Raw genomic sequence first — 54525 nt, forward strand, 5'->3', positions numbered from 1 at the left:
TCGAGTAATTTTTACCTTCAATCAATGAAATATTTTCGATCGATCAATCAGTAAAAATCCACACAAGTTGTTCTTCATAATCTCTTAATGATCTTTCTAACACCTCGTCAGTGCTAGAAGCTGGACTCAATATACTTAACAACTCAGCACTTCGTGCTTCGTTCGTTTCCGTCTATCTCGTCGGTATGGGGTGCATTCTAGAGGATTTCTAAAGCTTTGCAAGTGCTTTTAACTGGTTGTTTTATCGGGTGTTGTATTTTTATGCACTAAAAAGGTTCAAAAACACACAACCACACACCTAACCCAATAATTTTAAAGCAGAAATATAGATTTAATATTTCTGCTCTCTTTTTTCATTACTTTTGCACTGCTGCTGCTTTAATATTCACACTGAGAATTTTAACGGGTTGTTTCGGTACATCTTGATGTGGTCCTGCGCGTCCTGTCGGTACTTTAGTAATCTTATCCACCACATCCATACCTTTAGTGACCTGACCAAAAACCGCATAACCTGCGTTATTGGTACTTCTATCTAAAAAGTTATTATCCACCACATTAATAAAGAACTGACTGGTTGCAGAATGCGGTAGGTTGGTTCGTGCCATCGCCAAAGTGCCACGTTTATTCGATAAACCATTGCTTGATTCATTTTGAATGGCTGGTCGGGTTGGCTTTTCTACAAGGTCAGCAGTCACACCCCCTCCTTGCACCATGAAACCCGGAATGACACGATGAAAGATCGTGCCGTTATAAAACTTAGCTTTCGTATAGTCTTCAAAGTTTTTTGCTGAGATGGGTGCTTTATCATTAAACAGTTCAATTTCGATGTTACCCATTGATGTTTTCATTTCAACAATCGTGTTATTTGCCATGACCGCCATACTCATACATGTAGCCGCCACTGCAACTAAACTCTTCTTTAACATTTCGTTACTCACAGCATTCAGATGTTATTAGATTTCGGTATATTAATCGTTCAGTATAAATAAAACACTACTTCTTCTAAGAAAACGAGAATAACGATGAATGAAGCTTTAGCCCTGTCTCAATTGAGTCAATTTCCACCTTGGCATTTACAAGGTGAAGCCTTTATTTTGAATTATTGGATCAGTCCGCAATTTATCCGACAACATAAAGCATTTCGTATCGCTCCTTCCCCGATTGGTCGTGTGGTTCAAGTCATGTTGGTGCGTTATCATCAATCCCCTGTTGGACCTTATGATGAACTGCTTTTACTCGACCACCCTTTACTGAGCAAACGGCGGTTAAGCTCGATTCCTAAAATTTATGTATCTACACAGATTTCAGTTGAACATGGTCAACAACTTTGGGGCATTCCGAAAGAGTTCGCTCAGTTTGACTGGCATACGCAGCACGAAACAACACAATGTCAACTCAGCACTCAAGACCAAACCTTGTGTTTAACACTCACCCAATGTAAAAAAGCAAGTCCGTTTTATATTAATAGTCATCACATTCCACGTTCCATGCTCAAAATACAGCAAGCGTGGCAAGGTCAACGTTATGAGTTTTCTCCACAGTTTCGCGCAAAGCTAATGAAACTGAAAAAATTTGAATGGCAAAACCATACCACCCTCTTTCCAGACTTTAGCCAAGCCAAAGCTCTACAAAGTTTTTATGTCCCGAGCTTTCAGCTCGTTTTTCCAGAAGCCAATATCCGCTCTAAATAAAAAAGGAATGTTCCACGTGAAACATTCTTTTGAAAATTCATGCTTTGTTATTTGGCATTCTTATCCCAAAATTTTCTAAAGTTCTTTGCCATTTCTATGGTGATTTTTTTTGCTCGACGAGAAATGATGGTGAAGTTCACAAACCCATGAGGTTGATCTAGATAATTCTGATAATAAACCTTATTGCCCTGCTGCTTTAATTTAATGGCATAAATTTCACCTTCATCATGCAATAAATCATGACCTGCGGTGATGACAAAAGCGGGTGCGACACTTTTTAATACGCCATAAGTTGGCGAAACAATAGGATCATCCAGAGCTACCTGATGTTGTTCAGCATACAACGATGTCACCCTATCAACATCTTGCCCAGTTAAGGTCAGTCCATCTTTATAAGCAAAGAACGATGGATGGCGACTTTTGAAATCGACTACAGGATAAATTAACAGTTGTGCACTTGGCGCATAAGCTTTTGCAGCAGTTCGCTGCGCCACTACGGCACTGATATTGCCACCTGCACTATCGCCTGCCACCGCAATTCGGTTTTTCAAAATTTTGAACTGACGACGGTTTTGATAGACCCAAGCCAAAGCATCTTCACAAGATTGAATCAAGACATTCGGGCCAACTTCTGGCGCCAAAGGATAATCAATACTGAGCACCTGCACTTTGGCATGGATCGCAAGTAAGCGACAGACTTCATCATGACTGTCGAGACTGCCGACCACAAAGCCGCCGCCATGATAAAACACCAGCATCGGAAGTTTCTTACTCGGTGCAGGATGATAATGCCGCGCAAATACAGTTCCACTTTGTAGAGGTAGACGTAAATCTTCCACTTGTTTTACCGTGCTGGGTTTGGCGGTCAACATTTGAATTTGATGATCAAACAATTTACGCGAACGGTGGTAGTCTTCAAAAATAAAGCCCGATTTTCCTTGCTTATATTGAGCTGCCATTAAGCATTTGATAAAGGGGTCCAGTTGTTCAAACTGGTGAGGATAACCCAGCGCTTTAACCAAGCCTTCTTGTGCTACTGTCGGTAAGCGATCAATTACTCGTGCCGCACTGCCTTGGCCTTGTTCCACCCATTGTTGTAAAGTTTGATTCAACACGCCCATGTCAATAATATCCTTTTATCGTTCTTCATATTCTCTACATGATCAGCACTTACGTGACCATTCTCTTATATAAGTCTTCACATCAAGATACATAGCAATACGCCCTATACGCTAATCTTCTTTTAAGAGCTTGTCATTGACAATTTTTATGCCGATTTAGGAGTGTTTTGCTACTCCGTTTTATGAAGGAGACCTGCCATGACTAAAAAAATAATATTCCTCTCGCTCATCAGCACCTTGTTTGTTGGTTGTGTGGCTTTTCCTGAGGATGGCTACTATGACGGACGCTACGACCACCGCTATGATTATGATGATCGACGCTACGACCAGCATGATCGCTATGAACGTGAACGAGACCGCCAACGTTGGGAATACCAACAACGACAAAACCGCATTGAACGCGAACGTCGCGAAACAGACCGAAACCGCCAAAGACATGCTGAATGGGAACGCCAAAACCGCGAACAAGAACGGCAACGTATTGAAGCTGAGCGCAAACGGATCGCTAATCAACGTCATCAAGACTGGCAACAGAAAAAGCGTGATCAAGAGCGATTAAATCAAGAACGTAAACGTTATGATGCTGAGCGTCAACGTACTGAAGATCGACGCAAACAATCCAATAACGATCGTAAGCAACGTACTGATGATCAACGCCGCGATCAAAACAAAGGTTGGGATAACTCACGTCAAGAACGATAAAATCGTCATCGCACATCAGACTGACGAAATAACACGGCTGAGTAGCCTTAATAATTTACCCTCTAAAAAAAGACCTTCACGGCATCCTGTGAAGGTCTTTAACAAAGCGAGTTTAAGAGAAGTTCTCTTTTAAGCTTTATTGTTGTGTTGTCGCAGGTGTAGATTGGATGGGTTCAATCTGAGCAGCAGGATCCGCTTGAACCTCTACTCCAGCACTTCCCTCAACGGTTGCTGTTGCATCTGGTGCAGTGGTCACTTGAGCGGACTCAGGTGCAGTACTGGTTTCATTTGAGCTACAGCCCACAATCGCAAATGCTGAACCTAAGAGCGCTAGAGACAATAATGCAGTTTTCTTATTTAACATTCTTTCATTTCCTTTTACGTCATACAAAATAGCAAAGCCAAACTTTGCCTTGCCTATCTTTGTCAAATCCGAAAACTTTTACACACGTGCTGAGTTGTAGTTTTTACAGTTTCGAGTACAACTTGTGCAATTTTTTATTAATTGGGCACAAATGCCGCCTTAGCACTACATCTCCACAACAGCTCAAGTTAATGTGCTGATTCTTCATTGTTTCTCTCTTCGGTGAGCAGCATAAATAGGAACTCTATGCTTAGCCCATCAACTCTTCAGCATTGCAGAACTCTTATATGCTGATACACGATTAAATAATGTTATTTTTAAATTTTAAGCAAAAAAAAAGCTTAACCCAAGGCGGATTAAGCTCGAAAAAGCATACAAAAATAAAGAAACCACAGCCTTAAAAATCGAATTTTGAGCGCAAAGCTCGAATCATCCTGACAGCATTATACCTTTGCACTGAATAAAGTACTTTTGGGAGACGTACTATTCAAAAACCTAAATCTCTAAATTAGGAGGGTTTCCCCAAGCTATCCAAATAGGTCGCAGTCACCATACTTTGCTCTCTCCACAAAGTATGATCACCGCTGATAAATTCATTATGTAGACAATCGAAAAATTAGTAAAACAGATAAATTTGATTAAAATAATTCAATGTAACGATTAGACTTTTTCAACATAAAAAAACTCTAGCAGGATTGGAAATGGACCTTCGGACAGAATAAGCGCCAAGAAAGCCTGATTTCAGCAATTTTTTACCAAAAATACATGAATTAATCACTGAAGCCGCTTGAATTTTTGGCTGTTGCCCCGACCTTTTGTAGTAATCCTGAATTCAATAACGCATGGCAGTTCAGATTAACCCAGTTAACACTGATGCCTGAAGGACTGTACATGTTTAAGAACCCATTTAAACGGAGTAAATCAATGGCGACTGAGCACAATCAAGAAGCTCAAGATCTAGGGCAAGAGCAAGCGGATTCACAAACAGCGCAAACTCAAGCTGAAACGGAGCAAGCTGAAGTTTCAGTTGAGGATTTACAAGCTCAAATTACCAATCTTGAAGAAAGCTTAAAACTTGAAAAAGCACGCACTGCAAATGCTGTATACGAAGCACAAAAAAGTGTAGAGCGTATTCAACGTGAATCCGATAAGCATAAAGACACCGTTCTCGAAAAATTCGCAAAAGAGTTACTTGACTCAGTGGATAATTTAGAACGTGCCCTTAGCGCATCGGGTGAAGAAAAAACACCAATGTTTGAAGGTGTGGAACTGACGTTGAAATCGTTACTGACTGCACTGGAAAAATTTGGTGTGGTCGCAGTTGATACAGCAAGTGGTTTCAATGCGGACTTGCATCAAGCAGTCGGGATTGATCCAAATGCAAAAGCCAACGAGATCGGAACGGTATTGCAAAAAGGTTATACCTTAAATGGTCGTTTGCTTCGTCCAGCAATGGTCATGGTTGGCGCATAAGCCCTATAAATTCGAGAGTTTGTAAAATTTTTTCTTGATTATCACTTGAAAAAAATTGAACGGCTCTCATATCGAATAACAAGCAAAAACATTGCAAAAATTTTTGAGGAATCATCCAAATGGCTAAAATCATTGGTATTGACTTAGGTACAACAAACTCTTGCGTCGCTGTACTTGAAGGCGACAAAGTTAAAGTGATCGATAACGCTGAAGGTGCACGTACAACACCATCGATTATTGCGTATAAAGATGGCGAAATCTTGGTGGGTCAGTCTGCAAAACGGCAAGCAGTGACTAACCCTAAAAACACATTATTTGCGATCAAACGTTTGATCGGTCGTAAGTATCAAGACCAAGCGGTTCAAAAGGACATCGGTCTTGTCCCTTACAAAATCATCAAAGCAGACAATGGCGATGCTTGGGTTGATGTAAACGACAAGAAACTTGCACCACAACAAATCTCTGCTGAAATCTTGAAAAAGATGAAGAAAACTGCAGAAGATTACTTAGGTGAAACAGTAACTGAAGCCGTGATTACGGTTCCTGCTTACTTTAACGATGCACAGCGTCAAGCAACTAAAGATGCGGGTAAAATCGCAGGTTTAGAAGTTAAACGTATCATCAACGAACCAACGGCTGCTGCACTTGCGTTCGGTATGGACAAAAAAGAAGGCGACCGTAAAATTGCAGTTTACGACTTAGGTGGTGGTACTTTTGACGTATCTATCATTGAAATCGCAGACCTTGATGGCGACCAACAAATTGAAGTATTGTCGACTAACGGTGATACCTTCCTTGGTGGTGAAGACTTCGATAATGCTTTAATCGAGTTCTTGGTTGAAGAGTTCAAGAAAGAACAAAACTTCAACTTGAAACAAGATCCACTTGCATTACAACGTTTGAAAGAAGCAGCTGAAAAAGCAAAAATTGAGCTTTCTTCATCAAATGCAACTGAAATTAACCTACCGTACATCACGGCGGACGCAACTGGTCCTAAACACTTAGTGATCAACGTAACACGTGCAAAACTTGAAGGTTTAGTGGCTGATTTAGTTGAACGTACAATCGAACCTTGCCGTATTGCACTTAAAGATGCAGGTCTTTCAACGTCTGAGATTTCTGATGTGATCTTGGTGGGTGGTCAGTCTCGTATGCCACTTGTACAACAAAAAGTACAAGAATTCTTCGGTCGTGAACCACGTAAAGACGTGAACCCTGACGAAGCGGTAGCAATGGGTGCTGCAATTCAAGGTGCGGTATTGTCTGGTGACAAAACTGACGTACTTCTTCTTGACGTTACTCCGTTGACACTTGGTATCGAAACCATGGGTGGCGTGTTAACAGCAATTATTGAGAAAAACACCACGATTCCTGCGAAGAAATCTCAAGTGTTCTCAACTGCTGCGGACAACCAACCTGCTGTAGACATTTCTGTGTTCCAAGGTGAACGTAAAATGGCACAGCAAAACAAATTGTTAGGTAACTTCCAATTGGGCGACATTCCACCTGCTCCACGTGGTGTGCCACAAATTGAAGTATCGTTCGACATTAACGCTGACGGTATCTTAAAAGTATCGGCTAAAGATAAGAGCACTGGTAAAGAGCAATCCATCCAGATTAAAGCAAACTCAGGTTTGTCTGATGCTGAAATCGAAGCAATGATCAAAGATGCTGAAGCAAATGCTGAAGAAGACCGTAAGTTCGAAGAACTTGCTAAAGCACGTAACGAAGCGGATGCTTTAGTATCTTCTGCTCAAAAAGCAGTGAAAGATCTAGGCGAGCAAGTAACAAGCGATGAAAAAACTGCTGTTGAAACTGCAGTCGCTGAGCTTGAAACCTCGACCAAAGAAAATGATGTAGAAGACATCAAAGCGAAAACTGAAGCACTTCAAAACATCATCATGCCAATCACACAACGTGCGTATGAAGCTGCGCAAGGTCAAGGCGGTGCTGAAGGTTTCGACCCGAATGCATTCGGCGGTGACGCTGGTCAACAACAGAAAACGGACGATGGCGTTGTAGATGCTGAGTTCACTGAAGTAAAAGATGACAAAAAATAATTTGTCTCTTTAATAAAAAACCGCGCGAAAGCGCGGTTTTTTATTACCTAAATATTGTTGTTTCACATTCCACTTTTACCTTAGGCTGATAAAAAATTTAGATCTTAGCTACCCATGAAAACTTTACAGTTGGGCCTCATCGTCCTCATTACTACCTTCGGTTCTGCATGTACCATAATAAGAAGCCCCTCCATAGAAACAGCTAAAAACCATGAGCAACAAAGTGCGCAGCAGCAGATCCAACAGGCCTTCGATCAACTCCAAACCACGGGGGTGATTGTCATAAAGGATAAGCATGGCTTACACAGCTACGGCAATGACTTGAGCCGTGCTCAGACACCCTATGTACCCGCCTCTACCTTTAAAATGCTGAATGCCTTAATCGGACTAGAACATGGTAAAGCAACCAGCACCGAGGTGTTTAAATGGGATGGTCAAAAGAACAGCTTCCCTGCTTGGGAAAAAGACATGACTTTAGGGCAAGCCATGCAAGCATCTGCCGTTCCTGTTTATCAGGAGCTAGCACGGCGCATTGGCCTAGATCTAATGCAAAAAGAAGTACAGCGCATTGGATATGGCAATCAACAGATTGGCACCGTTGTCGATAATTTTTGGTTAGTCGGTCCACTGCAAATTACGCCTGTTCAAGAAGTCCTTTTTGTAGAGAAGCTGGCCAATACGCAACTCGCTTTTAAGCCAGATGTGCAACATACCGTACAAGACATGCTGCTGATTGAACAAAAACCGAATTATAAACTCTACGCCAAATCTGGTTGGGGCATGGACCTAGAACCGCAAGTGGGCTGGTGGACAGGCTGGGTCGAAACAGCAACAGGTGAAAAAGTGTATTTTGCTTTGAATATGCATATGAAAACAGGAATTTCAGCCAGCGTGCGTGAGCAACTGGTCAAACAAAGTCTGACAGCACTGGGAATAATTTAAGCCCATAGAGAAGACGTATTTTTTATGTTGCAAAGGTATTTTTTACGCTAAAGTAGCTAAAAATAAAGATATATGAATGAAATATGCGTCAAAGTCTCTTGTTTGCTTTGCTGGGCTTTTTAGGTTTGATTCTGTATCAAAATATGCAACAGCCTCAGCTGCGCCTCAATCCCCTGCTGGATCGACTCACCCATCCTTTCGATCAACGTATTCGCTATCGTATTGCGGAAGTCGATCCACGTTTTGCTCTTAGTGAACATGAGTTAAAGCAGATTAGCCAGCAAGCCACGGACATTTGGAAACAGGGTTTGGGCCAAGACTACTTTGTCTATGACCCCAATGCTCGGCTCAGTATTCGACTCATTTATGACCAACGTCAAGATGAGTCGGTACAACGCCGCGATCAACTGTCTAAACTGACACAAAATGAACAAGGACTGAGTCAAAAAAATACTGAACTCAAAGCCATGCAACAAAATCTGACACGTCACTCAGGGGCTTTAGATGTGCAAAAACAGAGTCTACAAGACCTTAGCCAAAACTATAATGCCATGATCCGTCAGTATAACCAGCACGGCGGAGTCCCTGCTTCGCAGCAAGCGGCCGTACAACAGAGTTTGGTGCAGCTGCGTCAACAGCAACACGTTTTAGACCAACAAATTGCCAGCTTTAACCTGCAAGTGAATGCCTACAATCAAAAGGTAGATGAACTGAACCGTTTGGATCAAGGCCATAATCTGGCCATCGACCAGTTCAACCAGCGCTTTCAACCCCGTCTATTTGATAAAGGACTGTTCAATGGGCGTGAAATTCATATTTATGAGTTTGAGTCCAAAGAAGACTTACGTCTGACTTTAGCGCATGAATTTGGCCATGCCCTCGGAATGAAACATCATAATGATCCGAAAGCCCTGATGTACCCAATGCTAGAAGAGCAAAATATGCAGAATTTTCGTTTACAAAGTGCTGATATTGCGTTATTTAATGCCCGTTGAAGTGATGGATTACTAAAAATAATCCCCTAATTTTAATGGGTGTATGAAATACAATCACAGCACATCTTGACTCGGGTTCGTGTTATTGTAAATAATTGAATATCCACTAGAAGCTTTGGAGACGAATGTGAGTTACTACCATATCTTAATCGAAGTAAATGACCACATCAGTACGATTGAAGAAACTCGTGATATCGAAATCTTTGATATTGTTGAGATTCAACCTTATCTCCATTCTATTCTATTGCCCTATTTCAACGAGCAACTGTTAGAACTTGAAGATGAAAATTTAGAGTTTAAGGATGTTTTACATCTGGAAGTGAAACAGACGCTTTTACCGATCAATGATTTGATTGAAGAAGAACAGAAACTGTTACCGAGTGACACCGATGTCACCATTACCGCCTATGAAGTTTTTAATAACCGTGACTTAAGCCAAGATGTCACCACGATTATTTTTGACCTACTCGATGCGATTAAACTCGATTGAAAACGAATGATTGCACATAAAAAAGCCCTCATCATGAGGGCTTTTTTAATCAGATCAGGTTTAGATCGAGAAAGATGAACCACAACCACAGGTCGTTGTTGCATTTGGGTTTTGCACGATGAAACGTGAACCTTCTAAACCTTCAATATAATCCACCACTGAACCGACCAAATATTGATAACTCAATGAGTCAACCAACATTTTCACATCACCATTGATAAATTCTGCGTCGTCTTCATTTTGGTTTTCAGCAAAGTTAAAACCATAAGAAAAACCTGAACAACCACCGCCCGTAACATACACACGAAGCATTAAATCTTGATTCCCTTCACTGTCACGTAATTGACGTACTTTATTTGCGGCATTGTCGCTTAGTTCAAGTGCTTGGGCATTCATCTTAGATTCCTCAGTTCGGTTCAGCTGTCTTTCAAATCAAAAAGACCATATTTCGAGTATAGCATACTCAATATATGGTCCCTATTTGAATATTTAAAGTCAAATCAGACTAATTTTCTCAAGATTGTTTGTAATTTTCATCCTGTAGTCCACATTCAAAGTTTTTCGCCGCTTGCTTACAACGGAATTGCCATAACAGTTTCATCATTCGCTTATCGTAAATACCGCGGTTGGTAAGATCAATTCGTGCTTCCCGCATCATCTTTTGATAACCCGGTTGATCTGCAGCGGGCACCTGCATCCAATATTTTTGCGGAATTTCAGCTTTCATTTTACCCAAAATACCAAATGCACGCGGCAGCTGGCCTTTGACCCATTCCCGTGATTTTTGTCCATAGCCCGCAGGGAATTTATCCGGACGAATGATGATATTGCCTGTGACCTGTAAAATCGGATAATTTACAATCGCCCCTTTCGTCCCCAAGCCTTTATGTAACTCTAAGGGTTTAAAAACCGCAGCAGGCGCACCAATAATATCGACTTGACCGTTATTAAACTTTGCACCAAAGTTCGTGACATCGGCACTCACAGCTTGCGCACCAATTTGTTGAACCATGACTTTTTGCGCTTGGTCATAGTCTAAAACCGCAATTTTCTTGCCTGCGGCTTTCGCTACGGTATTGATGCTACGGTCATTCACCAATAAAAAGGCATCCCCCACAGGAATCACACCTGCCACTTCATACTTGCCATTGACCATATGTTTAGCAAAAGTTGGGCTGGCCAAGCCTTGCATCACTTTAACCGCTAAATTGAGATCGGGAATCGCACCAATTGCGTCGAGTGAGCCTGTAAACGAATTAAATTGACGCCCGCGCATGCCTGTAACACTAATGGCATCGCATTTTCCTGCTTTAAAATCTTCAGCAATCACGGCTTCGTTTTGTCCGACCCGCAGTTCAATATCCGCGCCCCAGTTTTTAGCCGCCAACTGATAATCTTTCATCAGGCTATACACATCACCATTTTTACCGACCAAGTCGAATACACAAACCACTTGTTTGGCCTGTACCATCGCTGTTGCAGAAATGACTAATGTCCCGACACTGAGGCTTTTCATCCACTGTTTCATACATCTTCCTTTAGACTTATTGTTGTTTGTTGTGATGAGCCATTCACTTGTACTCTTTGTTATTTTTAATGCCCCGACTGACACTTCAATTGGTTCAAAACCACTCATTTCTTACGCGCTATACAAATTAGCTGCGTCAAATCCATTTAAATCGGTCGGTTAAAAGCAAAAAAGAAAGCTCAATTTAAACTGAGCTTTCTTTGATTACACTCGGCAAATTACTCACCGCCCAGTGAGCATTCAAAGTTGGCTTTATCCACCGAGCAACGGGCTTTTTTCAAGACCGACATCATTGCTGGATCATAAATACCTCGTTTGGTCATATCCATCCGGCCATCGCGCAGCATTTTTTGATATTTGGTTTTATCTTCTGCACTGAGATTCATTTTGTATTTTGCAGGAATGCCTGCTTCTAAACGACCAATCATCGCGATGCTTTTCGGTAGGTTTTTCACAAACCAATCTCGCGATTTTTGTCCAAAGCCTGCGGGAAATTGATCTGGGCGAATCACAAAGTCAGCTGTCACTTGTAGTACAGGGAAGTTAAACATTGCGCCGTTCGTGCCTAAACCTTTATAAATTTCTAAAGGTTTATAAGCATAAGCCGGTGCCCCGACCATATCAACTTGACCATTATTAAACTTCGCCACAAAGTTAGACACATCGGAAATCACTGCTTGCGCACCGACGCGTTGTACCATGATTTTTTGGGCATCGTCATAGCCCAAGACTGCAAACTTTTTACCTGCCGCTTTTTCAATGGAATTAATACTTTTATCGCGCACAAAAATAAAAGCTGAACCTAAAGGTGCAATCCCTGCCACTTCATATTTTTTCCCCCCAAGATTGCTCACCATTTTGGTCGCATTACGCTGATCCAATGCAAAAGTAATCGCACGTTGTGCAATAGCATTGCTTGGAGCGCCGCCCAATGCATCAATAGAACCGACAAATTTATTGTACTGGCGTGCACGCATAGCGGTCATAAACACGCCATCACACTTACCTGCTTTAAAGTCATTGTCAGCAACGGCTTCATCTTGACGAGGGATCAAATTAATTTCAGCTCCCCAGCTTTTTGCTGCCAAAGCCCATTCTTGCGCCATTTGATACGACTCACCAGATTTGCCAAGCAAGTCAAATACACAGATGTCCACTTTGGCCGCTTGTGCTGTTGACGCCACACCAAAAGCAGAAAAAGCAGCGAGTGCGAGGGTTAATTTTTTCATTCTTGTGTCCTTGTTCGTTTTGTTGTTTGACAGGTGTCCATACACATGCAAAATATTAAGCAAGTTAAAATTAAAAAAATAGAGCATTTACTCAAAAATCACTGTCAATTGGGCAAATTTTTTTCTTTTCTCTCATTTTTATTTTCACAAGATTAGTAAAAGCATTTTAAATTCATCATATTAAAATAAAAAATCTGCATCATCTGTTTTACATGAATGATGCTTAATATTACAAAGAAATACAGATTTTCGCCTTATTCACCGCCCAATGAACATTCAAAATTGGTGCGTTCAACCGTACAGCGGGCTTTTTTCAGCACGCGCATCATGCCTGGGTCATAGATCCCTTGTTTGGTTAAATCAATGCGCCCTTCCCGTAGCAAGCGCTGATATTTTTCTTTGTCTTCTTTGCTGAGCTGCATTTTGATTTTACTGGGAATGGCAGCTTCAAGTCGCTGCACCATAGCAAAGGATTGCGGAATTTTTTGCAAAAACCATTGCCGTGATTGCGCGCCAAATTGAGCAGGAAAACGCTCGGGTCTGACAATTAAATCTGCAGTGACATTAACCACGGGAAAGTTAAGCATAGCCCCTTTAGAGCCTAGACCTTTTTCAATTTCTAAGGGTTTATAGGCATATGCAGGTGCAGCAACTACATCGACTTCGCCTGTATTAAACTTTTTTATAAAGTTGGAAATATCCGACATCACAGGTACAGCGCCCACTCGCTCTACCATCACCCGTTGGGCCCGGTCATAATGCAGGATGGCAAATTTTTTACCTTGTGCTTTTTCGATGGTATTTAGACTTCGGTCTTTTACAAAAATATAGGCTGAACCAATCAAGCCGATACCTGCCACTTCATAGTTTTCACCTTGTAATGTGGTGGTCATACGCTTGGTATTTCTAGGATCCAACACATATTCCACCGCCTTTTGTGCAATTTTATTGCTTGGCACTCCGCCTAAGGCATCAATCGAACCTGCAAACTTGTTATAGGTACGCGCGCGCATTGAGGTCATATACACCGCATCGCATTTATCATTTTGAAAAGCTTTATCGGCTAAGTCTTCGTCCTGAAACGAAATCAACTGTACCTGTGCACCCCATTTTTTACTGACCAAAGCCCATTCTTCTAAGAATTTATAAGATTCCCCTGCTTTACCCAATAGGTCGAAGACACACACCTGCTGCTTCGCCTGCACCATACTTGAGAAGCCGCACAGTGCTAGCGTCGATAAAATAAAAAATCCTTTTCTTTTCATTATTATCCCTTCATATTTTTTGTTTTACTGGGGAAATATATCTGTGTGCTATTCCTCAATATAGGTCAAAAAAGGTCAACTTTTAGCTTTCCGACCAAAGGTCAAATGGTTTCATCCTTCCCTTATAAAGAAACGCTGAGAGATTTCAGTTCAGATAAATTTTGAATGTTTAGTCTTTTGCTGACGCATCCATTAGAATAGGCGCACCTTTTTCTGATATTTGATAGTTCCATGATTCAGCTTGATCAAGTTTCATTGCGCCGTGGTGGACGAGTGTTATTTCAAAAAGCCTCCATGCAAATCCATCCGGGTTGGAAAGTTGGTCTCACCGGTGTCAACGGTGCTGGAAAATCAACCCTGTTTGCTGCGCTTTTAGGCTCGATAGGTCCTGATGATGGCACCCTGAGCCGCCCTGCCGTATGGACAGTGGCACACATGGCACAGGAAGTGAAAGCCTTAGATATGGCTGCAATTGATTTCGTCCTGACCGGTGATGAAGAATATTGGAACATTCAACAACAGCTCAACCATCCTGAACAGTTAACTGACACTGAACTGGCTGATTTACATGGCCGATTCGACGAAATTAACGGTTATTCCGCGCCCGCTAAAGCCGCTCAGCTTATGGCGGGTCTGGGTTTTATGGAACATCAAAACCAACTCTTGGTTTCGAGTTTCTCTGGTGGATGGCGAATGCGTTTAAACTTAGCGCGTACTTTGATGAGCCGTTCGGATCTATTATTACTGGATGAACCGACCAACCACTTAGATCTCGATGCTATTTTATGGTTAGAAGATTGGTTAAATGCCTATACGGGCACCCTGATTTTAATTTCGCATGACCGCGACTTCTTAGATGCCATTACCAACCGTATTTTGCATATCGAAAATCAAGAACTCACCCTCTATAGCGGCAACTATTCCACCTTTGAAACCACTCGTGCAGAACGCTTAGCACAACAACAACAAGCCTATGAAAAGCAGCTCGAAACACGGGCACATATTCAAAAATATATTGACCGTTTTAAAGCCCAAGCCACTAAAGCACGTCAGGCACAAAGCCGAATTAAACAATTGGAACGGATGCAGCTGCTTGCCCCCGCGCATGTCGATACCCCATTTACCTTTAGCTTCCGTGAACCCACCAAAATGAGTTCACCATTGCTGACTTTAGAACAGGCTGATATTGGTTATGGCGACAAACTGATTGCCACCAATATCAACATACAAATCACCCCGACGAGCCGAATTGGCTTATTGGGGATGAATGGTGCAGGTAAATCGACTTTAATCAAATCTTTGGTTGGTGATTTACCTTTATTGGCAGGACAACGCAAAGCCTCAGAACTGCTGAATATTGGCTATTTTGCACAGCATCAAATGGATTCACTGGATGAGTCGGCCAGCCCAATGCTGCAATTGGCAAGGATTGCAGATAAAAAAATCAGTGAAGCGACCTTACGTGCCTTTTTAGGCAGTTTTGGCTTTAGTGGCGAACGGATGGATACCCCTTGCGAGAGCTTCTCAGGTGGTGAACGTGCACGTTTGGCATTGGCTTTAATCGTATGGTTACGTCCCAATGTCTTAATTCTAGATGAACCGACCAACCATTTAGACTTAGATATGCGCCATGCGCTGACCATGGCTTTACAAGACTATGAAGGTGCTGTGGTCTTGGTTTCACACGAACGCCAACTGATTGCCAGCGTGTGTGATGACCTCATTTTAGTCCATGCTGGAAAATCCACCGAATTTGAAGGCGATCTTCACGATTATGCCAACTGGTTACGCCAAGCGCGCCTAGAAATGATTAAACAAGGCGGAATCGTAGCGCCGATCGTGTCTAAAGTCAGTACTCAAAAAACTATGGTTTCAAAGGTTGATAAAGAAGCGCAGCGTAAATTAGCCGCACAACGCCGTGAACAAACGCGCCCGATTCGTAAAAACATCGAAAAATGTGAAAGCCTGCTGGCAAAACACCAGCCACGTTTACTCGACATCGAAAGTTTACTCGGTGATGCTGGCCTATATGACGCTGCACGCAAAGATGAGCTCATGAAACTGATGAATGAGCAAACCGAACTTAAAAACCAAGTCAGTGAAGCAGAAGAACAAATGCTAGAGCTGATGATGGAACTTGAAGAACTCGAAAGCTCATTCGAAAACGAATAATCTTTCCTCATATACCCTGCCCGCTCTGTTTATGCATGGCGGGCATTTTTATGTCTTAACCATTTTGATTGATTTACTTTGCTGCAACACCAATCGATCTCCCAAAACCTGCCTTTTCGGTCTATGCATGTAATTCAATAGGAAATGCACCCAAATAGTCTGAGCATTTTAAGAAATAATAAGTGATTGAAATTAAAATTATTGCTTAATAAATAAAGCGATAAATTGATTGATTTTTATTGTTTAGATATTCTTAAAAAGCAAAAAATAAGATTGTTTAATTTAGCTTAATTAATTGAATATTCAACTATATACAGCCCTATTTCCGTGAATTTCACAACTTAAAGCCAAATATAGCCTTCACAACAGACAGTGAATCTCCATCATGTGCAGACATGCACCTTTCAAGACAACAAGTTTTGAATTTAAAAAGAGGGAATAAATTTAAAAGATCCGATTTAAATTTAAAAATAAGGCATGGTTTTAAATTTAAAGACCGCACTTAAAATAACTGTGGATAAAATTATACGTATTTTAGCAACTGATATAAAGTGCTATTTTTATTTATCCACAGGCTAATGTTGTTTATTTATTCAGTTGTTTTAGGCAAATCCATCCTCTTTTTTGCGCTCTTTTTCCTTAATTTAATACGGCTCTTTGCGCCTTTAAAAAACGTAATTCTTGTATTTTCCATCCCTGATCGAAGACCCATGTTTCTTGGATTTGTTGGCGATTTTCAACCAAACCGATCAAGACCTGACAGCGTGTTTGGTCACGATCAAACTCAAATTCTTCAAATTCGACGTCGGGTTTTTGAGGTTTCCAAACGCCATTTTTCACAGCATGCGCGATCTTTTCATAGCGGGTATAGTTACTCTCTACACGATCAGCTTGTTCATAGACCACCTTAAAATGCTCATCTTCATATTGAGCTAAAACTTCATAATTGCCCGTAAAAAATGCATTCACCCAAATGTCGCGTACTTGTTCTAGTTGATTATCCATCATAATGACCTCACATTTTGCACTGTGCAAAAGACTTAATACTCACATCATGACATCGCTATAAGTCAGTTTAATAACAGTGTACATTGCTTATATTTTATTCAAAAGCATAAAAAATGCTGTAAAAAAAAGCACCCCGCAGGGTGCTTTTATGGCTTATTTTGTAAAGCGCTTAGGCATCAATATCCGCATTCAATGCATTTTCTTCAATGAATGCACGACGTGGTTCCACATCGTCACCCATCAAACAAGAGAACATACGATCGGCTTCAATCGCATCCTGAATGGTAACTTGCAACATGTTGCGGTTTTCAGGATCCATAGTGGTTTCCCAAAGCTGGTCCGCATTCATCTCACCCAAGCCTTTATAGCGCTGAATCATCATGCCACGACGTGAATCAGACAAAATATGCTGCCATACCTGATGGAAGTTAGTGACTGCAATCTTGCGATCACCTTTTTGCAGGTAAGCACCGTCTTCCAACAACGTGAACCAACTCTTTGAGTTCTTCAACAAACGTGCATATTCACCAGAACCCAATAAGCCTGCATCTAATAAATAGCTGTGCGGCAGATTGTGTACATAGATGGTGATACGAGGCAAGTAAGTCTCGATCTTTTGACCATCCGCCAGTTCTTTTTCAAACGTTTCTAAGCTTAACTCAGGACGCAAGCTCGGTTGAATCTCTGCCACAGCACTGCACACTTGTTCAGCCCACTGCTCAACATAAGCTCGGTCATGGTTTTGATCAAGCTTAAAGCCTTCAACCGAAATCAACGCATCTAAGACACTGGCAGGATAACGTACAGTTAAACGCTGTAAGCTCTTCTGAGACGTTTGATAGTCTGCAATCACATTCGCTAAAGCTTCACCACGGATTGCAGGCGCTGCATCGCTGATGTGCAATTCAAGCTCATCAATCGCATTTGAAATTAAATAGGTTTCAAGCGCATCATTATCTTTCAGATACTGCTCTTGCTTGCCTTTTTTCAGCTTATACAGCGGTGGCTGAGCAATATAGATATAACCACGCTCCACCAGTTCAGGCATTTGACGGAAGAAGAAGGTCAACAATAGGGTACGAATGTGCGAACCATCTACGTCAGCATCGGTCATGATGATGATTTTGTGATAACGCAACTTGTCCGGATTGTACTCTTCACGACCAATACCACAACCCAATGCCGTGATTAGCGTGCCGACTTCTTGAGATGAAATCATCTTGTCAAAACGTGCACGTTCCACGTTTAGGATTTTACCTTTCAACGGTAAAATCGCTTGCATCTTACGGTTACGACCTTGTTTAGCTGAACCACCCGCAGAGTCACCCTCGACCAGATACAATTCAGATAATGCTGGATCTTTTTCTTGGCAATCGGCCAACTTACCTGGTAAGCCTGCGATATCTAACGCACTTTTGCGACGCGTCATTTCACGTGCTTTACGTGCCGCATCACGGGCACGAGCCGCATCAATGATTTTTCCTGCAATCGATTTTGCAGCTTGCGGGTTTTCAAGCAAATATTCAGAGAATGATTTATTCATTGCCTGCTCAACCGCAGGTTTCACTTCACTTGAAACCAACTTTTCTTTGGTCTGAGAAGAGAATTTTGGATCAGGCACTTTCACTGAAACAATCGCAGTTAAACCTTCACGTGCATCATCACCAGAAACCGCTACTTTCTCTTTTTTGAGTAAGTTTTCATTTTCCATGTAGCTGTTTAGACCACGCGTTAATGCCGCACGGAAACCCGCTAAATGCGTTCCACCATCTTTTTGTGGGATGTTATTGGTAAAGCAACGTACGTTTTCTTGATAGGTATCATTCCACTGCAACGCCACTTCAACACCAATGCCATTTTCAGCCTGTACGGTGAAATGGAAAATGTCGTTCAGATGGGTTTTGCCTTGGTTAATATATTTCACAAACTCAGACAGACCGCCTTCGTAGTCAAACACATGTTCTGCATGAATACGCTCGTCACGCAAAACAATGCGCACGCCCGCGTTTAAGAACGACAATTCACGTAAACGACGTGCCAAAATATCAACATTGAAAATGGTTTGGCTAAAAGTTTCAGCACTTGGCCAAAAACGGACAGTTGTTCCTGTCGTATCCGTATCCCCCACAACAGTCAGTGGGTAAACTGGATCACCATGTTTATATTCTTGTTGATGAATATGACCTGCACGATGAATCGTCAGTTCCAGCTTACGCGACAAGGCATTTACAACCGATACACCTACACCATGTAGACCACCTGAAACCTTGTAGCTATTGTCATCAAACTTACCACCTGCGTGCAGAATGGTTAAAATCACTTCTGCGGCAGAAACCCCTTCTTCAGGGTGAATATCGGTCGGAATACCGCGCCCATTGTCCGATACACTTACAGATTCATCTTCGTGAATCGTCACCAAAATTTCATCACAGTGACCTGCAAGCGCCTCATCGATCGCATTATCCACCACCTCAAACACCATATGGTGTAAGCCTGAACCATCATCCGTATCACCAATATACATACCCGGACGTTTACGTACTGCGTCCAATCCACGTAATACTTTGATACTAGAGGAATCATAAGCTTTTTCTGTGGTTTGTTCCGTTTGAGAAGCAGCTTGTTGATCTTCTGAACTCATGGTTTCTCCCTAGCGAAAAATAGGTCTATCCCGTGATGGGTAAAATCTAAAATCATTGTGCGACAACTTGAACTTGACCGTTTTCAACACAGAATAATTGATAAGAAATAGATAAATCATGTAAGTGATTTTTGACTGATTCATACTCTAAAGTGGTAATAAAAACTTGACTACCCAGTTGGCTCAATCGCTCAATTAAACGTTGTTGTGCTGTTAAATCTAATTCTGCTGTCAGATCATCTAATAATACCACAGTTTCCTTATTACAAGCATGTAGCATTGCAATCTGTGACAGTTTTAAGGCTATGATTAACTGCTTTTTTTGTCCACGTGACAGTACGACATCGGCATCGCCAAGGCTTGTTTTTAAACGCAAATCTGCCTTGTGTGGACCATACTCGGTATAGCGCCGTTCAAGGTCTTTTTGATGATGACTTTGCAGGTCATTCAGTAACCCTAACTCGGTATGAAAGCCAGGGCTATATTCTAACTGAACCTCGATATCAGGCAGCAAGTGTTTTAAATCTTGCTCAAAAAAGCCCTTCCACTGCTCCATAATGCTGACGCGCTGCGAATGCAGCATTTCCCCATAATCACCAAGCATTTTGTTCCACGGCTCCAAATCTGCCAGACTTAGATTCCGTCGTGTTTTCAGTAAACTATTACGCTGTTTTAATGCCCGTGAATAATATTGCCATGCATGATAAAAATCAGGTTCCACGTGGAACATCAGCCAATCTAATAGTTGCCGTCTAGGCTTGGCACCATGATCAATAATATCGGTACTTTGCGGATCAATCAGTTGCAAAGGAAGGATTTTAGCCAACTGACCTTGAGTGGCAATGTTGTCGCCATTGACCTTGATGAGCTGTTCACCAGACAACAGCTTTTGCATCCCAATTTTTTCAGAACTGGATTGGGCAAAAACAATCGCATCTTGGGTGTCGGTTTGAATGTAGTTTTTCGGAATATGGGTACGAAAGGAACGCCCTGTCGCCAACAGGTGAATGGCTTCTAAAATTGAGGTTTTACCTGAACCATTTTGTCCATAAAAAACATTAAACGGTTGCAATCCATGGAGAGCAACCGTTCTAAGATTTCGAACACGTTCGATGTTTAAACGCGTGATTTGCATGCCTGAACCTAGGGCTTAAACACGCATTGGCATGACCACATAGGTCTGATCTTGGTGGGCTGGATCTTGCACTAGAACCGATTGATTTGCTTCGGTCATCGTCATTGACACATCATCGCCATCCAATGCACCTAAGACTTCCAATATGTATTGGGCATTAAAAGACATTTCCATTGGCGCATTATTATATTGAATTGCCAAATCTTCTACAGCTTCATCTTGCTCTGGGTTATTGGCACGTAGCTGCAAAGTGTCTGCGGCAAAGTTTAAGAACACACCACGTAGTTTTTCATTACTTAAAATCGAAACACGTTGTAAAGATTGCTTAAAAACATCATGTGCAATTAACACATTTTTATCACCCCCACGTGGAATCACACGGCGATAATCAGGGAACTTACCGTCAATCAGTTTCGTGGTGAAACGAACAGTGGTATCCCCTTGTTCTTTGTCACGGCTGGCAATAGAAATTGTCACATTCAATAGTTCACGACCAATCAACAACGCCAATTGTTCATCTTCAATGCTCAATAAACGTTGTAGTTCACCCACTGCTTTACGTGGAACAATCGCTTGAATCAGTTGAGTAGCATTTGAGCTAGCAACAGTTTCACACAGAGCTAAACGGTGGCCATCTGTGGTCACTGCACGCAGTTGATTATTATCAATTTCAAGTAAGGTTCCCGTGAGATAAAAACGTACATCCTGCACCGCCATAGCAAATGCAGTTTTTTCAAATAGACGCTTTAATTCACGCTGTGTCACCGCAACTTGCGTGCCTTGCGTGTTCTCTGTGGTCAATAACGGGTAATCTTCAGCCGGTAAAGTCCCCAACACAAAACGGCTATTACCAGACTTTAAAATACAACGTTGATCTTCAGTAATTTGTAAGTCTATCAGTGCAGCAGTCGGTAAAGATTTGCAAATATCCATCAGCTTACGTGCAGGAACAGTAGTTTCACCCGCTTGTAAACACGCCCCTTCCGCAAGTGTGGTACTTGCAACCAATTCAACTTCTAAGTCTGAACCTGTAATCGTCAACGACGCTTGGCTCACTTGCACTTTAACATTTGAGAGAATATTTAAAGTATGGCGACGTTCAACCGCTCCTACGACATGTGATAGAACATTAAGTAAGCTTTCTTTCGCGATTTTTAAACGCACGATACATTCCTCGAAAAACTGAAGATAAAATAATAAATAAATGTGTTTTTAGCAGTGTACTATGCGGCAGAACATGCCGCATTGCAAGAATAGAATTTGAGCAATTTCGCTTAACTTTGCAGTAAGCGTTGCAAGTTTTTATAGTCCTCATTGAAGATCGGATCTTCATCGCGCAGACTTAAAACTTTTTCACAAGCATGCATGACGGTACTGTGATCACGACCGCCAAAGGCCATACCAATTTCAGGGAAACTGTCGCCGGTTAACTCACGTGCCAAGCCCATTGCCAATTGGCGCGGACGAGCATAAATACGGGTACGTTTAGGCCCAACCAACTCTTTGAGAGGGATTCTAAAGTACTCACTCACCACACGTTGAATATTTTCAGTACTGATGGTTCGTGCTCGAATGGCTAAGACGTCTTTTAAAGACTCACGTACAACATCCAAATCAATGGCTGTGCCCTTAAAGCGTGAAATAGCCACCACTTTATTCAGCGCCCCTTCCAATTCACGTACATTTGCAACCACTTGTTGTGCAATAAATAACGCACAGTTTCGCGGTAATTCCACATCATTGCTTTCTGCTTTTTTCAGCAAAATTTCAATACGGGTTTCAATATCTGGTGGCTCAACCCCAACCGACAAGCCCCAAGAAAACCGTGAAACCAAACGTGGGTCCAATTCTGTTAATTCTTTTGGATAACGATCAGAGGTCAGAATAATTTGCTTAGATTCATCTAAAAGTGCGTTAAAAGTATAGAAAAACTCAACTAAACTTGCCTCTTTACCCGCCAGTAAATGAATATCATCGACCAACAATAAATCTAAAGATCGGCAATTTTTCTTAAATTCTTCCACTTTGCCTTGTTGTAAAGAACTAACGAAGTCTTGAACAAAGCTTTCTGCCGTCATATACATGACACGTGCATTCGGTTTGGCTTGTAACAAGGCATTACCCACCGCTTGCATTAAGTGTGTTTTACCTAAACCAGTGGGGCCATATAAAAATAAGGGATTGTGCTGAGAAGCACCTAACTGGGTTAAAACCTTACGACACGTTTCAGCAGCCATTTGGTTTGAACGACCTTCCACAAAAAGTGAAAAGGAAAATAAAGGATTTAACTGGCGTTTACGGCTGTTTTTAGAATTCCCTTCTTCTTTTTCTTTTTTCGGACGTACAACAGGTGCTGGAGCAGACTCTAAAGCCGCAGTCGTCGTTGCAGGTTGCTCACTCGCAGATAAAATTGCACCCGGGCGTGAATCGACTAAAATTTCAACTTTACGTACACGCCCTTCAGAGAGCTGCTCCACTAAAATTGTAATCAACTCGAGGTGATGTTCTTGAATGTAACGTGTCCAATAGGGATTCGGAGCATAAAGACGTAGTGTGTCATTTAACTCTTCTGCAACTAAAGGGCGTATCCACATTGTAAAGACATTCCCAGAGAGCTCTTGTCGCAAGCGAGTTAAGCAGTCCGTCCAAAGCATGTGAAACCCCTATTCATTCCATCGATAATTAATAAAAACACTATGTACCCACCGAAGCGGGTCGCCATTCTAACCAAGTTATCCACATCTGTCATGGAAAATTCTGCAGATATTGCTCAAAAAGCCTGCTTATGAAAATAAATTTAAATTCAAATACTGGTGTGGATAAGTTTATCCGCAAACTGTGGATAGAATATAGCATAAAGTTATCCACAAACTATTAATTTTATAAAAACAATCTTATCCACACCATATTTTATTGTTTTATAATTAAAAAAGTGTCATTTCCACAGAAAAACACTGCCCTAATAGTAATAAATTTAAATTTATAAATTTGAATTTATTTATAAGGGACCTGTTTTCTGGGGATAACTGAAGATCCAAAATGAATTTAAATTTAAAACCAGGCAGGTGAGTGAATTTAAAAACTTGTGGATAATTATGTGGGTAATCTTGTTGGTAACTTATATCACTTTAATAAACAATAATCTAGGTTGTGTATAAGGAAAAAGTGCAGTTGTTTAAACGTTATCGAGAAAAGAGCAAGCTCAAACTGCTGTTACAAATAAAAAGGCTTAATTTCACAAGAAAATCGGTTTTTCATTGACAGCTCAAGCAATGAACACTAAACTCGCGAACCTTCATTGAATGATCATTTTTGGAGTTTCGATATGAAACGTACATTCCAACCATCTGAATTAAAGCGTAAGCGCGTTCATGGTTTCCGTGCTCGTATGGCTACTAAAGCTGGTCGCCAAGTATTAGCTCGTCGTCGTGCAAAAGGTCGTCACAGCTTAACTGTTTAATCAATAGTTAACGCTTAAGCGATTTTGGGTGTTATGACTACACTTTATGGCTTCAGCACAGAGGTTCGTATTCGCTGTGCTGCCGATTATAAAAGTGTCTTCGATGGTGCGCTTTTTAAAGTGCATCAGCCCCATTTCTTATTTCTAGCAAAACTGACCGAACAACCTCAAAGTCGTTTGGGTATTGTTGTTGCTAAAAAGAAAGTGCGTCGTGCACACGAAAGAAATAGAGTAAAACGTTTGGCTCGCGAAAGTTTTCGCTTGCATCAACAGCAATTAACTTTAGATATTGTGGTTATGCCTAAAATGGGGATAGAAGCAGTGCCAAATGCAGAGTTGCACCAGCAATTACAATTTGCTTGGCAAAAATTACAACGTCTTGCCAAAAAGCATCAAAAAATAGCTCCCTCCCTGCAAAAGTAGAGATGGCCAATGGTCCGGTTACTGCATTGGTTAATTCGATTTTATCAAATTGCGATTAGTCCTTTACTTGGACCGCGTTGTCGTTATATCCCTACATGTTCTCAATATTCATTGGAAGCAGTCCATACACATGGTGCTGTGCGTGGTGTGTGGTTGGCTACTAAACGTATTTGCCGTTGTCATCCTTGGGGTGGATCAGGGTATGACCCTGTTCCAAACAAAAGGATTCGTTTTATCTCTTTTCAGCAAATAGATTCTCAAAAGCATCTGGTTGCTGTACCCTTTCGTGATTGTTTCTTGAACCAAAATCACTCTAACCACTTGGGGTAATCGATATGCAACAATGGGCCAGGTTTGCCATTCTCGGGGCCATGTTTGTTGTCGCTTATTTGCTCATTTTGGCTTGGCAAAAAGATTATGGACATGCTGAGACTCAGCCACAGCCACAACAGGCTGCAGCAGTTTCACATGAAGTATCTGCAGATTTGCCAAATGCTCAAACGGCTTCAGCAGCGTCTGATATGCCACAAGCAAATATCGCGACTCAGCAACCAGCTACAGAAGCAAAAGCATCTGTAAATCAACAGCTTATTTCAGTACAAACTGACCTTTATCATCTTTGGATTAATCCTAAAGGTGGTGATATTGTTCGTATTGAATTGTTAAACCATGACAAGAGCAAAGACAGTAACGAAGCATTTGTCATGCTTGAAAGTGATGCAAAACGTACTTATGTGGCGCAGTCTGGTTTAATTGGTCTTAATGGTCCAGACAGTAACCGTAGCGGTCGTCCAATGTATGAGATTGAAAAATCTGCTTATACATTGAATGATGCCAAAGCGGTTCAAACTGAAGATGGAAAAAGCATCAAAGTGTTAACTGTACCGATGGTACTGAAAACAGCGGATGGTGTGGAAATCATTAAAACCTTTACCTTTAAGCAAGGTGAATATCCTGTTGTTGTGAACCATAAAGTGGTGAACCGCAGTGGTCAAAACTGGCAGGGTCAAATGTTTGGTCAACTCAAACGTGACAACTCTGATGATCCAGGCAAATCGGATCAAGGTATTTTCACGCTGGGCACTTTCTTAGGTGGTGCTTGGGGTTCGCCTGAAGAACATTATAACAAGCTTAAATTTGCTAACTTCAATGAAGAAAAATTGAATGTTGAAGCAAAAGGCGGCTGGGTTGCTATGGTTCAGCACTACTTTGTGAGTGCTTGGATTCCAGGTGACTTAAAATTGACGCAAGCCAATGGTCAACCTTATGTTGCGAAATTAGAGTCGCGTAAGTCAACGGATGATATGAATATCATTGGTTTTACTTCGCCGACGATTACTGTACCTGCTGGTACAGTGGCTGAGATTGACGCGACCTTCTATTCAGGTCCTAAAGTTCAATCTGAGTTAAAAGAGCTTGCAACAGGGTTAAACCAAACTGTTGATTATGGTTGGTTATGGCCAATTGCGAAATTATTGTTCTTGGGTCTTGAGTTCTTCCACGGTTTAGTGGGTAACTGGGGCTGGGCAATTATTTTGTTAACGGTCTTGGTGAAACTGATTCTTTGGCCATTGTCGTCTAAGAGCTATCGCTCAATGGCGAAAATGCGTGTCATTGCACCTGAAATGCAGCGTATGAAAGAAGAGTTCGGTGAAGACCGCATGCGCTTCTCTCAAGAAATGATGGCACTGTATAAACGTGAACAAGTCAATCCGCTTGCTGGTTGTTTGCCATTGTTATTACAAATGCCAATCTTCCTTGCGTTGTACTGGGTGTTGATGGAGTCTGTTGAGCTTCGTCATGCGCCATGGTTACTTTGGATTCAAGATTTGTCAGCGATGGATCCGTGGTTTATTTTACCGCTGTTAATGGGCGCAACGATGTTCATTCAGCAGTCTTTAAATCCACAACCGGCTGATCCAATGCAAGCGAAAGTTTTCAAAATCATGCCGATTGTTTTCACAGTCTTTATGTTGTTCTTCCCTGCGGGTCTCGTGTTGTACTGGATTGTCAACAACAGTATCACGATTATTCAGCAGACCTTAATCAACAAATCTGTTGAAAAAGACCGTTTGAATAAGGAAAGTGCGTCGAGTTAATCGAGGCAACTTTTCGCGAAAAGCTGAATAAATCCGCTTAAGATGGTAATCTTAGGCGGATTTTTCATTGTGTGACTTTTAAGATTTTTTAGGTGAATGTTATGTACAACCGAACCACGATTGCTGCCATTGCAACACCACCTGGGCGTGGTGGTGTGGGGGTCATTCGCCTATCTGGTCCCAAGTCTTATGAGATTGCACAGGCCTTGACCCAAAAAGATTTACCGAAAGCGCGTTTTGCAGGTTTTCGCCAGTTTTATGATGCATCTGGCGAAGTGATGGATGAGGGCTTAGCGATTTGTTTTCCGAACCCGAACTCGTTTACTGGTGAAGATGTGGTTGAGTTGCAAGGTCATGGTGGCCCTGTCATTCAAAATGCTTTACTGGCGCGTTTGTTGGAGCTCGGTGCGATTGCAGCAAAAGCCGGTGAGTTTTCCATGCGTGCTTTTGAAAATGGCAAACTGGATTTGGTACAGGCTGAAGCAATCGCTGACTTGATTGATGCGACGTCTCAAGCCGCTGCACGTTCTGCGGTACGTTCATTACAAGGTGCATTTTCAACTAAAGTAAATAGCGTGTTGGAGCAATTGATTCATCTACGTTTGCATGTGGAAGCTGCGATTGATTTTCCTGAAGAAGAAATTGATTTTCTCGCGGACGGGAAAATTTTAAATCTTTTAGATGGCGTTACGTCTGCTGTGAACCAAGTGCAACAATCGGCTCGTCAAGGACAGTTGCTGCGTGAAGGTTTACAAGTGGTAATTGCAGGAAAACCGAATGCGGGCAAGTCATCACTGCTCAATGCATTAGCGGGCATTGAACGCGCCATTGTGACGGATATTGCAGGTACGACGCGGGATGTCTTACATGAAAAAATTACCCTGAATGGCTTACCCATTACCTTAACCGATACCGCGGGTTTACGTGAAACCGGCGATATTGTAGAAAAAGAAGGGATTCGTCGTGCCATTAAAGAAATTGAGCAAGCTGATCTGTTACTTTTGGTTTATGACTTAAGCCAAGGCGAAGACCCACTCAAATTGGCACAAGAATATTTTGCTGAGCATATTGAACCGAAACGTTTAATGCTGATAGGCAATAAGTGTGATTTGATGGAAACGACATCGCATATCGAAGACTTTAACGGCTTCCGTCATATTATGGTTTCGGCAAAGCAAGAAACTGGCGTTCAATCGCTCATAGAAGCGATTACAGCGCATGCAGGCTTCCAGCCTGAAGAAGATACCTTTATTGCACGTACACGCCATTTAGACGCAATGAAACGCACTCAGCTTTACCTTGCTGAAGCGCGTGAACAATTAGTGGTGTATAACGCAGGTGAGTTGGTCGCAGAGTCGCTACGTTTGGCGCAAAATGCCCTTGGTGAAATTACAGGGGACTTTAGTGCGGATGATTTGCTTGGGAAAATTTTTGGATCGTTCTGTATTGGAAAGTAACACTGCTATTGATAAAAAAGCCCTTTGATCAGGGCTTTTGATCTTTAAGCCAGACGTATACTGCGCTTATGCGCAAACCACAGATAAAAACACAATAAAGCGATGGTAATGCAAAAGCTAATGACTCCGAAACTTAATCCAAAGTGATCTGCTAAATAACCCACAGCTACAATGGGCACAATCGTACCCAAATAACCAATAAAAAGATAAGTTGACATCACTGCAGCACGGTTCTCTAAGGTGGTCATGGCATGAATGAGACCAAAGGAACCAATCAAGGTCAGGCCATGTCCGACACCAACGAGAAAATCACTGATAAAGAAAAATGCACTCAGTTGAAATAGCATACACAGCGCCAAAATGCCTAAGCTTGCAATCAAGGTGATTAAGCCATAGTTAAGGCACTTATAAGCAGGAATACTTCTGGCAAAATACTGCACCACGGCAGAGACAATTAAAATACTGGTAATGGCTGAACCGCTAATGAGGGGGCCGTGCCACGGCAAAATATCCCGCACAAATGATGGGGATAAGGATGCAAATAAGCTAAATGCGGCAAAGGCACTAAATGCGGTAAATCCAACAATGAAAAACAACTGATGATATTGCCCTTCAGGTCGGAGTAGCTTTGGGGCAATACTAAAGGGCTGTGCGGTAAACGTGGGAGATTGAACCCAAAATAAACCAAAGAAACACAGTACAGCGCCGAGAATAACGGGTAGATAAGGACTGACCAACGGATATTCTGAAAATTGAGCTATCAGGCCACCAATCAGCGGGCCTAAGCCAAAGCCTACTGCGGTAATAATCGAACTGAGTTGTGGTGCAATCTGTTGATGGCTTTTGGGCACGGTATACATCAGTCCCAGTAAGGCAGAAGTGGTCATCAAACCAGATGCAATACCAATAATAAAACGCCCCAAAGATAAAATGAGAGCATCAGAAGCATAAGCGGAAATAATCAACCCGATGCTAATAAACACCAACCCTACTTGTAAGGTTCGTAAATAGCCGATGCTATTACTGGTCCGGCCGAGAAACAGTAAAGTAGCGAGACAACCAAACATATAAGCCACAAAAATATAGGTGATCTGACTCGGCACCAGATGCCATAAGGCTTGATACAGCGGGTAAAGTGGACTGGCTAAGGCAGTCCCCATCGTTCCCATCATTAAGGCGAGGCTGACCATACAAAACGGACGCCAAGAAGTGGTTGTTGTCATGCAAATGCCATGCGGCTCTCTCGGTCAAAACAAGAATATTTTGATGCCCAAGAGAAAAAGGATAGAGTGCAACAGTGTATCGGTTTGTGGAAAAAAATGGTCAACTAAAAACTTGAAAAAGAACGCAATAAAACTTAGCCATAGCGTTTCAGCAGTTTTAAGAACTCAGCCAACTCCTCTTCATTGACCTGTTCAGCTTGTGCTAATACATGATGGCGTAAGTGTGCTTCAACCAGTTCATTCATCAGCCCATTGACCGCGCCTTTAATAGCAGCGACTTGTTGTAAAACGTCGATACAACTGGCATCGGGATGTGTGATCGAGAGTTCAACGGCGTTGACCTGTCCTTGTAAGCGTTTCACACGGTTTAAAATTTTTTTATCTTCATGCAAATGACTCAACACATTGCTCCAAAAATAAATATACTAAGGGGGAGTATATTGGTGAAAGATTTTAAATGCAAAATACCCCATCACGTCAGCATACGCATCATTTTGATGAAGGTAATCCACTGGCTCAAAAACGGATATTAATCGCGACCATTTTAACGGCAGTCATGATGTTATTAGAAGTGATTGGTGGATGGATTTTCCAATCAATGGCTTTGCTGGCGGATGGTTGGCATATGAGTTCGCATATGTTGGCACTGGGTTTGGCTTATTTTGCCTATCGTGCTGCACGGCATTATGCCCATGATCATCGTTTTAGTTTCGGCACATGGAAAATTGAAATTCTTGCAGGCTACAGCAGTGCTATTTTACTGATGGTGGTGGCGGGTTTTATGGCTTTTCACTCGATTCAGCGCCTGTTCTCGCCAGTACAAATTCATTATAACGAAGCGATTCCAATTGCGATTTTAGGCTTATTGGTCAACTTAATCTGTGCATGGTTGCTGCATGATGGCGACCATCACCATCACCATCACCATCACGCTCATGATCATGCATTAGAAATACCTACCCATCCTAAACATCATCATGATTTAAATCAGAAAGCTGCATTTATGCATGTAGTAGCGGATGCCGTGACGTCTATTTTTGCCATTATCGCATTGATTCTTGGTAAATATTTGGGCTGGGATTTTCTTGATGCGGCCCTTGGGATCGTGGGGTCAATTCTGGTGGCCAAATGGGCATTGAGCTTAATGCAAGAAACGGGCAAAACCTTGTTAGATGCTGAAATGGACCACCATGTGGTGGATGAAATTCGCGAGGTGGTGGCAGAACTACCGCATACAACCCTGACCGATTTACATGTGTGGAAAGTAGGCAAAGGTAAGTTTTCCTGCATTTTGGCTTTAGAAACGACATCGGACTTAAGTGCGGATCACGTGCGGGCAATGCTCTCGATTCATGAGGAAATTGTTCATATTTCGGTGGAAATTAATAGCACGGCTCTAACTGTTCCACGTGAAACTTTGACCAGTTCATAAGCAAGGCGTGTTGGGTTTAGGTAAAGCCATGGAAAAAATGATTCAATGCTTGAATAATACGCTCTACACTAGCGCCGTGGTTCTCCGATTGAAAGAGCAAAAGTGATGATAAAAAAACTGGGTTTGGCACTACTTACAAGTGCAATTGCAAGCATGAGTATGGCTAGTGTAGAAAGTGTTCAAGCCAACTTAAAAAAGAATTATCCAAATATTAATGTTCAAAATATTCAAAAAACAGAAATGTCGGGCATTTATAGCGGATCTTTAGATGGCGAAATTGTGTATTTAGGTGAAGCGGCTGAGCATGTGATTGCAGGTTCGATGGTACGCTTAATAGATCAGAAAAATTTAAGTGCTGCCTTATATGTGCAACAGAACTCGCTCGATTGGAACAAGTTGCCGCTAAAAGACGCCATTAAAAGCGTTAAAGGTAACGGAAAACGTCAATTGGCGGTTTTTTCAGACCCAAACTGTCCTTACTGTAAGCAGTTAGAGGCTGAACTGAATAAACTAAATGATGTGACCATCTACACATTTATTTATGCTATTAAGGCGCAATCGATTGCACCGTCGAAACAAGTGTTTTGTGAAGCAGACCCTGCCCTCGCATGGAAAAATTTGATTGCGAAAGGGATTCAGCCGACATCGAAAAAACCGTGTGCCAATCCAATTGAGCGCAACATTGAACTTGGTCGTAGTCTAGGTTTACAAGGGACGCCTGTGGTTATTTTCTCAAATGGCTTTAAAGTGAATGGCACTGTGCCTTCAACCACTATTGAAAATATGTGGCGTGAATTGGGCTTATAAGAGTTCAAAGATACAGATAAAAAGCACCTGAAACGGTGCTTTTTTTAATGAATGAGTTTAGGTTTTTTTGGTGACCATGTTGTAGATGAATAAAATAACGATGGCCCCAATAACTGAAGCAATAAAGCCTGCGGCAGAGCCTTCACTATAGAGACCGAGTAAACGACCACCATAAGTGGCTACGAGAGAACCTGCAATCCCCAGTAAAGTGGTGACAATAAATCCTGCTTTGTCATCGCCAGGATGGATAGCACGTGCGATGAGACCTGCAATAAAACCAATCACGATTGCAACGATAAGTGACCACATGAGCCAGCTCCTTTTTTATCATGTCTTTGTTTTTACATCATGTGCAAAAATATCATCAGGCATAATGCGACTGTGCGGTAGAGCGAATCTGCTAAAAACTGTATGTTTTATGTACTTAGCTCACGATAAAAATAAAAAAAGTGGCCTTCGGCCACTCTTTTTTCGATTGATCTTAAAGACCAATTTCACCAATAAATGGCAAATGACGGTACTTTTGGTCATAGTCTAGGCCATAACCCACAATGAATCGATCTTCGACATTAAAGCCCAAAAACTTCACATCAAGTTCAATTTCACGGCGTGAAGGCTTGCTAACTAAGGTGCATAGCTCAATTGAGTTTGGAGAGCGTGTTTCTAATATTTCTAATACTTTGCTCAAGGTGTTGCCTGAGTCGATGATATCTTCAATCACCAAGACATCTTTACCGCGAATTTCGCCGTCTAAATCTTTTAAAATTTTTACATCACGTGAAGATACCGTACCGCCACCGTAGCTCGAAACCGTCATGAAATCGAGTTCATGTGGTTTTGAAATGGTACGACATAAGTCTGCCATGAAAATGACTGAACCACGTAATAAACCAATCAGTACGAGTTCCTTATCACTGTTTGCATAATGCGCATCGATTTGTGCACCAAGCTCTTTTACTTTCGCTTGAATCTCTTCAGTAGAAATCATTACGCTCATTTGAACGGTCATGGGTAGATACCTAAAAATTAAAAAAAATCAAAAATAAAAAAGGCGTTGACCTGCAACACCTCTATATATGCATTAATTTTAATATATCTCTAAACGAGATGCACCCCCTTTTGCCCGCTGAAAATGTAATCATTTCATTGCGGGCAGGATGCAGCTTGGTTTAGAGGCGAAAATCAAAGTTGTTTCAAAACTCGATTAGCTGCTTAAATTTTCGCTATTTGCTGATTGGTCTTGCACATAGGCTTTCTGACCAAAAATATAAGTCGCATGAATATTACGGTCATCACCCATGGTCATCAGGGCAAATAACGCATCTTCAATCCCTTTTGTACGTTGCTGACGTAATGCTTGCAGCGCAGTTGCTTTGAGATCGAGCACCACAAAGTCGGCTTCTTTGCCCAAATTAAAGTTACCGAGTTTATCATCCAAGCTCAGTGCTTTGGCACCGCCAAGCGTAGCGTGGTAGAGCGACTCAAATGCGGACAGTTTATCGCCCTGAAGCTGCTGCACTTTATAGGCTTCATTCAGAGTTTGCAGTTGGTTAAAAGAGGTCCCTGCACCAATGTCTGTACCAAGCCCAACTTTTACCTGCTTTTCCCAAGTCTTGTTCAATGGAAATAAACCGCTGCCTAAAAATAGGTTGGAGGTCGGACAGAAAGCAATGGCCGAGTCAGTCTGATGCATGCAGTCCCACTCCGCATCTTCTAAATGCACGCAGTGGGCAAAGACCGAATGCGAACCGGTTAAGCCAAAGTGATGATAGACATCGAGATAACCTTGCTGCTCAGGGAATAAGTCTTTTACCCAAGCAATTTCATTTTTATTTTCACTTAAATGCGTATGCACATACACATCTGGGTATTCAGCTTTGAGCTGCCCTGCCTTAGCCAATTGCTCTGGTGTTGAGGTTGGGGCAAAACGTGGCGTAATCGCATACAGATTACGGCCCTTGCCATGCCATTTCTCAATCAGTGCTTTAGAGTCTGCATAAGCACTGTCAGGCGTGTCGCACAGACCTTCAGGTGCATGACGGTCCATCATGACTTTACCTGCGATCAGACGCATCTGGTGCTGCCCTGCTGCTTCAAATAAAGCATCGACTGATTCGGTATGCACAGTACAGAAGACTAAGGCTGTGGTGGTGCCATTTTTCAGCAGTTCTTGCACAAAGAATTGGGCAATCTGATCGGCATAAGCTTTATCGGAAAATTGTAATTCAGTTGGGAAGGTATAGGTATTGAGCCATTCGAGTAGCTGTTCACCATAGGCCCCCACCATTTCTGTTTGTGGAAAATGAATGTGGGTGTCGATAAAACCGGGCACAATCAATTGTTCAGGATAGTGCTGAACCTCGACGCCAACAGGAAGGTGCTGTTGTCCCTCCTGCCAAGATCCAAACCATTGGATTTTGCCATTTTGGCTAATCAGTAAACCATCTTCTACGTAACGCACTTGGTCGTGAATTTCACGCGCTTGGGCAACCGTATTCTGAATATCTAGGAAGCGACCGCGAACCGCCGTCGTTGCAACTACAGAAGACATTTTAAACCTGCGTTTTGACTTTTTTTCGATTGATTGTACCGTAAACTGGATTTTTTTCACGGCTATTTACTGAAGTTTTTGTGTGTGTTGTGAACGCAAGATTTTAAATGGAAGACCGGAGTAGTATTTTCTTAAAAATTGAACTGTTTTAAGGCCAAACATGTATCCATGCCATCGATAAGATCATGATTTTTTTATGCAATCCATAAGCACAAGCTTTGAGCTTAAATGATTCAATCTATTCGCAAAATTTTGTTGAGAAAGTCTTTATCTTTAAATGCTGAGTCAGTACAGTGTCGGCATTGATAAAATAAGAGACAATGACCGGCATGTATTTTTGGAATACCAAAGCATTAGCACATGAATTATCTAGCAATACCCTCGATAAAAAGCATTATAAAAATTATTACTTAGTCACCGCCTTATTGGTTTCAGTGGTGTATTACTACGGCATGTATTCACCCTATGGTGATGTCCGTGTGATTGGAGTTGAGGGACTTCTGACTTTATTGATTATGTTTATCGGGATTCAAAGTGCTTATAAAGCCAATGGCGGCGATGAGGGTGAGCATTTCTTAGGTCGAATCACAGCGTTGTCTTTTCCCATTTTGGTACAAACCACTGTAGCTGGTTTTGTATTTGGCGCAGTGTTATTGGGGCTTTATTTTGCTTTTAATCTAGAAGGTACAGCGTTTGATGATTGGTATGAATGGACTATTTCGCTGTTTACCATCTTCCTGCAAATCTTATTTTTTACGCGTTTGGTGTCTTATATGAAGCGGGTTAAAGCGCATACCATTTAAGCTTGAAAAAAATATTGTCTTCGAATGTATGCTTGTCAGTTTTAGATTTGACAAGCATTTTCTTTTTCAATTTAAACTTTATTTGATACACGGAAGCGTCATCCGCAACCTGCGTAGTGTTTGGAATAGATTGTTTTTGCAACACAAATTTTTTAATTATAGAAAGTGAACAGGTTTTGCGGAGGACAAATGCTGTCCTTACGAAGCTTCGCTTCTCATTTGGCGAAACAAAAGAATAATTGAGCTCCCAGTATCGAACTTAAAAAAGATAAGACTCCGCCACAAATAATCTAAAAGTGATGGTGCTCCTACTAAAACGCCTGAACAGACCCGCATTAATCTAATCTTTGGACATCTATTTTAAATATGTGATTTAGAGAGCCACTTTATTCCACAAAATAATGCGCAGCAAAATGTGCATCATTGCCAATCACATCAAACACATCTTCACGCAGTGACATCCCCGCACATTCATCCCCAACCATCCAAAGTCCCAAGGTGGGCAGCATGCCTTCATGCAACGGAGTTTTTACCCAGCGCTGCATGACATAACCATATTTGTCGTAGTCATCGAAGTAAAAACTACCTGAGGCTGCGCCGCAATCGATATTGTTTTGTAAGATATGAATATTTGCGCCTTCGCGCGCTAAGATTGGCTTACGCACCCATTTCCCTGCATAGTGGGCGTGCGCATCATAAGCATGGGTTTCTAACAACAATGGATGATTCGGAAAGCGTTTCCATAGCTCGATCAATAGGGCTTTATTGGAGAGCAGCATTTTCCAACATGGTTCAATCCATTCGGTTTCAGGTTTGAGAAACTGCGCAAAATTTTCTTCCCAAATCCATTCCCACGGATACAGCTTAAATAAATGCTGAATCTCTTGCTGATGCAAATCGACAAAGGCTGTGCCATTCCAACCGATGTTTTCCATCGACAGTTCGCTGACATTTAAGCCTGCCTGAAAAGCGGTATCCATGAGGTATTCTAAATTGCCCCAATCTTCACGCCCTGCTTCTTGACAGGCTGCGAAATGGACACGGCTACGCGCAGGATAGAGCTGTTTCCAGCGCTCAATCAGATTTTCATGAATGCTGTTGAACTGATCACGGTTTGCAATATTTTTGACTTGTTCAATCCAATGCCACTGTGCAACAGAGGCTTCGAGTAAACCCGTTGGCGTATCGGCATTGTATTCCAGCATTTTGATGGCTTGACCATCATAGGCAAAATCGAAACGGCCATACAGCATTGGCGCTTGGTTTTTCCATGAGTGCTCAATCAGAGGAATCGCTGCTGGGGGGAGTTGAAAATATTCGGGATAATGACCGCGTTGAATCATATCCCCTGCCACTTCAAGGCACATCTGGTGTAATTCGTTCGAGGCATCTTCTAGCTGTTCAATTTGCTTGAGACTAAACTCATAAGCCACCCCTTCTGACCAATACATTGAACCATCCCGCGACGGCAAGTTGTAGTAGTCAAAACCAATCTCTTGATGCGCCTGTTGCCAGTTTGCTCGCTTAGGGAGTAGAACTCGTTTCATGTATTAACCTCCGAATGAGCCCCCGCCACGGCCGAAGCCTCCGCGAATGGGTTGGGATTTGGCATGGCTAAAAACGTGAGTCGAGATTCTAGGTGTACCCGTCGAATGACGTCCGCGAGCTTTCAAGACTTGGCCCATGTAACGGACTTTACGGTTGTTCTTATAATATTGTGGGCCTATATAAACCCCAGTAGAGCCACTATAGCTCGATTCACTATTTTCGTTAGCAGGTTCGCACAGTTCAAAATGCCAGTCTTGGTAGCAGTTGTATTGGTTATTGTAAACATCCTGTTGTAGGGTTTTGGAACCGCTACATGCCGTGAGTAAAACTGGCACCACAACAAGAGTTAATTTTTTGGTACGCATGGATGAGCAACCTTCGGGTTCTTTTATTTTTACAGGTAAAACCAAGGGTTTTAAGCCCGCTTATCATAGGGAGCTGTTTGCATAAAGTACAGTACATTTGCACAGGAAATCATAGGATTAAGTCTTGTGCATACTAAAATTTGGTCATAAAAAAAGCCTTCACAGAGGAAGGCTTTTTAAAACATTAGAGGGTGGTTTGATGATGTTTCTTACTGTATCGAATCGACAAGATCGCAGTAATGGTCAGCACCAACACAATAAAGCCCAGTGAAATCCAAATTGGCATATGGAACACATCCAGCATGAGCATCTTAAAGCCGATAAACACCAAGATAATACCTAAACCATACGGGAGATAATGCATCTTGGTTGCTGCACCAGACAACAAGAAAAACATCGCACGTAGACCCAAAATCGCCATTAAGTTTGCAGTCAACACAATAAATGGATCAGAGGTCACCGCGAAAATTGCAGGAATGGAATCCACCGCGAAAATTACATCCGATGCTTCAACTAAAATTAACACCAAGAACAGCGGCGTTGCCCACAACATCCCGTTTTGACGGACAAAGAACTTATTGCCATGCATTTGCGGGGTAATCCGCATATGTTTACGCAACCATTTTAAGATCGCCATATCTTCGATATTGGTTTCTTCTTCGTTTTGCCCTTTGAAGAATTTGAAGCCCGTATACACCAAGAACGCACCGAAGATATACAGAATCCATGAGAACTCTTGCACGAACCACGCACCAATAAAAATAAAGATGGTACGTAGAATAATCGCGCCCAAGACACCGTAAAGCAGTAATTGGCGTTGTAATGCAGGTGGGATGGCAAAAGCAGCAAAGATCATCAGCCAGACAAAGACGTTGTCGACGGCTAAAGATTTTTCAAGTAAATAACCTGCAAAATACTCCATGACCTTGGTATTGGCCACAGTGACACCTGCAGTTTGTTGTAAATACAGCCAGAGACCTGCACCAAAGAGTGATGCGACGGAAACCCACGCAATACTCCATAAAGCGGCTGTTTTGATTTTAACTTCTTGACCTTCTTTTTGTTTAAAGCCTAAAAAGTCGATCAGTAGCATCACGGTAACAATGCCGAAAAAAGCAAGGTATAGCCATAAATTGCCGATAGATTCCATGAAATCCTCCACATCCAGCAATCGGCCACAAAAAAACCTTGACCTGCTGCCAGATGAAATAAAACATCTGTGACAACATGATCAAGGTCTTGCCTACATTTTAGCGTATGTATTTTGTGCGCTAAAATGCTCAGATACCGACTTTTTGCAAAGTGTAATGACGATAATCTGACACGTGAAAGTTATGCATGGCATTGATTTTTCACGTTTGGAGGAGGCTACTCCCCTTGTTCAACATAAATTTGGTTTTGGATTTGATCCAAAAGTGAGCTAAGCATCGCATATTTTTATGGTTTGAGCAAATATTAAAGAAAATTGTAGATGAAATATAAATGAGACAAAATTTTGCTTCAATTTGTGGCAAGCTAAAAAAGCAGCATAATCAGCTAGAGGAATAATAATGAAAATTCAACATCAAGAAACAGGTAGTAAAGGCGAAGTTTTTGTTGAACAAGAAAACGAGCGTGTGGCGGAAATGACCTATAGTTGGGCTGGGGACGATAAATTTATCATTGATCACACTTGGGTCAGTGAGTTGCTCCGTGGGCAACATGTGGGGCGTCAGTTATTGGATATTTTGGTTAACTTTGCCCGTGATAAGGGCGTGAAAATTTTACCCTTGTGCCCTTTTTCCAAATCGGTATTCGACAAAGATCCATCTATTCATGATGTTTTATTCCACTAAGATAGAGAACGATAAATCAATCCATTCAACGAGTGTGCTATGCAATTTCAACATGTAGATCGCGATCAAAAAGGTGAGTTTTTTTTAAATAATGCAGACGGTCAGCGCATTGCTGAAATTAGCTATATTTGGCGGGACGAGACAACCATTGATGCCAACCATACTTGGGTCGATGATTCACTGCGGGGTCAAGGTGTGGCGCGTTTGCTGTTGGATACTCTGGTTGATTTTTCACGTGAGAAAAACCTGAAAATTATCCCGACCTGTTCTTATGTCGATGTGATGTTTCGCCGTGAGAAAAGTTTTGAGGATGTTGCGGCTTAATTGTTCACAACATTCATCGCAATTCTAAAGGTTAAGCTAAAATGAGATCGATATAGCTGCCATTACAGTTCTATTTTGTGTTTTGCAGCGCTGAATGATGGTGAAATTAAAGTATATGAAGACGCTTTTATCTATTGCCCTATTCTGTTCAGTTGCCCCTTTATTGCATGCTGAAGATTGTGTAAAACTTGAGGAAAAGGCAGAACAAAAAGAAGTCCAGATCATTCCACGTTGGGGCATGAAAGTGATTGCTCCAACCAGAGTGTATTTTCATTCAGCACCGAGCAATGCTTGTAAAATCAGAGATCTGTTTATGATTAAAACTGACCATATCACTGCTTATAGCACCTATGATGATGGCCAAGAACAGTGGGTTTCGATCATGTATTTCAGCAAACGCTTGGGAGACACGGTTCAAGGTTGGTCAAAACTAAAAGACTTTGAATATACGGGTACGATGTCTGGTCTTTAATTGGGTATGCTTGTAAAAAAACCCGCCATATGCGGGTTTTTTCGTCTAAGTGAGAACAAATTATTCTGCGTTCAAGGCGCTAATCAATTTTTGGTGTAAACCACCAAAGCCACCATTGGACATGATCACAACTGCATCGCCCTCGCCTGCTTCACTGACAATGGTATGGATAATGTCATTCAACGTACGTGCAACCACAGCCTTGTTGGGCGCAGCCGCAATGACAGGTTGTAAGTCCCAGTCTAAACCTTCTGGTTGATACCAAATCACTTCATCGGCCAAACGTGCAGAGTGTGCGAGTCCATCTTTATGGCTTCCCATGCGCATGGTATTTGAACGAGGTTCAATAATTGCCCACAACTTACGTTCGCCTAGACGCTTACGTGCACCTTCTAGCGTCGTATCAATTGCGGTTGGGTGATGAGCAAAGTCATCATACACTTCAACGCCACGTACTGTACCTAAAAGCTCCATACGGCGCTTCACGCCGCCAAAGTTAGACAGTGCTTCGCACGCTGTTTCAATGCTTACGCCGACATGTTCAGCCGCAGCGATAGTTGCCAAAGCATTGGCCACGCTGTGCTGCCCTGTCATGTTCCATTGCACGATGCCTTTCACCACGCCGTGTTGGAGTACTTTAAAGTGTGAACCATCAGCACTGAGTTGTTCGGCATACAATTCAGACTTGTCGTGGGCCTCTAAAGAGGTACGCACCACAGGTGTCCAACAGCCCTGCTCTAAAACTTCATCAATATTGGTTTCAGTAATTGGAGCAATGATACAACCCTCACTTGGAATGGTACGAACCAAGTGATGGAATTGTTTTTGAATCGCTGCTAGATCATCAAAAATATCGGCATGGTCAAATTCAAGGTTATTTAAAATGGCTGTTTTTGGGTGGTAATGCACGAACTTCGAACGTTTGTCGAAAAAGGCAGAATCATATTCATCGGCTTCGACACAGAAATATTTACCACCACCTAAACGCGCACTTTCAGAGAAACCTAAAGGTACACCGCCAATCAGGAAACCTGGCTCTAAACCCGCCTGATCCAACACCCAAGCCAACATGGTGGTGGTGGTGGTTTTACCATGGGTTCCTGCTACGCCAAGTACGTGTTTGCCTTGGAGCACATGATCGGCCAAAAATTGTGGGCCTGAAATATACGGCAAGCCTTCATTGAGCATGTATTCAACGGCATCAATCCCGCGTTTCATCGCATTGCCGACGATGACTAAATCAGGATGCGGTTGTAAATGACTGCGGTCATAACCTTGCATTAAGGTAATGCCTGCATTTTCGAGCTGGGTGGACATGGGAGGATAAACGTTTAGATCCGAACCCGTCACTGTATGGCCAAGATCACGTGCTAAAAGCGCTAAAGACCCCATAAAGGTGCCACAAATACCCAAAATATGCAGATGCATTCCGCCTCACTCCACTGCTTTTATAGACACATCACGTATTGTTGGTGCTGTTGTCGTGATTAATTCGATGTGAAAGCAACCATAGCAAGGCGCTTAGCGAAAAGATAGTGATTCTTGTATCTAATCGTTTAATTATTCTGCGGCTTGAACAACGCTTTTATTTTGTAAAAAAGTCGGCTAAAAAGTGCAATATTTGCTGAATTTCCTCGCAAAAAAAGTAGAATAAAATGCTCCTAAATTCGGCGATCTTGCTTCATGTCCCTGCCCTTTATTTTATTGATTATTGCCAACTGTTTTATGACACTTGCATGGTATGGACATTTAAAATTTTTACCGGGTGTGCCGCTTTGGCAAGCCATTTTATTTAGCTGGTTCATCGCTTTGGTGGAATACAGTTTTATGATTCCTGCGACCCGTATGCTGTCACAGCAAGGCTGGTCAATGGGCGAAATGAAAATTACTCAAGAAGTGGTGACGCTCTTGGTTTTTGTACCGTTTATGCTTTTCTTATTTAAACAGCCTTTTAAGCTCGATTATTTGTGGGCCGGACTGTGTTTATTTGGTTGTGTGTATTTTGTTTTTCGCAGCCAATAAATCAAAAAATGAGGCTACAGTCCTCTTTTTATTTAAGTTTTCTGCTAAGAGATAAGAAAACAAGAAAAATCTGCATTTAGTTGCACGGTTAAATTTTGGAGAGCTGAAAAATCAGTCTATAATACGGGGCTCTTATTAAAGCTTGGCGCTAGTCGAGATTTATCTCTCTTAACTATCTCTGGAAACATTGCAATGAATGCGGCCGCTTCACAAGACACTCCTCTCGTTGGAATTATCATGGGTTCTCAATCAGATTGGGCCACTCTCGAACACACTGCCAATATGCTTAAGCAACTTGGTGTCCCATTTGAAGCGGAAGTTGTGTCTGCGCACCGTACGCCAGATCGTCTTTTTGAATATGCAGAGCAAGCACGTGACCGTGGTATTCAAGTGATTATTGCGGGTGCAGGCGGTGCGGCGCATTTACCGGGAATGTGTGCGGCGAAAACTGATTTGCCTGTATTTGGTGTGCCAGTGAAGTCTTCGATTTTAAACGGTGTCGATTCACTGTTATCGATTGTACAAATGCCAGCAGGTATTGCAGTGGGTACCTTAGCGATTGGTCCAGCAGGCGCAACCAATGCCGCGATTATGGCAGCACAAATTTTAGGTCTGACACGTCCTGAAATTGCGAAAAATGTAGCCGATTTCCGTGCTGCACAAACCGACAAAGTCGCAAGCAACAATATTCCAGGCCAAGCTTAATACGGGGCATTCCTCATGAATAAAACCATCGGTATTTTTGGTGGTGGGCAGCTGGGTCGCATGATGGCGCAAGCGGCTTTGCCACTGAATATTCAATGTACGTTCTTTGATGTGAGTACAGACAGCCCTTCAGCGGCTTTAGGAACTGTCATTTCAAGCAAAACTGAAAATGGTTTACAAGACTTTATTGCTAGTGCCGATGTCTTCAGCCTTGAGTTTGAAAATACGCCTTTGTCCGATGTTGATGTTTTGACCAAGCAAAAAGATATGCATCCGCCGCGTCAGGCTTTAGCCATTGCACAGCATCGCTTGTCTGAAAAAGCGTTATTTGATGAGCTTGAGATTCCTGTTGCGCCTTATAAAGCGGTAGATTCTCTAGAAAGTTTAAGCGCTGCAGTTGCTGAGCTGGGTTTACCGATTGTGCTGAAGACAGCCACAGGTGGCTATGATGGCAAAGGTCAGTTTGTATTGCGTTCTGAACAACAAATTGAACAAGCATGGGCTGAATTAGGCCCTGCTGGAAGTTTAATTGCAGAAAGCTTTGTGACCTTCTCGCGTGAAGTTTCGATCATTGCGGTACGTGGTCAAAATGGCGATGTGAAAACCTGGCCATTGGCTGAAAACCATCATCATCATGGTATTTTGTCGCATTCGATTGTCCCTGCACCGAATAGTGCGGACTTACAACCCGTTGCACAAGACTATATCACTCGCCTATTGAATCATTTGAATTATGTTGGCGTGTTGACCTTAGAACTGTTTGTCACAGACAAAGGTTTGTATGCCAATGAAATGGCGCCACGTGTGCATAACTCAGGACACTGGTCGATTGAAGGCGCAGTATGCTCTCAGTTTGAAAACCATATTCGTGCAGTCGCAGGCTTACCCTTGGGTTCAACAGAAGTAGTTCGCCCTACGGTCATGATCAATATTATTGGTCAGTATCCACAGTCTGAACAAGTCTTGGCCTTAGAAGGTGTACATCTACATCTTTATAATAAGGAAGAACGTGAAGGTCGTAAGATTGGTCACCTGACTTTAATGCCGAATGATACCGCTCAACTCACGACGCTATGTCGTCAGTTGGCGAAAATTTTACCGAATCCATTGGCACTGAGCGAAGATATGACCATCTAAAGCTTCAGTTGTTGTTAAAAAAAGCGATCACAAGAGTGGTCGCTTTTTTATTTGGACTCATTCAGGCATGATTGCGCCTCTTTGAAAAAAGTGACCGTTAATCGGATCAAAATTAAAATAAATTGCGTGTTTTTTATCCGTTTAAATAAAATTAGCGCATAGAAAAATAAACTGAAAGCAAAAATAAAGCGAGTTTTGTGTGGAGAAGCACGTTTAAAACAGAGCCCACAATTGAATGTGACACTGATGTTCACCTAAAAAATGCTGAAATAGCAGAGATCTCTATCAACTTGGGTGTGTGGATATCTTTTTAAGTCTATTTTGAATTTAAAAAATAGAAGTAAAATTTTGAATTCAAAAGTGAGTTTTAAATTTAAAATGAATTTAAATGTTTTGATGTTGTTTGAATTTAAATTCAAAACAATAAATTTAAAGTCTGCGAGATGAATTTAAAGTTTTGAATTTAAAAATATTGAGCTTTAGTTGTGATGGTTTATTTTCTTTATATTGTTGATTATTAATGTTAAATAAAACTTGTGGATAAATGAATTTAAAACAAGATGATTGAATTTAAAGTACTTGTTGAGTCAGGGATTGCTTTTGAATTCAAAAGTTGAGATGTGGGTGCTGTGGATAAGTGGTTTTAAATTTAAAAGGTGGTTTTGAATTTAAACCAGAATGAATATTCATTTACGTTTTGATTCAGAAAAGTGAAATCGAAAGTGTTAAGGTAAAAAGCATAATTTAGAGATAAAGAATCATTAGGGATTTTATGCACCGTTTTGCTTTTCTTTTAGGTTCATTTTTTTTAGCGGCGACTCAGGCGAATGCTGAGCTCATTATTAATGGTCAAAAAGTTACAGGCAGTTCAAATGTCGCAACTTCCGATTATAGTCCTCAGAATTCATTTCAAAGCTGTATTGCCAATTTAAAAAGCCAAGCGATGGCGAATGGTGTGTCTGCGTCCACTTATGATCGCTACACGCAAAATTTAGCGCCTGATTATTCTGTGATTGAAAAATTAAATTACCAACCTGAATTTTCCACGCCTATTTGGGATTATTTGTCAGGATTGGTGGATGATGAGCGTGTTGCGGTGGGTCAGCAAAAATTGGCGCAGCATCGGGAAGTGTTAAATCGTGTTGCGGCCGCGTATGGTGTGCCTGCGGAGACTGTGGTTGCCGTGTGGGGTGTTGAAAGTAATTTTGGTGATATTTCAGGTAAATATCCGTTATTACAAGCGCTAGGCACATTGAGTTGTGAGGGGCGTCGCCAAAGCTATTTCCGTGGTGAGTTTTTTGCCGCGATGCGTATTTTACAGCGTGGCGATTTAACTGAGTCGCAACTGAAAGGTTCGTGGGCGGGTGCGTTTGGTCATACCCAGTTTATGCCATCGACGTATGAAGAGCTGGCGGTCGATTTTGATGGTGATGGACGCCGTGATTTGGTGTCGAGTACCACAGATGCTTTGGCATCAACAGCCAATTTCCTCAAAAAACGCGGCTGGCAAACAGGGCAACCTTGGGGATTTGAAGTAAAAAATCCGCAAGCGATCTCTCTGAGTGGCGAAAGTCGTCGTAATAAGAAGTCCTTATCTTACTGGATGCAAAATGGTGTGGTACGCGCAGATGGCTCAGCGTTAATTCAAGGCAATTTATCCTCTAGTTCGCAAGCGGGGCTGATGGCGCCCGCTGGCGAAAATGGTCCACTATTTTTAGTGTTTAAAAACTTTGATGCAATCTATAGTTATAACGCTGCAGAAAGTTATGCATTAGCGATTGCGCATTTGTCAGACCGCTTACAAGGGCAAGGCGGGTTTAGTACAACTTGGCCAACCGATGATGCAGGCACCTCACGTTCTGAACGTCGTGAAATTCAGCAGTTTTTACTGAATCGTGGCTATGATATTGGCGCGGTGGATGGTTTGATTGGTGATAAAACTCGTCAAGCGATTCGTCAGGAGCAAATTCGTTTAGGCTTAAGTCCGACGGGGCGAGCGGGACAGCAAATTTTAAAAGCCTTTCGTCAGGAAAATGCCAAGTTGATGATGCGTTAACATTAACAGCAAAAAAAATCGTTGATATAAATTAAAGAAAAAGCCAGTCGGTTATTCACCTGACTGGCTTTTTTGATTTGCACTGGTTACGACTAAAAGTTCAGAAGCACTGTGATGTTTAAACTGCGGTAATTGTCCCTAGAATACGGTCGCCCTGTGCGCCTGTCACTGTCGGTAAGTTGCCGCTGAGTTGATGGATAAAGCGCATAGCCAACCAAGCAAAGGCGGTCGCTTCTACCCACGTTGGAGCTAAGCCAATCGCGGAGGTGGTTTGTACAGACCAATTGTGTTTACGTAAGCGCCAGCGTAATTGTTCTAAAAGATGCGAGTTATACGCACCACCGCCGCAGACGTAGACTTCACCGGTATCCATATCGGAGCGATAGATGGCTTTTTTAATGGCGCGTGTGGTGAGCTTCATTAAGGTGGCTTGAACATTTTCAGGACTGTCTTCAAGCTCGTCATATTCAAGGTCATTGCGCCAGTCGGCAATTTGTTCATCTAACCATTCGAGGTTGAAGTCTTCACGACCAGTACTTTTCGGTGGTTCTTTGGAAAAATACTCATGTGCTTGGAGCCGATCGAGCAGGCTGCGAATCGGATGGCCGTAAGCTGCCCAATTGCCATTTTCATCATAGGGCTGTCCAGTAAAGCGTTCACACCAAGCATCCATTAAAATGTTGGCTGGGCCTGTATCAAAACCGTAGACCTGATCAGGTTGGCCTGCGGGCAACATGCTGACATTGGCGATGCCACCTAGGTTTAAGATGACGCGATGAATGCTTTCATGTTGGAACATATCTTGGTGAAACGCAGGAACCAGCGGGGCACCTTGTCCACCTGCGGCCATATCACGACGTCGAAAATCTGAAATCACAGGAATTTGGGTGATTTCAGTGATGATGTTTGGGTCACCAATTTGCAGGGTAAAGCCATGCTCTGGGCGGTGGCGAATAGTTTGTCCATGTGAGCCAATCGCTTTGATTTGACTACGATCTAAATGACTTTGTTCAATCAGCTGATTGATGCCTTCGCCAATCATCTTTGCTAAAGCCACATCTGCCTTGCCCATACGGTCGATTTCGTTGTCACCGGGCAAAGTGAGTGCCATCAGTTCATCGCGTAAATCTGGGTCGAAAGAAAGAGTGAGGGTGGCGTGAAGCTGCAATGGATCAAAAGAAGCAGCAACAATATCAACACCATCCATGCTGGTGCCGGTCATTACCCCAATATAGATCGCTGTCATGATTATTCTAAAGCCTGCAATGTGCTGAAAAAGTGTTAGTATATCGCACAAATTGAATAACTGATGTGTTTGGGTTTTGTGATGTCAAATTTCCTGCCGGCTGAAGAACAACTTGCTCTCATTCAACGAGGCACGCATGAAATTATTTCTGAAGAAGATCTTCTGAAGAAATTAAAAGAAAATCGTCCTTTAAAAATTAAAGCGGGCTTTGACCCGACTGCGCCTGACTTGCACTTGGGGCATACGGTTTTAATTAATAAACTGAAAACTTTCCAAGACTTGGGTCATGACGTGACCTTCTTGATTGGGGACTATACCGCGATGATCGGTGACCCGACTGGAAAAAGTGCAACACGCCCACCATTGTCGCGTGAGCAAGTGCTTGAAAATGCAAAAACGTATCAAGAACAGGTGTTTAAAATTCTTGATCCAAATAAAACCAAAGTGCGTTTTAACTCAGAATGGTTTGCAACCAAAACAGCGGCTGATTTAATTCAGTTGGCCTCACAGCAAACGGTTGCTCGTATGCTTGAGCGTGATGACTTCACCAAGCGTTATAACAACCATCAACCAATCGCAATTCATGAGTTTTTATATCCATTGGTTCAAGGTTATGACTCGATTGCCCTTGAGGCGGATGTTGAGTTAGGTGGCACAGACCAAACCTTTAACTTATTGATGGGGCGTACACTTCAGGGTCGTTATGACCAAGAAGCGCAAGTCTGCATTACAGTGCCAATCCTTGAAGGTTTAGACGGTGTTAACAAAATGTCTAAGTCTTTGGGTAACTATATTGGGGTATTTGATGCACCAGGGGCGATGTATCAAAAAGTTCTTTCGATGCCAGATGCTTTAATTGAACGCTATTTCGATTTACTCAGCTTTAAATCCGTTGAAGACATTAAAGTCCTGCTAAACGAAATTGCTGAAGGGCGTAATCCACAAGAAGTGAAGAAAATTCTAGCCCTTGAGTTGGTAGAACGTTTCCACGGTGCAGAAGCTGCAGAAAATGCACATAAAGGTGCGGGTAATCTGATTACTGTGGGTGAACTACCCGAAGGGACACCTGAAGTGACGATTTCACGCGCTGAATTTGGTGGCGAGTTGTTTATTGCAACGATTCTTCGCGTAGCGGGCTTAAACCCAAATGCAGCAGCAGCAAAAGATGCCGTGGCTCGTGGTGCGGTCAAAGTCGATTGGAACGTGGTCGATATGAGTTTCTCTGTTAAAGAAAATGTCACTTTAATTATCCAGTCGGGTAAAAAAGCCATTGCGAAAGTCACTTTTACAGACTAAGTCAGTACACATATATACTTTAAGTTATTGATATAAAAGCAGGCTTCGGTCTGCTTTTTGCTTTTTAATCTTTATAAAAAAATCAAATAAGCAAATTCAAAAAAAACCTTATAAAAACAATACTTAATTTTTTCCAAAAATATTGCAATTTAAAATGAGTGTGTATAAGATTTTAACGTCTAGTCGATGTTTTAAACATCGCTAGAAGGGTCAATAAGAATAACTCTCCACAGTTTTCAAGTCTCTTCCCCAAGGGACTTTTTTTAAGATAACTATAATAATGACATCTATGGATCAGATAACGATCTAACTCCGAGGAAGAGGTTTTGGGAGAGATCTCTTCCTTTTTTATTAGCAAAAATTTAGTTTTTAAAATCATTTTCTCGCAGACAAATAACAAGCTGTCATAAAAGTTAGGTGCAACAGGCTCTTAAATAAAGCTGGTCATCAGCTTTACAGGTATATAGCACTGCGTTTTCTACTTATATCCAGATGCTTCGTATCATCAAGCTTTATCGTGGCTGTTATTTCAGCTCTGTCTTGAATTATCTTGACCATGGTATAGATAGAAGAGGGCTTTGCTATTACGCGAATGAAATAAAAACAGACTAAGCATTCCATTCTTACTAAATATTAGGTGCTTTTATAGCGATGTGGCAGTTTTTCAGCTTAGGCGCGTATTAAATATAAAAGAACTACGTCTTTAGAAAGATGATTTATCAAAAATACAGAGATGAAAGAAATACAGAGTGATTTTAAGTCTGAAAACGTTATTAGAAGATTGATAAGACTCATCCTAAAGAAAAAATAAATGTTAAGGCTTAAATTTTAAGCTTAAAAGACTTTTAAAGATTGGAAATGAAAGGCTCATATTGAAAGAAATAAGAGAAAAAATGATAAATATGATCAAAAAATAGATGAAAAATACGGTTTTTCTTAAATTTTGTAGAAAAAACCAACGCCCGTTTCAAATAAGTGAATTTGGGGGTTGCAAAGCTTTAGAAATCCTCTAGAATGCACCCCATACCGACGAGATAGACGGAAACGAACGAAGCACGAAGTGCTGAGTTGTTAAGTATATTGAGTCCAGCTTCTAGCACTGACGAGGTGTTAGAAAGATCATTAAGAGATTATGAAGAACAACTTGTGTGGATTTTTACTGATTGATCGATCGAAAATATTTCATTGATTGAAGGTAAAAATTACTCGAAGTTTATTTGAGAAATATTTGTCAGAAAATTGATGAGCCAAGATTTGTAGCCATAAGCTACTAATGATTTTTAACTGAAGAGTTTGATCATGGCTCAGATTGAACGCTGGCGGCAGGCTTAACACATGCAAGTCGAGCGGGGAGATGTAGCTTGCTACATTTCCTAGCGGCGGACGGGTGAGTAATGCTTAGGAATCTGCCTATTAGTGGGGGACAACATTCCGAAAGGAATGCTAATACCGCATACGCCCTACGGGGGAAAGCAGGGGATCTTCGGACCTTGCGCTAATAGATGAGCCTAAGTCAGATTAGCTAGTTGGTGGGGTAAAGGCCTACCAAGGCGACGATCTGTAGCGGGTCTGAGAGGATGATCCGCCACACTGGGACTGAGACACGGCCCAGACTCCTACGGGAGGCAGCAGTGGGGAATATTGGACAATGGGCGAAAGCCTGATCCAGCCATGCCGCGTGTGTGAAGAAGGCCTTTTGGTTGTAAAGCACTTTAAGCGAGGAGGAGGCTACCGAGATTAATACTCTTGGATAGTGGACGTTACTCGCAGAATAAGCACCGGCTAACTCTGTGCCAGCAGCCGCGGTAATACAGAGGGTGCGAGCGTTAATCGGATTTACTGGGCGTAAAGCGTGCGTAGGCGGCTTTTTAAGTCGGATGTGAAATCCCTGAGCTTAACTTAGGAATTGCATTCGATACTGGGAAGCTAGAGTATGGGAGAGGATGGTAGAATTCCAGGTGTAGCGGTGAAATGCGTAGAGATCTGGAGGAATACCGATGGCGAAGGCAGCCATCTGGCCTAATACTGACGCTGAGGTACGAAAGCATGGGGAGCAAACAGGATTAGATACCCTGGTAGTCCATGCCGTAAACGATGTCTACTAGCCGTTGGGGCCTTTGAGGCTTTAGTGGCGCAGCTAACGCGATAAGTAGACCGCCTGGGGAGTACGGTCGCAAGACTAAAACTCAAATGAATTGACGGGGGCCCGCACAAGCGGTGGAGCATGTGGTTTAATTCGATGCAACGCGAAGAACCTTACCTGGTCTTGACATAGTAAGAACTTTCCAGAGATGGATTGGTGCCTTCGGGAACTTACATACAGGTGCTGCATGGCTGTCGTCAGCTCGTGTCGTGAGATGTTGGGTTAAGTCCCGCAACGAGCGCAACCCTTTTCCTTATTTGCCAGCGGGTTAAGCCGGGAACTTTAAGGATACTGCCAGTGACAAACTGGAGGAAGGCGGGGACGACGTCAAGTCATCATGGCCCTTACGACCAGGGCTACACACGTGCTACAATGGTCGGTACAAAGGGTTGCTACCTAGCGATAGGATGCTAATCTCAAAAAGCCGATCGTAGTCCGGATTGGAGTCTGCAACTCGACTCCATGAAGTCGGAATCGCTAGTAATCGCGGATCAGAATGCCGCGGTGAATACGTTCCCGGGCCTTGTACACACCGCCCGTCACACCATGGGAATTTGTTGCACCAGAAGTAGGTAGTCTAACCGCAAGGAGGACGCTTACCACGGTGTGGCCGATGACTGGGGTGAAGTCGTAACAAGGTAGCCGTAGGGGAACCTGCGGCTGGATCACCTCCTTAACGAAAGATTGACGATTGGTAAGAATCCACAACAAGTTGTTCTTCATGACGATGTATCTGAGGGTCTGTAGCTCAGTTGGTTAGAGCACACGCTTGATAAGCGTGGGGTCACAAGTTCAAGTCTTGTCAGACCCACCAAATCTGACTAACAAGCATTATTAAATGCTGAATACAGAAAAGCAGAGACATTGACTTATTGATAAGCTGGGGACTTAGCTTAGTTGGTAGAGCGCCTGCTTTGCACGCAGGAGGTCAGGAGTTCGACTCTCCTAGTCTCCACCAAATTTCAAGACAAGAAAAGCATGCTTTTCCTTGAAATTTAAGCAAGAAGCTATGCTTCGCGCAGATAGGTTGGATTACAGAAATTAGTAAGTAGATAACTTATTAACTTCTGTGATTTATCACAGTTTCCTGACCTGACGAAGGCTGGAAAAATCATTAACAGAATATATTTGAGTTGAAATAATTTGTTCATACTCGTTTTAGTTAACTTAACAAGCAATTGTTAACGTTGAATGAAATGAGTTACTAGCGAAATTAACTGAATCAAGCGTTTTGGTATGTGAATTGAATTGAAGCTGTACGGTGCTTAAGTGCACAGTACTTCAAACTGTAATGTTGAACGTTCTCACTTGTAGGAACGATCGACTGTTTGGGGTTGTATAGTCAAGTAATTAAGTGCATGTGGTGGATGCCTTGGCAGTCAGAGGCGATGAAAGACGTAATAGCCTGCGATAAGCTCCGGGGAGGCGGCAAATATCCTGTGATCCGGAGATTTCTGAATGGGGAAACCCACCTGTCATAAGGCAGGTATCGTATGATGAATACATAGTCATACGAGGCGAACGAGGGGAAGTGAAACATCTCAGTACCCTTAGGAAAAGAAATCAATTGAGATTCCCTCAGTAGCGGCGAGCGAACGGGGAAAAGCCCATTAAGTCATATAAGTTCTAGTGGAATGCTCTGGGAAGTGCAACCATAGTGGGTGATAGTCCTGTACACGAAAGGGCTTATATGATGATGTCGAGTAGGGCGGGGCACGTGAAACCTTGTCTGAATATGGGGGGACCATCCTCCAAGGCTAAATACTCCTGACTGACCGATAGTGAACCAGTACCGTGAGGGAAAGGCGAAAAGAACCCCTGTGAGGGGAGTGAAATAGATCCTGAAACCGCATGCATACAAGCAGTGGGAGCCGACTTGTTCGGTGACTGCGTACCTTTTGTATAATGGGTCAGCGACTTACATTCAGTAGCAAGGTTAACCGCATAGGGGAGCCGTAGAGAAATCGAGTCTTAATAGGGCGTTTAGTTGCTGGGTGTAGACCCGAAACCGGGTGATCTATCCATGAGCAGGTTGAAGGTTGGGTAACACTAACTGGAGGACCGAACCCACTGTCGTTGAAAAGCCAGGGGATGACTTGTGGATAGGGGTGAAAGGCTAATCAAACTCGGTGATAGCTGGTTCTCCCCGAAAGCTATTTAGGTAGCGCCTCGGACGAATACCATTGGGGGTAGAGCACTGTTTCGGCTAGGGGGTCATCCCGACTTACCAAACCGATGCAAACTCCGAATACCAATGAGTACTATCCGGGAGACAGACTGCGGGTGCTAACGTCCGTAGTCAAGAGGAAAACAATCCAGACCGCCAGCTAAGGCCCCAAAATTATAGTTAAGTGGGAAACGATGTGGGAAGGCATAGACAGCTAGGAGGTTGGCTTAGAAGCAGCCACCCTTTAAAGAAAGCGTAATAGCTCACTAGTCGAGTCGGCCTGCGCGGAAGATGTAACGGGGCTAAAACTATATGCCGAAGCTGCGGATTTGCAATTTATTGCAAGTGGTAGGGGAGCGTTCTGTAAGCCGATGAAGGTGTATTGAGAAGTATGCTGGAGGTATCAGAAGTGCGAATGCTGACGTGAGTAACGACAATGCGAGTGAAAAACTCGCACGCTGAAAGACCAAGGGTTCCAGTCCAACGTTAATCGGGGCTGGGTGAGTCGACCCCTAAGGCGAGGCCGAGAGGCGTAGTCGATGGGAAATTGGTTAATATTCCAATACTTCTATGTAATGCGATGAGAGGACGGAGAAGGTTAAGTCAGCCTGGCGTTGGTTGTCCAGGTGGAAGGTTGTAGGCATGTATCTTAGGCAAATCCGGGGTACTCTATGCTGAGAACTGATAGCAAGCTGTACTTGTACAGTGAAGTGGCTGATACCATGCTTCCAGGAAAAGTCTCTAAGCTTCAGTTACATAGGAATCGTACCCGAAACCGACACAGGTGGTCAGGTCGAGTAGACCAAAGCGCTTGAGAGAACTCTGCTGAAGGAACTAGGCAAAATGGTACCGTAACTTCGGGAGAAGGTACGCTGCCGACGGTGATAGGATTTACTCCTTGAGCTATTGGCAGCCACAGAAACCAGGCCCCTGCAACTGTTTATTAAAAACATAGCACTCTGCAAACACGAAAGTGGACGTATAGGGTGTGATGCCTGCCCGGTGCTGGAAGGTTAATTGATGGGGTTAGCGTAAGCGAAGCTCTTGATCGAAGCCCCAGTAAACGGCGGCCGTAACTATAACGGTCCTAAGGTAGCGAAATTCCTTGTCGGGTAAGTTCCGACCTGCACGAATGGCATAATGATGGGGGCGCTGTCTCCAGCAGAGACTCAGTGAAATCGAATTCGCCGTGAAGATGCGGTGTACCCGCGGCTAGACGGAAAGACCCCGTGAACCTTTACTGCAGCTTGACATTGAACTTTGATCTTACTTGTGTAGGATAGGTGGGAGGCTTTGAAACCGAGACGCTAGTTTCGGTGGAGCCAATCTTGAAATACCACCCTGGTAATATTGAGGTTCTAACTCTGTCCCGTTATCCGGGACGAGGACCATGTCTGGTGGGTAGTTTGACTGGGGCGGTCTCCTCCTAAAGAGTAACGGAGGAGTACGAAGGTGCGCTCAGCGTGGTCGGAAATCACGCGTAGAGTATAAAGGCAAAAGCGCGCTTAACTGCGAGACCCACAAGTCGAGCAGGTACGAAAGTAGGTCTTAGTGATCCGGTGGTTCTGTATGGAAGGGCCATCGCTCAACGGATAAAAGGTACTCTGGGGATAACAGGCTGATACCGCCCAAGAGTTCATATCGACGGCGGTGTTTGGCACCTCGATGTCGGCTCATCTCATCCTGGGGCTGAAGCAGGTCCCAAGGGTATGGCTGTTCGCCATTTAAAGAGGTACGCGAGCTGGGTTTAGAACGTCGTGAGACAGTTCGGTCCCTATCTACCGTGGGCGTTGGAAATTTGAGAGGATCTGCTCCTAGTACGAGAGGACCAGAGTGGACGAACCTCTGGTGTACCGGTTGTGACGCCAGTCGCATCGCCGGGTAGCTATGTTCGGAAGGGATAACCGCTGAAAGCATCTAAGCGGGAAGCCTACCTCAAGATAAGATTTCCCTAGGACTTTATGTCCTCTAAAGAGCCGTTGAAGACTACGACGTTGATAGGTTGGATGTGGAAGCATAGTGATATGTGAAGCTGACCAATACTAATTGCTCGTGAGGCTTGACTATACAACACCCAAACAGTTGGTGTTGTGGTTCAAATCACTGCAAACAACTTGATTTAGTTATAAAGCTAGATA

46 protein-coding genes, 2 tRNA genes and 2 rRNA genes are annotated in these 54525 nt (G+C 42.5%); 28 read left to right on the plus strand and 22 right to left on the minus strand.

What is annotated here, in order from left to right:
* Positions 1 to 356: 356 nt before the first annotated feature.
* Entirely contained in the window at positions 357 to 926 is a 570-nt protein-coding gene (locus tag F946_RS00005; RefSeq protein ID WP_004977689.1) for a peptidylprolyl isomerase, read from the minus strand.
* Positions 927 to 1022: 96 nt separating this feature from the next.
* Here F946_RS00005 and F946_RS00010 point away from each other — a divergent pair, with 96 nt between their 5' ends.
* Positions 1023 to 1691, plus strand: a complete 669-nt coding sequence (locus tag F946_RS00010) for an acetoacetate decarboxylase family protein (protein ID WP_004977691.1) — start codon at positions 1023 to 1025, stop codon at positions 1689 to 1691.
* Between the two features lie 47 nt (positions 1692 to 1738).
* Here F946_RS00010 and F946_RS00015 read toward each other — a convergent pair whose 3' ends face one another.
* Positions 1739 to 2812, minus strand: coding sequence for an alpha/beta hydrolase (locus F946_RS00015; RefSeq protein WP_004977693.1), 1074 nt, complete (start codon positions 2810 to 2812; stop codon positions 1739 to 1741).
* Between the two features lie 198 nt (positions 2813 to 3010).
* On the opposite strand from F946_RS00015, the gene F946_RS00020 reads away from it, so the two are divergent.
* The gene (locus F946_RS00020; RefSeq protein WP_004977696.1) at positions 3011 to 3514 is read left to right on the plus strand and encodes a hypothetical protein; all 504 of its coding nucleotides are present in this window, start codon (positions 3011 to 3013) and stop codon (positions 3512 to 3514) included.
* 136 nt (positions 3515 to 3650) lie between these two features.
* On the opposite strand, the gene F946_RS00025 is transcribed toward F946_RS00020, so the two are convergent.
* Positions 3651 to 3878 (minus strand): hypothetical protein, encoded by a 228-nt coding sequence (locus tag F946_RS00025; protein WP_004697397.1) that lies wholly within the window; start codon positions 3876 to 3878, stop codon positions 3651 to 3653.
* Between the two features lie 924 nt (positions 3879 to 4802).
* On the opposite strand from F946_RS00025, the gene grpE reads away from it, so the two are divergent.
* The 5 genes from grpE to F946_RS00050 all read left to right on the plus strand — a co-directional run bounded on the left by grpE (position 4803) and on the right by F946_RS00050 (position 9838).
* Positions 4803 to 5351, plus strand: a complete 549-nt coding sequence (gene grpE, locus F946_RS00030) for a nucleotide exchange factor GrpE (RefSeq protein WP_004977697.1) — start codon at positions 4803 to 4805, stop codon at positions 5349 to 5351.
* Between the two features lie 119 nt (positions 5352 to 5470).
* Positions 5471 to 7411, plus strand: a complete 1941-nt coding sequence (dnaK, locus tag F946_RS00035; RefSeq protein WP_004977698.1) for a molecular chaperone DnaK — start codon at positions 5471 to 5473, stop codon at positions 7409 to 7411.
* A 114-nt stretch (positions 7412 to 7525) separates the two neighbouring features.
* A complete protein-coding gene (locus tag F946_RS00040) occupies positions 7526 to 8353 on the plus strand; it encodes an OXA-211 family carbapenem-hydrolyzing class D beta-lactamase OXA-280 (protein ID WP_004977701.1) in 828 nt (275 codons plus the stop codon).
* A gap of 83 nt (positions 8354 to 8436) precedes the next feature.
* Positions 8437 to 9348: a matrixin family metalloprotease gene (locus F946_RS00045; RefSeq protein WP_004977704.1), complete on the plus strand. Its 912-nt coding sequence runs from the start codon at positions 8437 to 8439 to the stop codon at positions 9346 to 9348.
* A gap of 115 nt (positions 9349 to 9463) precedes the next feature.
* Positions 9464 to 9838, plus strand: a complete 375-nt coding sequence (locus tag F946_RS00050; RefSeq protein WP_005401765.1) for a hypothetical protein — start codon at positions 9464 to 9466, stop codon at positions 9836 to 9838.
* Positions 9839 to 9898: 60 nt separating this feature from the next.
* Here F946_RS00050 and erpA read toward each other — a convergent pair whose 3' ends face one another.
* From erpA to F946_RS00070, 4 genes are all read right to left on the minus strand, one after another.
* Positions 9899 to 10234, minus strand: a complete 336-nt coding sequence (erpA, locus tag F946_RS00055; RefSeq protein WP_004697409.1) for an iron-sulfur cluster insertion protein ErpA — start codon at positions 10232 to 10234, stop codon at positions 9899 to 9901.
* Positions 10235 to 10352: 118 nt separating this feature from the next.
* Positions 10353 to 11354, minus strand: a complete 1002-nt coding sequence (locus F946_RS00060) for a putative solute-binding protein (protein WP_171065367.1) — start codon at positions 11352 to 11354, stop codon at positions 10353 to 10355.
* A gap of 230 nt (positions 11355 to 11584) precedes the next feature.
* Entirely contained in the window at positions 11585 to 12595 is a 1011-nt protein-coding gene (locus tag F946_RS00065; protein WP_004977708.1) for a putative solute-binding protein, read from the minus strand.
* Positions 12596 to 12849: 254 nt separating this feature from the next.
* Positions 12850 to 13860, minus strand: a complete 1011-nt coding sequence (locus F946_RS00070; RefSeq protein WP_004977709.1) for a putative solute-binding protein — start codon at positions 13858 to 13860, stop codon at positions 12850 to 12852.
* Between the two features lie 231 nt (positions 13861 to 14091).
* Here F946_RS00070 and F946_RS00075 point away from each other — a divergent pair, with 231 nt between their 5' ends.
* Complete coding sequence (locus F946_RS00075) at positions 14092 to 16032, plus strand: ATP-binding cassette domain-containing protein (RefSeq protein WP_004977711.1); 1941 nt, start codon at positions 14092 to 14094, stop codon at positions 16030 to 16032.
* A gap of 639 nt (positions 16033 to 16671) precedes the next feature.
* On the opposite strand, the gene F946_RS00080 is transcribed toward F946_RS00075, so the two are convergent.
* From F946_RS00080 to dnaA, 5 genes are all read right to left on the minus strand, one after another.
* Complete coding sequence (locus tag F946_RS00080) at positions 16672 to 17040, minus strand: hypothetical protein (protein WP_004977712.1); 369 nt, start codon at positions 17038 to 17040, stop codon at positions 16672 to 16674.
* Positions 17041 to 17209: 169 nt separating this feature from the next.
* The gene (gyrB, locus tag F946_RS00085) at positions 17210 to 19681 is read right to left on the minus strand and encodes a DNA topoisomerase (ATP-hydrolyzing) subunit B (protein ID WP_004977715.1); all 2472 of its coding nucleotides are present in this window, start codon (positions 19679 to 19681) and stop codon (positions 17210 to 17212) included.
* A gap of 52 nt (positions 19682 to 19733) precedes the next feature.
* Positions 19734 to 20816: a DNA replication/repair protein RecF gene (gene recF / locus F946_RS00090; protein WP_004977718.1), complete on the minus strand. Its 1083-nt coding sequence runs from the start codon at positions 20814 to 20816 to the stop codon at positions 19734 to 19736.
* A gap of 15 nt (positions 20817 to 20831) precedes the next feature.
* Positions 20832 to 21980 (minus strand): DNA polymerase III subunit beta, encoded by a 1149-nt coding sequence (gene dnaN, locus F946_RS00095; RefSeq protein ID WP_004977721.1) that lies wholly within the window; start codon positions 21978 to 21980, stop codon positions 20832 to 20834.
* 110 nt (positions 21981 to 22090) lie between these two features.
* Entirely contained in the window at positions 22091 to 23470 is a 1380-nt protein-coding gene (gene dnaA, locus F946_RS00100) for a chromosomal replication initiator protein DnaA (protein ID WP_004697428.1), read from the minus strand.
* A gap of 671 nt (positions 23471 to 24141) precedes the next feature.
* Between dnaA and rpmH the strand changes: the two genes are divergently transcribed.
* The 5 genes from rpmH (at position 24142) to mnmE (ending at position 28255) form a co-directional block, all read left to right on the plus strand.
* Complete coding sequence (rpmH, locus tag F946_RS00105; protein WP_000831329.1) at positions 24142 to 24276, plus strand: 50S ribosomal protein L34; 135 nt, start codon at positions 24142 to 24144, stop codon at positions 24274 to 24276.
* A 33-nt stretch (positions 24277 to 24309) separates the two neighbouring features.
* Entirely contained in the window at positions 24310 to 24699 is a 390-nt protein-coding gene (gene rnpA / locus F946_RS00110) for a ribonuclease P protein component (RefSeq protein ID WP_004697431.1), read from the plus strand.
* Between the two features lie 9 nt (positions 24700 to 24708).
* Complete coding sequence (yidD, locus tag F946_RS00115; RefSeq protein ID WP_004977726.1) at positions 24709 to 25029, plus strand: membrane protein insertion efficiency factor YidD; 321 nt, start codon at positions 24709 to 24711, stop codon at positions 25027 to 25029.
* Positions 25030 to 25034: 5 nt separating this feature from the next.
* Complete coding sequence (gene yidC, locus F946_RS00120; RefSeq protein WP_004697434.1) at positions 25035 to 26798, plus strand: membrane protein insertase YidC; 1764 nt, start codon at positions 25035 to 25037, stop codon at positions 26796 to 26798.
* Positions 26799 to 26899: 101 nt separating this feature from the next.
* On the plus strand, positions 26900 to 28255 hold the full coding sequence (gene mnmE, locus F946_RS00125; RefSeq protein WP_004977727.1) for a tRNA uridine-5-carboxymethylaminomethyl(34) synthesis GTPase MnmE: 1356 nt from the start codon (positions 26900 to 26902) through the stop codon (positions 28253 to 28255).
* 44 nt (positions 28256 to 28299) lie between these two features.
* Here mnmE and F946_RS00130 read toward each other — a convergent pair whose 3' ends face one another.
* A complete protein-coding gene (locus F946_RS00130; RefSeq protein WP_004977728.1) occupies positions 28300 to 29478 on the minus strand; it encodes an MFS transporter in 1179 nt (392 codons plus the stop codon).
* Between the two features lie 134 nt (positions 29479 to 29612).
* The gene (locus tag F946_RS00135; protein WP_004697473.1) at positions 29613 to 29879 is read right to left on the minus strand and encodes a metal/formaldehyde-sensitive transcriptional repressor; all 267 of its coding nucleotides are present in this window, start codon (positions 29877 to 29879) and stop codon (positions 29613 to 29615) included.
* Positions 29880 to 29935: 56 nt separating this feature from the next.
* On the opposite strand from F946_RS00135, the gene dmeF reads away from it, so the two are divergent.
* The gene (gene dmeF / locus F946_RS00140) at positions 29936 to 30910 is read left to right on the plus strand and encodes a CDF family Co(II)/Ni(II) efflux transporter DmeF (protein WP_004977730.1); all 975 of its coding nucleotides are present in this window, start codon (positions 29936 to 29938) and stop codon (positions 30908 to 30910) included.
* A gap of 105 nt (positions 30911 to 31015) precedes the next feature.
* On the plus strand, positions 31016 to 31717 hold the full coding sequence (locus tag F946_RS00145) for a DsbC family protein (RefSeq protein WP_004977732.1): 702 nt from the start codon (positions 31016 to 31018) through the stop codon (positions 31715 to 31717).
* Positions 31718 to 31774: 57 nt separating this feature from the next.
* Here F946_RS00145 and F946_RS00150 read toward each other — a convergent pair whose 3' ends face one another.
* The 3 genes from F946_RS00150 to guaD all read right to left on the minus strand — a co-directional run bounded on the left by F946_RS00150 (position 31775) and on the right by guaD (position 34268).
* Complete coding sequence (locus F946_RS00150; protein WP_004977734.1) at positions 31775 to 32026, minus strand: GlsB/YeaQ/YmgE family stress response membrane protein; 252 nt, start codon at positions 32024 to 32026, stop codon at positions 31775 to 31777.
* A 172-nt stretch (positions 32027 to 32198) separates the two neighbouring features.
* Positions 32199 to 32726, minus strand: coding sequence for a hypoxanthine phosphoribosyltransferase (gene hpt, locus F946_RS00155; protein WP_004697480.1), 528 nt, complete (start codon positions 32724 to 32726; stop codon positions 32199 to 32201).
* Between the two features lie 195 nt (positions 32727 to 32921).
* A complete protein-coding gene (gene guaD / locus F946_RS00160; RefSeq protein WP_004977737.1) occupies positions 32922 to 34268 on the minus strand; it encodes a guanine deaminase in 1347 nt (448 codons plus the stop codon).
* Positions 34269 to 34597: 329 nt separating this feature from the next.
* On the opposite strand from guaD, the gene F946_RS00165 reads away from it, so the two are divergent.
* Positions 34598 to 35071: a hypothetical protein gene (locus F946_RS00165; RefSeq protein WP_004977740.1), complete on the plus strand. Its 474-nt coding sequence runs from the start codon at positions 34598 to 34600 to the stop codon at positions 35069 to 35071.
* Between the two features lie 386 nt (positions 35072 to 35457).
* Here F946_RS00165 and F946_RS00170 read toward each other — a convergent pair whose 3' ends face one another.
* The 3 genes from F946_RS00170 to F946_RS00175 form a co-directional block, all read right to left on the minus strand.
* On the minus strand, positions 35458 to 36618 hold the full coding sequence (locus tag F946_RS00170; RefSeq protein WP_004977743.1) for a glutathionylspermidine synthase family protein: 1161 nt from the start codon (positions 36616 to 36618) through the stop codon (positions 35458 to 35460).
* 3 nt (positions 36619 to 36621) lie between these two features.
* Positions 36622 to 36984 (minus strand): hypothetical protein, encoded by a 363-nt coding sequence (locus tag F946_RS16920; RefSeq protein WP_004977745.1) that lies wholly within the window; start codon positions 36982 to 36984, stop codon positions 36622 to 36624.
* Between the two features lie 184 nt (positions 36985 to 37168).
* Positions 37169 to 38134 carry a TerC family protein gene (locus tag F946_RS00175; protein ID WP_004697489.1) on the minus strand — a complete coding sequence of 322 codons (966 nt, stop codon included), beginning with the start codon at positions 38132 to 38134 and terminating at the stop codon, positions 37169 to 37171.
* A 400-nt stretch (positions 38135 to 38534) separates the two neighbouring features.
* Between F946_RS00175 and F946_RS00180 the strand changes: the two genes are divergently transcribed.
* The 3 genes from F946_RS00180 to F946_RS00190 all read left to right on the plus strand — a co-directional run bounded on the left by F946_RS00180 (position 38535) and on the right by F946_RS00190 (position 39615).
* Positions 38535 to 38819, plus strand: coding sequence for a GNAT family N-acetyltransferase (locus tag F946_RS00180; protein ID WP_004977749.1), 285 nt, complete (start codon positions 38535 to 38537; stop codon positions 38817 to 38819).
* A gap of 39 nt (positions 38820 to 38858) precedes the next feature.
* Positions 38859 to 39143 carry a GNAT family N-acetyltransferase gene (locus F946_RS00185; protein WP_004697494.1) on the plus strand — a complete coding sequence of 95 codons (285 nt, stop codon included), beginning with the start codon at positions 38859 to 38861 and terminating at the stop codon, positions 39141 to 39143.
* Between the two features lie 94 nt (positions 39144 to 39237).
* Positions 39238 to 39615, plus strand: coding sequence for a hypothetical protein (locus tag F946_RS00190; protein WP_004977750.1), 378 nt, complete (start codon positions 39238 to 39240; stop codon positions 39613 to 39615).
* Positions 39616 to 39675: 60 nt separating this feature from the next.
* On the opposite strand, the gene mpl is transcribed toward F946_RS00190, so the two are convergent.
* On the minus strand, positions 39676 to 41043 hold the full coding sequence (mpl, locus tag F946_RS00195; protein ID WP_004977752.1) for a UDP-N-acetylmuramate:L-alanyl-gamma-D-glutamyl-meso-diaminopimelate ligase: 1368 nt from the start codon (positions 41041 to 41043) through the stop codon (positions 39676 to 39678).
* Positions 41044 to 41298: 255 nt separating this feature from the next.
* On the opposite strand from mpl, the gene F946_RS00200 reads away from it, so the two are divergent.
* From F946_RS00200 to F946_RS00215, 4 genes are all read left to right on the plus strand, one after another.
* Entirely contained in the window at positions 41299 to 41637 is a 339-nt protein-coding gene (locus F946_RS00200; protein ID WP_004977754.1) for a DMT family protein, read from the plus strand.
* A 192-nt stretch (positions 41638 to 41829) separates the two neighbouring features.
* Positions 41830 to 42342 carry a 5-(carboxyamino)imidazole ribonucleotide mutase gene (purE, locus tag F946_RS00205; RefSeq protein WP_004977758.1) on the plus strand — a complete coding sequence of 171 codons (513 nt, stop codon included), beginning with the start codon at positions 41830 to 41832 and terminating at the stop codon, positions 42340 to 42342.
* A 15-nt stretch (positions 42343 to 42357) separates the two neighbouring features.
* Positions 42358 to 43479 (plus strand): 5-(carboxyamino)imidazole ribonucleotide synthase, encoded by a 1122-nt coding sequence (locus F946_RS00210; protein WP_004977761.1) that lies wholly within the window; start codon positions 42358 to 42360, stop codon positions 43477 to 43479.
* Between the two features lie 772 nt (positions 43480 to 44251).
* Positions 44252 to 45535 (plus strand): lytic murein transglycosylase, encoded by a 1284-nt coding sequence (locus tag F946_RS00215; protein ID WP_004977763.1) that lies wholly within the window; start codon positions 44252 to 44254, stop codon positions 45533 to 45535.
* A 118-nt stretch (positions 45536 to 45653) separates the two neighbouring features.
* Here the strand turns inward: F946_RS00215 and F946_RS00220 are convergent, their stop codons facing one another.
* A complete protein-coding gene (locus tag F946_RS00220; RefSeq protein ID WP_004977768.1) occupies positions 45654 to 46781 on the minus strand; it encodes an anhydro-N-acetylmuramic acid kinase in 1128 nt (375 codons plus the stop codon).
* A 63-nt stretch (positions 46782 to 46844) separates the two neighbouring features.
* Here F946_RS00220 and tyrS point away from each other — a divergent pair, with 63 nt between their 5' ends.
* The 5 genes from tyrS (at position 46845) to F946_RS00245 (ending at position 54454) form a co-directional block, all read left to right on the plus strand.
* Complete coding sequence (gene tyrS, locus F946_RS00225; protein ID WP_004977770.1) at positions 46845 to 48077, plus strand: tyrosine--tRNA ligase; 1233 nt, start codon at positions 46845 to 46847, stop codon at positions 48075 to 48077.
* Between the two features lie 1281 nt (positions 48078 to 49358).
* Positions 49359 to 50896: ribosomal RNA gene (locus tag F946_RS00230) — 16S ribosomal RNA — on the plus strand.
* A gap of 61 nt (positions 50897 to 50957) precedes the next feature.
* Positions 50958 to 51034, plus strand: a tRNA-Ile gene (locus F946_RS00235).
* Between the two features lie 68 nt (positions 51035 to 51102).
* Positions 51103 to 51178: transfer RNA gene (locus F946_RS00240), tRNA-Ala, on the plus strand.
* 382 nt (positions 51179 to 51560) lie between these two features.
* Positions 51561 to 54454, plus strand: a 23S ribosomal RNA gene (locus F946_RS00245).
* The 16S and 23S rRNA genes sit together here with 2 tRNA genes alongside, the layout of an rRNA operon.
* Positions 54455 to 54525: the final 71 nt, after the last annotated feature.

This window comes from Acinetobacter johnsonii ANC 3681 (genome assembly GCF_000368805.1).
Taxonomy (GTDB): Bacteria; Pseudomonadota; Gammaproteobacteria; order Pseudomonadales; family Moraxellaceae; genus Acinetobacter; species Acinetobacter johnsonii.

Excerpts from the sequence above, each read along its gene's own strand:
- recF (WP_004977718.1), bottom strand. The coding sequence starts at position 20,816 with ATGCAAATCACGCGTTTAAACATCGAACGTGTTCGAAATCTTAGAACG.
- F946_RS00210 (WP_004977761.1), top strand. The coding sequence starts at position 42,358 with ATGAATAAAACCATCGGTATTTTTGGTGGTGGGCAGCTGGGTCGCATG.
- gyrB (WP_004977715.1), bottom strand. The coding sequence starts at position 19,681 with ATGAGTTCAGAAGATCAACAAGCTGCTTCTCAAACGGAACAAACCACA.
- yidC (WP_004697434.1), top strand. The coding sequence starts at position 25,035 with ATGCAACAATGGGCCAGGTTTGCCATTCTCGGGGCCATGTTTGTTGTC.
- F946_RS00080 (WP_004977712.1), bottom strand. The coding sequence starts at position 17,040 with ATGATGGATAATCAACTAGAACAAGTACGCGACATTTGGGTGAATGCA.
- rnpA (WP_004697431.1), top strand. The coding sequence starts at position 24,310 with ATGACTACACTTTATGGCTTCAGCACAGAGGTTCGTATTCGCTGTGCT.
- F946_RS00015 (WP_004977693.1), bottom strand. The coding sequence starts at position 2,812 with ATGGGCGTGTTGAATCAAACTTTACAACAATGGGTGGAACAAGGCCAA.
- F946_RS00025 (WP_004697397.1), bottom strand. The coding sequence starts at position 3,878 with ATGTTAAATAAGAAAACTGCATTATTGTCTCTAGCGCTCTTAGGTTCA.
- F946_RS00005 (WP_004977689.1), bottom strand. The coding sequence starts at position 926 with ATGTTAAAGAAGAGTTTAGTTGCAGTGGCGGCTACATGTATGAGTATG.
- F946_RS00020 (WP_004977696.1), top strand. The coding sequence starts at position 3,011 with ATGACTAAAAAAATAATATTCCTCTCGCTCATCAGCACCTTGTTTGTT.
- F946_RS00150 (WP_004977734.1), bottom strand. The coding sequence starts at position 32,026 with ATGTGGTCACTTATCGTTGCAATCGTGATTGGTTTTATTGCAGGTCTC.
- F946_RS00010 (WP_004977691.1), top strand. The coding sequence starts at position 1,023 with ATGAATGAAGCTTTAGCCCTGTCTCAATTGAGTCAATTTCCACCTTGG.
- dmeF (WP_004977730.1), top strand. The coding sequence starts at position 29,936 with ATGCAAAATACCCCATCACGTCAGCATACGCATCATTTTGATGAAGGT.
- erpA (WP_004697409.1), bottom strand. The coding sequence starts at position 10,234 with ATGAATGCCCAAGCACTTGAACTAAGCGACAATGCCGCAAATAAAGTA.
- F946_RS00060 (WP_171065367.1), bottom strand. The coding sequence starts at position 11,354 with ATGAAAAGCCTCAGTGTCGGGACATTAGTCATTTCTGCAACAGCGATG.
- yidD (WP_004977726.1), top strand. The coding sequence starts at position 24,709 with ATGGTCCGGTTACTGCATTGGTTAATTCGATTTTATCAAATTGCGATT.
- tyrS (WP_004977770.1), top strand. The coding sequence starts at position 46,845 with ATGTGTTTGGGTTTTGTGATGTCAAATTTCCTGCCGGCTGAAGAACAA.
- F946_RS00075 (WP_004977711.1), top strand. The coding sequence starts at position 14,092 with ATGATTCAGCTTGATCAAGTTTCATTGCGCCGTGGTGGACGAGTGTTA.
- F946_RS00040 (WP_004977701.1), top strand. The coding sequence starts at position 7,526 with ATGAAAACTTTACAGTTGGGCCTCATCGTCCTCATTACTACCTTCGGT.
- F946_RS00185 (WP_004697494.1), top strand. The coding sequence starts at position 38,859 with ATGCAATTTCAACATGTAGATCGCGATCAAAAAGGTGAGTTTTTTTTA.
- hpt (WP_004697480.1), bottom strand. The coding sequence starts at position 32,726 with ATGACCGTTCAAATGAGCGTAATGATTTCTACTGAAGAGATTCAAGCG.
- F946_RS00170 (WP_004977743.1), bottom strand. The coding sequence starts at position 36,618 with ATGAAACGAGTTCTACTCCCTAAGCGAGCAAACTGGCAACAGGCGCAT.
- F946_RS00045 (WP_004977704.1), top strand. The coding sequence starts at position 8,437 with ATGCGTCAAAGTCTCTTGTTTGCTTTGCTGGGCTTTTTAGGTTTGATT.
- mpl (WP_004977752.1), bottom strand. The coding sequence starts at position 41,043 with ATGCATCTGCATATTTTGGGTATTTGTGGCACCTTTATGGGGTCTTTA.
- F946_RS00165 (WP_004977740.1), top strand. The coding sequence starts at position 34,598 with ATGTATTTTTGGAATACCAAAGCATTAGCACATGAATTATCTAGCAAT.
- F946_RS00065 (WP_004977708.1), bottom strand. The coding sequence starts at position 12,595 with ATGAAAAAATTAACCCTCGCACTCGCTGCTTTTTCTGCTTTTGGTGTG.
- F946_RS00190 (WP_004977750.1), top strand. The coding sequence starts at position 39,238 with ATGATGGTGAAATTAAAGTATATGAAGACGCTTTTATCTATTGCCCTA.
- dnaA (WP_004697428.1), bottom strand. The coding sequence starts at position 23,470 with ATGCTTTGGACGGACTGCTTAACTCGCTTGCGACAAGAGCTCTCTGGG.
- purE (WP_004977758.1), top strand. The coding sequence starts at position 41,830 with ATGAATGCGGCCGCTTCACAAGACACTCCTCTCGTTGGAATTATCATG.
- rpmH (WP_000831329.1), top strand. The coding sequence starts at position 24,142 with ATGAAACGTACATTCCAACCATCTGAATTAAAGCGTAAGCGCGTTCAT.
- grpE (WP_004977697.1), top strand. The coding sequence starts at position 4,803 with ATGGCGACTGAGCACAATCAAGAAGCTCAAGATCTAGGGCAAGAGCAA.
- dnaK (WP_004977698.1), top strand. The coding sequence starts at position 5,471 with ATGGCTAAAATCATTGGTATTGACTTAGGTACAACAAACTCTTGCGTC.
- guaD (WP_004977737.1), bottom strand. The coding sequence starts at position 34,268 with ATGTCTTCTGTAGTTGCAACGACGGCGGTTCGCGGTCGCTTCCTAGAT.
- F946_RS00220 (WP_004977768.1), bottom strand. The coding sequence starts at position 46,781 with ATGACAGCGATCTATATTGGGGTAATGACCGGCACCAGCATGGATGGT.
- mnmE (WP_004977727.1), top strand. The coding sequence starts at position 26,900 with ATGTACAACCGAACCACGATTGCTGCCATTGCAACACCACCTGGGCGT.
- F946_RS00145 (WP_004977732.1), top strand. The coding sequence starts at position 31,016 with ATGATAAAAAAACTGGGTTTGGCACTACTTACAAGTGCAATTGCAAGC.
- F946_RS00130 (WP_004977728.1), bottom strand. The coding sequence starts at position 29,478 with ATGACAACAACCACTTCTTGGCGTCCGTTTTGTATGGTCAGCCTCGCC.
- F946_RS00180 (WP_004977749.1), top strand. The coding sequence starts at position 38,535 with ATGAAAATTCAACATCAAGAAACAGGTAGTAAAGGCGAAGTTTTTGTT.
- F946_RS00070 (WP_004977709.1), bottom strand. The coding sequence starts at position 13,860 with ATGAAAAGAAAAGGATTTTTTATTTTATCGACGCTAGCACTGTGCGGC.
- F946_RS00215 (WP_004977763.1), top strand. The coding sequence starts at position 44,252 with ATGCACCGTTTTGCTTTTCTTTTAGGTTCATTTTTTTTAGCGGCGACT.
- F946_RS00200 (WP_004977754.1), top strand. The coding sequence starts at position 41,299 with ATGTCCCTGCCCTTTATTTTATTGATTATTGCCAACTGTTTTATGACA.
- F946_RS16920 (WP_004977745.1), bottom strand. The coding sequence starts at position 36,984 with ATGCGTACCAAAAAATTAACTCTTGTTGTGGTGCCAGTTTTACTCACG.
- F946_RS00175 (WP_004697489.1), bottom strand. The coding sequence starts at position 38,134 with ATGGAATCTATCGGCAATTTATGGCTATACCTTGCTTTTTTCGGCATT.